Source organism: Treponema pectinovorum (assembly GCF_900497595.1).
GTDB lineage: Bacteria > Spirochaetota > Spirochaetia > Treponematales > Treponemataceae > Treponema_D > Treponema_D pectinovorum.
The window spans coordinates 1-57,671 of the sequence record NZ_UFQO01000005.1; the positions used below are offsets into that span (position 1 = coordinate 1).

Below are 57,671 nucleotides of genomic sequence, written 5' to 3' on the forward strand. Positions count from 1 at the left end.
ACGGCTTGCGTGCGAGGAGGCTGGAGCGCAAGCGTAACCCTGCAAAGCGCGCTCTTGTGCCTGTGAGCAACGCGAATTGGCTCAAGATGTGCCCTGATTTTAATCTTTTTTAATTTTTCTATTCTGCTTTTTTCTGTTGTATTTTTGACTAAAATTACAATCCCTGCGTTTTGTGTTAGAATATAATAGGTTTACTTTTTTATTTTTTAGGTAGGGTTTTATGTGTAAATTGCGTTTTTTTGGGTTGATTTGCTTGGCTCTTTTTAGTTTTGGATGCTCGAATTTTTTTAACAACTCTAAGACTGACGAATTGAATGGCGAAAAGGGGATTTATGTAAGTTTTTCTTCAATGCCTGCTTCTACGGACATTTTTTCAAGCGAAAGGGCAGCTTTTCCTAACATTGAAAACGACTCCTTTATGAGTGGAAAATCTGCAAAATTGAAAATACTGGATTCAGGCGGAAATCCTATTTCTAGCATCGGCGAGATTGCTGGCAAAAAGGATGGGAATTCTTTTTATTTTCCTTTTTCGGCTACGGCTAGTGGAACTTACAAGGCAAAAATTTCAATTTATAAAGGCTCTGATGAAATTGCTTCTGGAATTACGGGCGAAACTTTTTTGTGGAATGGTAAGTCGGCTTCTATAACAATTTCCTTAAAACCTAATACTTTGTCCAATGTAAATGGCAGCATTTTTCTTTCTTATAATTTGCCAAGTGATTATTCGCTAGATACGACAAATACAAAAATCATTTCTGGAAAAACTCTTTCGGGAACTGTTATAACTACCACTCTTCCGACTGTGTATGTAAATGATTATACTGGAGAAATTACAAAAGCTGATTGCTCTCCTGGGGTTTATACTCTTGGAATAATTCTAAAAAAAGCTGGCATTTCTGCTGCTGTGGTTTTGCAGGAAATTACAGTTTGGCCAGGATTCCAGACAAACCTTTGGTACTTGCCAGACGGAAATACAACGCAAACTCTTTCCATAACTCCACAAGAAAGAATGCAATTTTATGTGCGTGGAACAAAGGTCGACCCTTCCGATTCAGCTTCTGGCTACTGGTATCTTTCGAATTCATCTATTCAAGCAGTTGAAGGAAACGACAGCACAGGCGACGGTTCAATCGCAAAGCCTTATGCCACGGTTGCAAAGGCCGCTTCTCAATGCAAGGGAGAAGGCCCTTATACGATTTATGTGGATGGAAAAACTTCGGAGTCGGCTGAAATTACTGTCGATTCTAACATTGCTATACAAGGCTTGACTGAAAAGGCGACGATAAGCAGAAAAACTGATAATAATAGAAACACCATGCTTAATTTAATGCTCGATAAATCTTTAACAATGAAGCGCATCACTTTTGACGGCTCTAAAGTTATACTTACTGAATCTAATAAAACATGTCTTTCAATTTCTGGAGAGGCAAATCTTACAGATTGCAAAATAGAAAATTGCTATTCCGCAACGACTTCTTCTGGTGGCGGTGTTTATGTAGGTCCTTTAGCCAAACTAACTATGAAGGATTCTTCAATTACAAACTGCAAGGCTCAATATGGTGGAGCGATATATATAATTACTGATTCCGATACTGAGTGCTTGCTAGAAAATGTTACGATAACTGACTGCGTGGCAGACGGCAATGGTGGAGCGATATGGATAAGGCGTAATTCTGGGTTAAGGGAGAGTTTTTTAAATATAAAAGGAAATTCCAAAATCGACAGGTGCAAAGCAGTCAATGGAAGCGCAATATTCATTTTTGTGGGTTCTAAAGTTACAATAAAAGACAATGTTGTTGTAGGAAATGAGAATGGTTATAGCGAAAGTGGAGGAACTATACTACGAGGAAACCTTGCAACAGGGGATGGTAATGATGGCGCAACAATCTATGTAGATTTAGGAACTTTAGAATTAAAGGACAATGCAAAAATCTGTGGGAACAAGGCAAAGCATGGTGGCGGTGTTCACATTGACAGAACAGGAGTCTTTAATATGAGCGGTGGCGTAATTTCTAAAAATGAAATTACAGGAAATGGTGGTGGGGTTAATGTTGATGATACAGATGGCACTTTCAACATGACCGGAGGCTCTATAGAAGGCAACAAAACAAGTAATAATGCTGATACGAAAGGTGGTGGCGTTCAGGTTGCTGGAACTTTCAATTTTTCTGGCGGAACGATAAAAGGTAATTCTGCTACTGTTAGTGTATCTAGTGCAACAGGTTATGGTGGTGGTGTTGCATTATTTGGTGGAAAAATGTTCATGTACGGTTCTGCGGTAATTGGCAACAAGGATGCTACGGTCGTTGCAACCGTAAGCGCCTGCTCAAACTATGCGCAAAAAGGCGGCGGAATATACAACAATGGAAAACTGTATTTAGGTTATTCTTCTGCAAACAGTGCAGGAGAGCCAGACGATGAAGCAGATTTTTCAAACGATGGCGGTATTTACTATAACTACGCCCAGGGAGTTGGTAATAGTAGCGGTGGTGGCGGAATATGCAATGTTGCTAACTTTTATATGCGTGACGGAAGAATAGGAAAAAATGGTGCAAAATATGGTGGCGGAGTTCTTGTTTCTTCTTCTAATAGTGTGTTTAAGATGTCTGGAGGAATTGTAAAAAACAATGAGGCAGAAAGTGGAGGTGGCGTGTATCTTTCTACAGGCAACATCGACTTTTCTATGAATGGCGGAATAATACAAAATAATAAGGCGACGAGCAACGCTGGAGGTGGCGGAGGAGTATATGTTTCTTCTGATGGCACATTTAGAATGGCATACGGAACTATAAAGGATAATGCTTCAAATAACAACGGTGGCGGTGTGTATAACTTCGGCAAAATGTTCATGTACGGTTCTGCGGTAATTGGCGACAAAAATGCGGCGGAGACTGCAGCTACTAACAACCACTCAAACTATTCAAGTACAAGTGGTGGAGGAATATATAACAATGGAAAACTGTATCTGGGCTATTCTTCTGCAACCAGCACAGGAGAGCCAGACGAAGAAGCAGAGTTTACAGGCGATGGTGGAGTCTACTACAACTATGCAAGTTTAGGTGGGGGAATATGCAATTCAAATGCCTTATACATTAATAGCGGATATATAGTGTTCAATGCTTCAAGGGGTAACGGTGGAGGAATTTATCTTGATTTTTCTTCAAATACGACATTGTCTGGCGGCGGAATAATTCAGAATAAATGTGTAGGCAGTGGGAAAGGAAGTGGAATATATCATAACGGAAACCAGTTTACTATAAAAGTGGATGGAAATATCAACACGGATAATGATATATACTTGGATAAAATTAGCAGTACTGAATTAAAGACTGTAAATATTGATGGAGTTTTGCAAAGTACAGAAATTATTGTTGCACAAATTACACCTGCATTTTATATTGCAAATCTAGGTGTTTTGTCTGGTGATATTGATGTTAATTATGGCGGAAAATGGAATTATACAAGATTTACTGTAACAGATGAAAATCCTGTTAAAAAATGGGAAATAGATTCCTACGGAAAGTTACAACGAAAATATTGATAAAACAACGCTGTAAAAATATAAAAGATTTTGTATAATCGGCTTATGAATTTAAAATTTATATCTTGGAATGTAAACGGCTTGCGTGCTGTTGTTGGAAAAAATTTTTACGAGGCGTTTTCATTATTGGATGCTGATTTTTTCTGTCTGCAAGAAACAAAGTTGCAGTCTGGGCAAATCGAAATGCAACTTCCTGCTGGTTACGAGCAGTTTTGGAATTATGCGCAGAAAAAAGGTTATTCTGGAACGGCGATTTTTGCCAAGCATAAACCTTTGAGCGTTTTTTATGGAATTGATATTGCAGAGCACGATTTGGAAGGCAGAGTTATAACGCTTGAATACAAAAATTTTTATCTTGTTACAGTTTATACTCCAAACTCGCAAAATGAATTGCGTCGCTTAGACTATAGAATGCAGTGGGAAACAGATTTTAAAAACTATCTTTTAAAACTTGCATCGAAAAAAGGCGTTGTTGTCTGTGGCGATTTGAATGTTGCACACGAAGAAATTGACTTAAAAAATCCTTCTTCAAACAGGCGAAATGCGGGCTTTACAGATGAAGAGCGTGCCAAAATGACAGAACTTTTGCAGAGCGGTTTTGTAGACAGCTTCCGTTTTTTTTATCCTGAACAAAAAGATATTTACAGTTGGTGGTCGTATCGTTTTAGTGCGAGGGAAAATAATGCAGGATGGCGTATAGACTATTTTTTGGTTAGCGAAAATCTAAAATCCAAAATGAAAGACGCAAAGATTCACACGGAAATTTTGGGTTCTGACCATTGTCCTGTTGAGCTTCTGCTCGAAGAAGATATTTAAAAAGCAGATTTTTGTTTTGTACATAAGGCGGATTTGCAAAAAGAGAAATTTTTTTTTATTTTGGGCGCATCTGTCTAACGACAGACCGCGCTTTGCAGGGCTACGGCTTACGCCTACGACCAAACGCAGTTCTACGCACTGCGTTTGTTTTCGCTTGCGCTCACCCTTCCAATCGCTTGCGCACATGGAGGTGCGCTTAGAAACAACGCGACAGTTTTGCAAAAAACTGTCAGTCAAATAAAAGCACGGACGTTTTTATTTGAACCAATCGCTTGCGCACACGGATGTGCGCTCAGAAGCAATTCAACATTAAAAGTTTGTCGGGGCTTTTGCTTTTTGTGCTAAAATAATTTTATGAAAAAAAATCCTCTTGTAAGCGTTTGTATTCCTGTTTTTAATAGCGAAAAAACTTTGCCTCGCCTTTTGGAAAGTTTACTATTGCAGACTTTTGAAAATTTTGAAGTTGTTATTGTCGACGACGGAAGCCCTTGTAAAACTCAAAAGCGATTTGGCTTTGCCCAAAATGAAAGTTTCTGTAAAAAAATCGTAAAAGAGTTTTCTAAAAAGGCCAAGTCTCTTAACAAAAATATAAGTTTTTCTTTGGTTGTTCATTCTAAAAATTTTGGGCTTGTAGAAGCGAGGCGTTCTTGCGTTTTAAATGCTAAAGCATCTTACATTTTTTTTGCCGATAGCGATGATGTTTTGCCCCACGATGCTTTAGAGATTTTATACAAAGCCGCAATGGAAAGCGGTGCGGATATTGTTCATGGTAGGGCTGAAATTTATAACGAGGGTGCGTTAGCGCTGTGCAGGGCGGCAAAGCCGGCCACCGCAGAGAGCTTTGCGAGCGAGGAGGCTGGAGCGTCTAGCGGAACCCGAAACATAGCGACGGTGCAAAACGAAGTTTTGCAGCGAACGCCCAATCAAGACTTTATAAATGAGCGGCGAAAAAAAATTTACAACGTTCATCCTGGAGTTCTGGAAGGACACGAGATTTTTGAAAGTTATTTTGTAAACAAAACGCATTCAGGATTTTTGTGGGGCAAGCTTTTTAGGCGAGAGGTTTTGCTAAATGCTTTTGAGCAGATTCCATCTGTTTTTTGCGTTATGGCGGAGGATGTGCTTATTTATTTTTATGCTTCGCATTTTGCTCAAAAATATCTGGGCATTTCGGACTTTGTCTATTTTTATGATATTTCTGGTGGCATAACTTCTAAAAAAAAGGTCTGCGATTTGGGCGAGTGGCAGAGGGTTATTTCTGTTTCGTCGGTTTTTACGATTTTGTACAGCGCGATTGGTGTAAAAGATTCAGATGAAAATGCGATTGTCTTAACCGAAAATGAAAAAAAAGAATTGCGAAGGCTTTGCCTTTATTATGTTTCTAATAATCTGAAACAGCTTCACGGTGCGGTTATTCCAGAATTGCAGGCAGAAGCACGCTCTATGATGGGCGAGTGGTGGGGAGAGGAACTTGTTTGCCTCGTAGAAAAGGCAGAAAGTTAAAAATCAAAAATCAACGCGAAAAACTAAAGCCCTAATAAAGACTTTGCTGTTCCAAAGAGAGTTTTTTGCTCCAGTTTTGCTCCGCAGTCCAGCATCAGCGGTAAAAGCGAATCCACAGTTTTTTTGTTTTTTTCGTATTCAGTTTCGTTTGGGGCGTTGTAGACTTGCGTAAGTATGAGATAGACCAGGGGCGTAATATCGCTCTTTTGTGTTTTTGCAGTCATTTGCGGTTCTGCCTGATTTTTAAAATCTGTTAAGAACATTTTTAGCGTGTTCCAGCTTTGAAATGTTATGAGGCGATATATAAAATTGTTTGGAAGGCTTGTCGTTAGGATTTTTCCTTGCTTTGTCGTAAAAGAAAAATCTGCTTTTCCCCTCGACTTTTTCGTATCTGCTCCTTTTTGCAGCAATTTTTTTGAAACTTCAAAGTCGTCTAATTCTGCTGCAAGGTACAAGGCGGTGTTTGTCATCGAAGAGCCTGCATTCATCTCAAATTTGTCTACATCTTGCGTTTTTTCGATTATGAACGAGATAATTTCGTCTAATTGTTTTGTTTTTTGTTCTATCTGGCTGTCCTTGCAGTAATAGGCATAAAACATGATTTTAGCGAGGTTTGACTCGACATAAGTTTTTTTCATATTGTGACGCACCGTTAAAATGGCTTCTTCTATCTGCTGCTTTTTAGCTTTTGAAAAGTCGAAGGTTGATACGAGTTGATTTGTTCTAAATTCTGCCATCGATTTCGCGTATGCATCGCTACCGTTTTTTAGTGTTGCCTTGAATTGAATTGCATAATATAACGGCGAAACTCCAGAAAATTTGTAAGTGTTTATATCGACTTTGTTTTCTTCCTGCATAAAGACTTTTAAATCGCAATCTTCCAGTGCTTTTAATAGCTTGTCCTTTTTTTCTTTTTTGTAGTCCACTATAACTTTTTCTTGAGTTGATTTTTCATCTACAAAAGCGATTGGTGCAAATTGAGTCCAGAATTGCTCTTTTGGATTAAAATTTTTGAAAAATAATTCGTCTAGAGTTCCAACCATCTTTTTTGAAACTCCGTAGTTCCAGATTTCCAGTGCAAAATCTTTTTGATTAACATACATAAAAAAAGTGAATGCCTGCTGAATAAATCTGCCTGTGAATTCTTCTGCCTGTTGTATGTGCAAAAATGCGTTTTTATAGAATTCTGCAGCTACTTGCAAATCCCAGTTTGCAACTGAAACAAAGCCTTTGAACCAGTTTATAAAAAAATCTGAACGGTTTGGAGCTATGTCTTTTACCTGCTCGTAAAATGCTGCCATATCCTTTGTCTTATATACAAAGTCGCCCATGACCGACTGCCAGATGTAGTTTATTGTCTGCTCTTTTGCAAGTTTGTATTCAAAGCTGTCTTCTATATTTTGATTTTTTGTCTGCTTTTCTGCCATTTTTTATCCTTGTAAAATTATTTTGATGTTAAAATCTCTTCTGCACGTTTTAATGCTGAATCGATATTTGCAAAGATGTTTTCCCGACCGATTATCTCTACGATTCCCATCTTTTTGCAAAGCAAATACGGCTGTTTGTGAAGCCCTGAAAGTATTATCGTTATGTCTTTTCTGTCGCAGGCGTTTTTAACCTGCTCTAATGCGATTATTCCACCTGCATCCAAATATAAAGTGTTTTTCATTCTGAATATGATGACTTTTATATCTGCATCTGCGACTTCTGTTGCATATTCAAATTTTCTAACTGTGCCAAAAAAAAGCGGACCGTCAATCTCGTAAACTAAAACTTGTTTTGGGAGCGTTAGTTCTTGTGTGCTGCCTTCTCCATTTAGACCTTCTGCCAAAGAAGGAGAACCTAAACTTACTGTCGATAAATCTATCATCTTTTTTATGAATAGGAACGCTGCAAATACAAGGCCTATTCCTATTGCATAAGTTAAGTCGATAAAAACGGTTATTAAAAATGTTACGAGTAAAACCGCTGTATCGGATTTTTGCCCTTTTAAGAGAGAGCGAATTGCACGTAAGCCTGCCATATTCCACGCTACTTGAATCAGAATTGCCGCCAAAGATGCAAGAGGTATGTATTGAACGTATTTTCCAAAGAAAATCATTATAAAAAGCAAGGTGAGCGCATGCACAATTCCAGCGATGGGAGTTTTTCCTCCGTTGTTTATATTTGTTGCTGTGCGTGCTATTGCTCCTGTTGCTGGTAAGCCTCCAAAAATCGGACTAAAGATGTTTGCAATTCCCTGCCCTATGAGTTCGTTGTTCGAGTCGTGCTTTGAGCCTGTCATTCCGTCGGCAACAACGGCAGATAGAAGCGACTCTATTGCAGCAAGAAGAGCGATTGAAATTGCAGAAGGAAAAACCGTCTTTATTGTGTTTATGCTAAAGTCTGGAAGCATAGGCTTTGGAAGCGAATCTGGAATTTTGTATAAGTCGCCTATTAGAGTTGTTTTTAAGTTGAAAAAATGGTCTATAAACAGATTTGCCAAAGTTGCAAGCGCGATTACTATAAGGCTTGCTGGAATTTTCTTTGTAAATTTTGGAAGCACAAAAAGAAGAATTAAACTTACAAGTGCCATTAAAAACGAATAAATATTTATTGAAGAAAGAGAGTTTGCGTAGATTAGGATTTTGCCGACAAAAGTTCCTGGCATTTTTTCGTAAACGCTTCCAAATGCTACTATTGGAAATTGCGGTGTAAGGCCAAAAAAGTCGCCAATCTGACCTGTTGCGATTGTAACTGCAATTCCTGCTGTAAAACCTACAACAATCGTATACGGAATGAACTTTACAAGACCTCCAAGTTTAAATGCTCCCAAAAGTATGAGCATTATTCCTGCTAAAACAGTTGCCGTTGCAAGACCTGCAAATCCCAAATTTGGATTGTTTACTATTGCGTATATGATTACTGTGAACGCGCCTGTAGGACCTCCAATTTGAACTTTTGTTCCGCCAAAGGCAGAAATGCAGTATCCTGCTATGATTGCTGTATAAAGACCTGTTTCTGGAGAACAGCCAGAAGCGATTGCAAAGGCTATGGAAAGCGGAAGTGCAACTATTGCGACTATGATGCCAGCGGTAAAATCCTGAAAGAATTTCTTTGAATTGTATCCTTTTATGCTCGCTAAAAGTTCAGGTTTGTACATTATTTTCCTCAAAAATTGATAGTGGATTTTTTTGAATTATGTCGTTTTTCCGTGCGATATTCAATTATCGAAAAATCTGCCATTTGCGATTTTTGGATTTTGTGCGATGTCTGGCCTTTGTGCGATTTTGGGACTTGCGATTTTTTATACAGCGAGCGAACAATTCGTTTTATTAAAAATAAATCTTAGCCCAGATGGTAGCGGCTTGCCGAAGGCAAGTTGCACAGTGAGCACTCCTGTGCGAACGGAGCAATGTAGCGAGAGCGAAACCGCGCACAGCTGGTCGAGTAAAGTTTTGTGCTTCTTATATCATTTAATTTTTTTTAAGGCGAAAACATAATATTGCAAAGCGCTGAAATTGTTTTTTTATTGTGCTATATTTTTTTTATGACGGAATCTAAAGATTTTGAGTCTTGGACTTCTTATAACCAGTGGCTCATTGAAAATTACGATGTTTACAGCGTTACGAATATTGAAGATACAAACGGAAAAATCAAGGCGTATTTTATGACCAAAGAGGAATGGTTAAAAGAAGCAAAGCGGTTGGAAGCAGAGCAGAATTAGCGATTTTTGCGGATCTTTGAAGATTTTTGAAAATCGGCGGATTTTTGAAAGTCGGCGGATTTTAATTTTGCAAATGGCGAAAAGCGATATCGGTGGATTTTAATTTTGCAGACTTTTGCGTTTTATTTGTTTGAACATTTCGCTCACAATTTTTTTATCAATTCTTTTGCGTTTTCGTAAAAAATTTTTTCCATCTTTTGTGCGTAGGTGTTGTTCAAATCTTCAAGGTTTTCCAAAAGTTCATCTTTCGTTTTTGCTGTGAGTATGAGTTCGCAATAGCCTCGTTCTCTAAGCTGTTGTGCTGCTAAATTTTTTATTTCGTATACTTTTTTTATATAGGATTTTTTTAAAAATTCTTTGCTTTCGTATTCATCTGCAAGCGAAAGTTTTATGTTGAGCGTAAAATAGTATTTTGATTTTTGCCTTTTTGTGCGAGTTTTTTTTGCGCCGTCGCTTTGCTTTAATAAGAACTGTGCGCTATCTAAAAATGTTTCACAAACGGTTTTTCCTTGCATGTGAGCGTAAGTCGTTGTCATTCCAGAAAGGCGAGGGTTTATTTCGATTACAAACCAATCTTTTCCGTCAAAAATTAAATCGACTTGTGCAATTCCTTTAAAACGGCAAGCACGCGAAAGATGTTTTAGAATTTTGTTGAGCTTATGTATTTTGTATCGTTTTGAATTTACAGGGCCTGCCTTTTCGCTCTGCTTTGGCGAAGTTATTCCATATTTATTTACGCTGAACAAAAATGGCGGTTCTATTTCGTATACGATTTTTCTGCCTTTGGGTTTTCCTATTATCTGTGTTCCTAAATGCGCGCCTTTTATGAATTCTTCTACGATTTTGTCAGAAGTAAACTTTTTTGATTTTAGGAAATTTTTTACTTGTTCAAAATTTTCAAGAACATCGGTTCCGTAACTGCTAAATCCTGTTGTGTCTTTTATTATGACTGGAAAATTTAGTTCTTCTATCTCGTGCAAAACTGCGGATTTATAGACATTGCTTTTTACAAAAGTTCTGTTTGCCGCGTTTATAAAAAGTTCATGGTGAATGTAGACGGCTTTTGGAGTTTTTATATTGAGTCTTTGCAAAAGATTGTGGGTTTTCCATTTGTCAAAACAGTCGAGTGCAGTTTGAAGATTGTGGCATATTGTTTTTATGCCTTTTTTCTCTAAATATTCTGCAACTAGTGCGTCTTTTGCGGTGAGCCAGTCAAATGGAACTGTGTAAAAAGTTACGGCGATTGCAAGGTCTGGTTTTAGAGTTTCTAAAAAATCTGCAATTTCTTCTTCTTTGTCTTCTTTTATTATTTCGTATTGAACGCTTTTTGCTTTAAATGCTAATTCATCATGCGATAGATCGAGCAGAAACATTCCTGGCAATTGGGTTGCTATTATAAAATCGTATTCTGCATATTTTTTCGCCAAATCTTCAAATTCTTGTGCATAAGTAGGAAAGGTTTTTGAAACTAAATTTTCGTCATAAACCGAAGACGAAGTTGAATAAAACAAAATGCGCATCGCTTAATTATTCTAAAAATTCCCAATGATATTGCAAGAGCTTTCTTGTAAATCAATTTTTTCAAGGAGCAATACGCTATGGGATTTTGCAAAACAAAAGGCGATGTAGGGCAAAGATGACTTTACAGTTTAATCCAAAATTGATGTTGTGTTGTGTAAGGTTCTTAAAATCACTAAACTATGAGGCAAAAATACAGTCGGACTTTTAGCCGCAGCAAAATGGGGTATAAATTGAAAATAAACGGTTCTCAAATTGTAATTGAATGTTTGGTTGAACAGGGAGTTGATACTGTTTTTGGTTATCCTGGAGGAAACATACTCAACATTTACGATGCTCTATACAAAAACTCTAACCGCATTCGACACATTTTAACCGCTCATGAACAAGGAGCTTCGCACGCTGCTGACGGTTATGCTCGCTCAACAGGAAAAGTTGGCGTTTGTATGGCGACTTCTGGTCCTGGAGCTACAAATCTTGTAACAGGAATTGCAACCGCTTATATGGATTCTTCGCCTATCGTTGCTATAACTTGCAACGTTGGGACTTTTTTACTTGGTAAGGATACATTTCAGGAGATAGACATAACTGGAGTAACGCTCCCAATAACGAAGCATAATTTTATGGTAAAGCGGATTGAAGACCTTGCAAGCACTATAAGACAGGCTTTTTTGATTGCAAAGTCTGGTCGTCCGGGACCTGTCCTTGTCGATATTCCAAAAGATATAACAGCACAAGAGTGCGAATTTACTCCTCTACATAAAGGCGACGATGGGGCAAAAGATTTAGTTTTGCACAATGTCAATTTTAAAAGGGTTATGAGCGTAAATGTTCCTTCTGATGAAGAAATTCAAAAAGCTGCTGATTTGATAAATCGATGTGAGCGTCCAATAATATACGCTGGTGGCGGAATAAAAATATCTGGTGCAGAAAGCGAATTGCTGGAACTTGCACAAAAAGCTTGCATTCCTGTTGCAGAAAGCCTGATGGGACGCGATGTATTTCCTGCTACGCATCCGCTTTGCACTTGGATGGTCGGTATGCATGGAACTCGTGCGAGCAATATGGCAGTTACAGAAAGCGATTTGGTTTTGGCTTTGGGTGCGCGTTTTTCTGACAGAGTTATTGGTAAGCCAGAAAAATTTGCTGAACATTCGACAATTTTTCATATCGATATTGACCCAGCTGAGATAAATAAAAATATTCCTACTGGCGGTCAATTGGTTGGGGATTTAAAATCAATTTTAAAAAGACTTTTGCCTCTTGTAGAAAAAAAAGAGCATTCATCTTGGCTTAAAAAGATTGAACAATGGAAGGGTGAAATTCCAAATACTTATAGTGTTGTAAAACAGAATTTTGTAAATCCAAAGTTTATGCTGGAGACTGTGCATAAATATGTTGGCGATGACACTTTTATAACGACAGAAGTCGGTCAGCATCAGATGTGGACGGCTCAATTTTATCCTTTTGCAAAAGCGCGCACTTTTATAACTTCTGGTGGGTTGGGAACGATGGGTTTTGGAACAGGCGCTGCGATGGGTGTTCAAATTGCAAATCCTAATGCGAGGGTTGTGCATATCGCTGGCGATGGCTCTTTTAGAATGAACTGCAATGAGCTTTGCACAATAGCACGTTACAATCTTCCTATTGTAATTGTCCTTGTTGATAACTCGACTTTGGGAAATGTTCGCGTTTGGCAAAAACTTTTTTACGAAAAACGCTACAGCCATACGGATTTAGATTTTGGTCCTGACTGGAAAAAACTCGCAGATGCGTACGGTGTTGGTTATGTAAAGGCAAGTTCAAATGCAGAATTTGAAGATGTTTTTCAAAAAGCGTTTGCTCAAAAAAAGCCTTACATCGTGGATACTATGGTTGATAAGGATGAAATGATTTTGCCGATGGCGATTCCTGGTAAACCAATCGACGAGCAGATGATGGCTTGGGAAAACTGATTTTTCGTTTGAGCAGAATATAAAAAATCGCTATAATGCACAATCATGTCTAAAAACGAAGCTCACGGAGCAATAACACACGACAATCACGCAGCACTTTGGCACGGACGCTTTGCAGAAGGGCCAGATGCCGCTGCTGTAGAATTTGAAACTTCAATTTATGTCGACGAACGCATGGCTTTTGACGATATACAAGGCTCAAAAGCGCATGCAAAGATGCTTTGCAATCAAAAGATAATTTCTCCAAAAGAAAACGAAGAAATTCAGCAGGGGCTTTCTTCTATAGAAAGCGACTTAAAATCTGGCAAACTTTTAATAGATTATTCGGCAGAAGATATCCATTCGTTTATAGAAGCAACTTTAACAGATAGAATTGGCGAAAGCGGAAGAAAGTTGCACACAGGCCGCAGCCGCAACGACCAGATTGCTTTGGACGAGCGCCTTTATCTTAGGCGAGCAATTCCAGATTTGCAAAAAAAGATTGCATCTGTAATAAAAACACTCACAAATATCGCCATTCAGCACAAGGAAACTCTTTTAACAGGATACACTCACATGCAGCATGCACAGCCAGTTACGCTGTGCCATCACCTTTGCGCGTGGGCTTGGATGCTTGTTCGCGACTGGCAAAGGCTTTCTGACAGTCTAAAAAGAATTTCAACTTCTCCATTGGGAAGCGGTGCACTTGCAGGTTCTGGTTTAAATTTAGACAGAAAAAGCGTTGCAAAAGATTTGGGCTTTGAAGGCGTTACAGAAAATTCTTTGGACAGCGTTTCTGACAGGGATTATTGCATAGAATTTACGAGCGATTTTTCAATCTTGCAAATGCACTTGAGCCGCATGTGCGAGGAAATCGTATATTGGTCAACAACAGAATTTGGTTTTGTAGAACTCAGCGAAAAATGGTCGACTGGCTCTTCTATCATGCCGCAGAAAAAAAATCCAGACTTTGCAGAACTCATAAGAGGAAGAACTGGGCGCGTTTACGGTTCGCTTTTTAATCTTTTAACAATGATGAAAGGTCTTCCTTTAAGCTACAACCGCGACATGCAAGAAGATAAAGCACCACTTTTTGAAGCCTTGGATTGCGTAAAAGCAAACCTTACGGTTTTTCAGGAGATGGTTTCTACTGCAAAGTGGAATACTCAAAAAATGGCTTTAAGCTGTGAAGGTGGATTCGCAAACGCTACAGATGTTGCAGATTATCTTGTTACAAAGGGAATGCCTTTTAGAAATGCACACTCAGTTGCGGCTCAATGCGTTCGGCTTGCTTTAGACACAAAACGCAGTGCCATAGAAGAACTTTCTTTGCCAGAATTAAAATCTATAAGTCCACTTTTTGAAGAAGATTTATTTAAAAAGATTACAAGCCATGCGTGTATGAGCGCAAGAGAAACAACAGGTGGGCCAAGCCCTATTCAGACAGAAAAGCAGTGTAAAAAATTGCTTGAGTTCTGTGAAGGTAAATGCTAAAAATGGTTTGCTTTGCAAACTTTAATTATCAAGAATATGGAGATTTTTATGAAAAAAATCGTTTGTTTGCTTTGTGCAAGTCTTGCAGTTTTATTTATAGTAGGCTGTTCAAAAAAAAGCGCAGGGGATAATTCGCTTCAGGATTTGCTTGCAAGAGGAGAATTCGTATTGGGACTCGATGACTCTTTTCCTCCTTTGGGCTTTAGATCGGATTCAAATGAAATTATCGGCTTTGATATCGATTTAGGAAAAGAAGTTGCTTCTCGCCTTGGAGTAAAATTCCGCGCTCAGCCAATAAACTGGGATGCAAAAGAGCAGGAACTTGCAACAGGAAACATAGACTGCATCTGGAACGGTCTTACTATAACAGACGCCAGAAAAAAAGCACTTTCTTTTACAAAGCCTTATTTAAAAAATGCACAGGTTGTTGTTGTAAAAAAGAATTCCAACATCAAAAACTTAAAAGACCTTGCACAAAAGACAATCGGTTTGCAAGCAGGCTCCTCTGCCGCAGATGCAGTTGAAGATTCTGTCGAGTTTAGAAAATCGATAAAATCTATAGTAGAATTTAAAGACAATATCACAGCATTAAACGATTTGGAAATCGGCGGAGTTGACGCGGTTGTAATGGATTTGGTTGTTGCAAACTATGCTATTTCAACATTTTCAAAGCCTTTTGAAGTATTAAAAGAAGGTCTTTTGCCAGAAGAATACGGAATCGCTTTTAGAAAAGGTGATGAAAAGCTTACTCAAAAAGTTCAGTCAATCCTGGAAGAAATGGCAAACGACAAAACAGTAGAAAAAATTTCTACAAAATGGTTTGGCTCTGATATAACAGTGATTGCCAAATAATTTTTAGCCACAAAACATTCCGCAAGTTTTGCTTTAAAAACAGCAGATTTGCGGATAAAAACTATGACACAACTTATAATAACAATGCTTCAGGCCTCAATAGTTTCGCTTGAAGTTTTCTTTTTAACACTTATATTTTCAATTCCGCTCGCTTTGCCAATAACTTTTTTAAGGATGTCGCCTTTAAAAATCGTTTCTTACACGACCAATGCATTTTTGCTGATTGTGCGTGGCACCCCTTTAATGCTCCAGCTAATAGTCGTATATTTTGCACCGTTTTATCTTTTCAATTTTTCGTGGAATCGCTTTACCGCTGCAATAATTGCAATCTCTGTAAACTACGCCTGCTATTTTGCAGAAATATATCGCGGAGGCTTGCTTGCAATTTCAAAAGGGCAGTACGAGGCAGCCAAGGTTTTAGGCTATTCAAAATCGCAGACTTTTTTTAAGATAATTTTGCCACAGGTCGTAAAGACAATAACTCCATCCATGGGTAACGAAGTCATAACCCTTGTAAAAGACACCGCTTTGGTTAGCGTGATTGGCGTCGTAGAACTTTTGCGAACGGCACAAACACATTCGAGCAGACTTTTTAGTACGACGCCAATTTTTATCGCAGGAATTTTTTATTTTGTCATGAACTGGGCAGTTACAGTTTTTTTTATCTATATAGAAAAAAAACTCGACTATTACAAATAGATTTTTGAATTTTTATAAGGGCGCTCGGGCGGGTCTTTCGTGGCTACGCTAACGCTTCGGTGCTTTGCACCGGCAAAGCCGCCACTACAGCCCCTAGCGCAAAAAAGGATACAATGAGCATAATAAGTGTAAAAAATATAAAAAAATCTTTTTCCGACGGAGTGGAAGTTTTAAAAGGAATTTCTTTTGATGTGGAAGAAGGACAAGTTTTAGGAATAATAGGACCTTCAGGTTCTGGAAAATCCACAATGCTCCGCTGTATAGACCAGTTGGAAAAAATCGATTCTGGAACAATCACCATAGCAGGCAGAGACTTAGTTAAAGACGGTCTTTATGCAGATAAAAAAACGCAAAGACAGATACTTTTAGATCTTGGCTTTGTCTTTCAGAATTTTAATCTGTTTCCTCATTATACGGTTTTAAAAAATATAGTAGACCCTCAAGTTACTGTCTTAAAAATTCCCAAAAAACAGGCAGAGCAAAACGCAGTTGCTTTAATTTCTCGTATGGGTTTGGAAGGGAAAGAAGATTTTTGTCCATGTAACCTTTCCGGTGGTCAACAGCAGAGAGTTTCAATAGCGCGCGCACTCGCTTTAAAACCCAAAGTTTTGTTGTTTGATGAGCCAACCAGCGCCTTAGATCCAGAACTCACTGGCGAAATTTTAGAAGTAATAAGACGGCTTGCAAAAGAAAAGATGACAATGATAGTAGTTACGCACGAAATGTCATTTGCCCGCGACACAAGCGATAGCCTAATATTTATGGATGAAGGCCTTATAGTAGAACAAGGCAATCCTCGTTCTTTAATAAATTCCCCACAAACAGCAAGGATGAAAGACTTTTTACGCCGCTTTAACGAAAAATAAGCAAAATATGCTACAATCTTTTTTATGAAAAAAATGGTTGGTCAATCAATTTTAGTTTTAGCAGGAGCGTTGTTTATTTTTTTTATAACTTCCTGTAAACGCCACTTGGAGATGACCTTAGAAGAAATAGAATCCTACAAAGCGTCCTTATCCGACAACATAATATCAAAAACCATCAATAAAGCGTACAAAGGCGAGCCTTTTGTTACAGGGCATTCTGGCGGAGTTTGGAATGACGCAATTACGGCCGACCCAAAAAGTTTTAATCTCTTAATAGCAGAACGCGACGGTTCAACTTCTGGAATTTTAAGCTACACTGTAGATAGCCTTGTCGATTACGATTACATAAAAAAACAGTGGATTCCCCGCCTTGCTTCGTTTGAAATAAAAATAGATGAAAAAAACGACAAACTCGATTTAATTTACACTCTCCGCGATGATATTTACTGGACTTTTTTTAACGATTTAAAACCTCGCGTAAAGTTGACAAGCGATGACGTAATATTTTGGTACGATGAAATTTATGGAGACGAAGAATGTGCTTCATCGGCTTATAACTCTCGCTTTATGGAAATGAGAGACGGCACAACTGGCGAAATCACAATAGAAAAAATCGATGAAAGACGCTTTTCTTTTCACTTTCCACGCATCGTAGCAGAACCTCTGCTTGCAACAAATATGAGTTTTGGGCCTGCTTTTATATATAAAAAAGCAAAACAGGAAGGCGGTGTAAAAGCGGTAAAAGCTTTGTTTTCTGTTGCAACAGATTTAAAAACGCTGCCGAGTTGTGGAAGATATTTTTTAACCGAGTATACGCCTGGCCAGAGACTTGTGTATCAAAAAAATCCTGATTTTTGGGAGCGCGATGAAAAAAATAACAGCATAGTTTATCCGGAAACTATGGTTTGCCATATAATAGGCGACAATAACACTTCCTATCTGCTTTTTAAGCAGGAAAAACTGGAAGATTATTCACCAACTCCAGAACAATTAGAAGAATTGGTTAGAAAATCCAGTAATTATGAAGAAAAAGGCTATTCTGTCTTTGCCGCAGCAGGAAGTCTGGGCGCAAGTTTTTGGACTTTTAATCAAAATCCAAAAAATAAATCATCTTCATATTATGAATGGTTTACAAAAAAACAATTTCGTCAGGCGATGAGTTGTATTTTAAATCGCGAAAGGATAATAAATCAAACTTATCGTGGACTTGCAGAAAGCAAATATACTTTTTTCCCGGAACCAAATAAGTTTTTTAACGCGGATATAATACTTCGCTATCGCTATAATCAGGAGCAGGCAAAGCGCTTGCTAGAAAGTGCAGGATTTTATCAAAAAAGCGATGGATTTTTGTACGACGAATCTGGAATTAAAGTTGAATTTGACCTTACAATCAGTTCGGACAATCAAATTCTAAGCGACATAGCGTTGATAATCGCAGATGAGTGTAAAAAAATCGGCATAACAGTAAACATAAGGCAGACGGATTTTCAAAAACTTGTAGAGCAGTTGACTTCTTCTTACGACTGGCAGAGCCTTATAATAGGTTTTGGTGGCGGTTTAATTTTTCCAACTCAAGGCAGCAATGTTTGGGTTAGTTCAGGAAATTTGCATGTTTGGTATCCATTGCAAAAAACGCCGGCAACGGATTGGGAAAGGCGCATTGATTTTTTATACAACGAAGCGTCGTGCATCGTAGACGAAAGAAAAGCAAAACCTCTTTGGGATGAATATCAAAGCATTATCTTAGAGCAATGCCCATTGATATATCTGGTCCGCTCGCGCAGTTTTTATGCTATAAATAATCGTTGGGATTTAACAAATGTCTATTACGACAATATGGGAGGCGCACAGACGAGCCATGTCTTTTTAAGACAAAATTAAAGATGAGATTTTTCAATTCATTTGTTTTTGCACAAGTGAATTTTCACAAAAAAACACAAAGGGAGTATAATTGTTTTATGTTTAAGATTTTTATAACAATAGTAAAGATTTTTTTCTGGATGCTCGGAAAAAATTCTCTAAGGCGCAAGGGGTTAAAACTTGAAAAACAGGGAAAGGTGCAAGAATTGGATAGCCTAGTTCTAAAAGTTGTTCCTCTCTGGGCGCAGTATATCGCAAAGGTTACAGGAACAACTGTAGTTGTAAACGGTCTTGAAAAATTGCCGCAAGACCGTGCTGTTGTTTTTATCGCAAACCATCAGGGATATATGGATATACCAGCAATCTACGGTTATGTTCCAAAGTTTATCTCTTTTGTATCTAAAAAAGAAATAGGTTCAATTCCTCTTATTGGCGATTGGATGCGCTTTTTGCACTGTACTTTGATGGACAGAAAAAACGCACGCGCGTCTGTAAAAGCGATTCACGATGCGGCAGATAATGTAAAGCGAGGGTATTCTCAGGTAATATTCCCGGAAGGAACTCGCTCAAGAGGTGGCTTGCACAGAGAGTTCAAAGCTGGAAGTTTTAAACTTGCATTCTTGTCGCAATCTCCAATCGTTCCTTTAACAATAGAAGGCTCGTACAAGGTTTTTGAAGAAAAAAAGACCGTTTCAAAGGGCAACACTATAACAATCACGATTCATGACCCAATAGAAACAGCGGGATTGAGTCGGGATGAACAGAGTTTGCTTCCAGAAAAAATAGAAAACATAATCTGTGCTCAGTTAAAACCTTACGAAGATGAATACCGCCTTGCACATTCAGAAAAATAGCGAATCTAACGGAAAATAAAATTTGCGCGATTTTTTCAAAATTTTTTTTAAGCCAACTTTTTTTCTAAAATCAAAGTTTCCTCTTTTGTCTTTTATTGCTAGTAGAGTTTTTACAATGCTGATTCTGCTTTTTATGCTTGGCTGGGCGATGTTTGCCCTTATGGCACTAGCCCCTGGCGATATTGTCGATAAGATGATGAGCGAACAACTTTTGACAGCTTCATCTTCTGCAAAATCTTTGTCGTCCACAGATTCAAAAGCATTTAGCGACGAGCAACTTGCAAAGGTTAGGGCGGAACTGGATTTGGATAAACCTTTTACAGTTCAATATTTTAGATGGTTAAAAAGAGTTTTTATTGAGCACGATTTAGGAGTAAGCCTTATAAGTCGTGCACCAGTTGCTTTTTTAATAAAGAGCCGGCTGATAAATTCTTTAATCTTAAATTTGATTTCATTAGTTTTTATCACAGTTTTTTCGTTTTTGCTTGGCGTTTATTTTTCGAGCAAGGCAGGAGAAAAACTGGATATTGCAGTTACATTCTTCGCCTTGTTTTTTCACGCATTTCCAGGAATTTTACTTTTAATTCTTTTTCAAGTTTTTGCTTCTTTTACGGGGCTTTTTCCTGTAAAAGCATATCCAGATTTTCCAATAGAGCAGGCACCTTTAAAATTTGTTTTTAGTTATGGATATCACGTTTTTCTTCCGCTATTGGCTTCGTTTTTAGGAGGCGTTGGCGGAACTTTGCGCACAATCCGTTCGACAATGCTCGACCAGCTTGGCTTACCGTACATAATGGCGTTGAGGGCAAGAGGCATAAGCGAACGCAAAATATTTTTATCGCACGCTTTTAGAAATACCTTAAATCCGTACATAACAGGCAGTGCGAACCTTCTTGCAGGGCTTTTTTCCGGTTCTCTGGTTTTAGAGATAATCTTTTCTTATCCTGGAATTGGCAGATTGATGTACGAAGCTGTTATGCAGCAGGATGTCAATTTGGTTTTAGCAAACAGCATGTTTATTTCGGCTTTGGTTTTAATCGGAATGCTCATAAGCGATATTTTGCTTGCTGTTGTAGATCCAAGAATCCGCTACGGAAGAGAATAAAAAAGGTACACTGCAATGAAAAAAATCTTTCGCTACATAAAATCTCGTACGCTTGCTTTAATTTCTGTAATATTCATTGCAATATTGTACCTTTTAATGATATTTGCACCCTTTATAGCTCCTTACACAGCGGTAACCTCGTTTGAAAAAGCAACCTTTCATCCTGCAAATGTGGAAATTTCTTCAAAGGGGCTGGTTGCAAGAGAATTTAGGGTATTAAATCCTTCTGTGTGGCAGTATGCAAAGGTAAAAGGCTTAAAACACAAGATAAGTTTTTTTGTGGAAGGCGAAAAATATAAACTTTTTGGTTTTATTCCATGCAAAACCCATCTTTTTGGAACAAAGGCTGACGAGCAAACTGGCGAGATTTATCCTGTTTTTTTGTTAGGAGCGGACAACCTTGGACGCGACACCTTTAGCCGCTTGCTTTACGGCAGCAGAATTTCCCTTACGATAGGTTTTGTCGCAAGTGCCATAAGCCTTTTTCTTGCAATTTTGTTTGGAGGGCTTGCAGGATTTTTTGGCTCATTTACCGACTGGTTTATAATGCGCTTTTCAGAGTTTTTTATGCTGATTCCAAGCCTCTATCTCATCTTGTTTTTGCGTTCACTTTTAAACACAAAACTGGACAGCGGTCAAAGTTATATGATAATCACTTTGATTTTAAGCCTTGTCGGCTGGCCAGGCAGTGCGAGAACTTTGCGCGGCATAGTGCATTCATTAAAACGCGAAGATTTTGTTCAAAATGCACGCCTGGAAAAAATTCCTTCGCTATTGATAATATTTCGCTACATAATTCCTCAAATTTCAAGCCTTTTAATAGTAAGCACAACGCTTTCGATTCCGGGTTTTATAATGAGCGAAACAACACTTTCATATTTAGGATTGGGAATTGCAGACCCGGCGGTAAGCTGGGGTTCAATGATAAATCGAGAAATTTCGACGCTTTCAAATTTAAAAAACTTTCCGTGGCTTTTGATTCCCGTCGTGCTTTTACTTTTGGTAACTCTGGCATTCAATTTTTTTGGCGACTGCCTTAGGGACTATTTTGATCCTTACAACATAATTTTTAAGAAAAAAACTCGAAAAATTCGAAATAAAGATAAAGGAGGGGAGAACGCTCCCCTGGCGCCAGCTGCATCCGCATCTTCTGCCACCCCTTTATGCGAGGCACAAAAAAATGTCTCTGCGGCCTCGCAACGCTCCGCATTATCGTTAAATAAGGACAATATACTTTCTGTGCGCAATCTAAAAGTTAGCTTTTTATCAAAAAATTTAAATGACAAAAAATTAGTCTATGCGGTAAGAAATGTTTCGTTTGATGTAAGGCGTGGAGAAATTTTAGGTATTGTAGGAGAATCCGGTTCTGGAAAATCAGTTTCTACAACAGCAATAACAGGACTTCTTCCAAATAATGCAGAAGTTACAGGAAGCATTTTGTTTAACGACGGACAAAATTTTATCGATTTGCAAAAATTATCTTCTCTTCAAAAAAGAGATTTTCGAGGCAAAAAAATTGGCATGATTTTTCAGGAAAGTGGCAGAGCGTTTGACCCTTTGCAAAATATCTTTTCGTGCTTTTACGAAACCTTTTTAAATTCAGATAAAAAAATTACAAAAGAACAAGCACAAAAAAAAGCTTGTGCCTTACTCGAAGAAGTTGGAATAACGGATGCTCAAAATCGCTTAAAAAATTTCCCGCATCAGTTTTCTGGCGGTCAGCTACAGAGGATAAGCATCGCTTTATCGCTTGCACAGGATTGCTCGCTTTTGATTGCGGACGAGCCAACAACCGCTTTGGATGTTACGGTTCAGGCACAGATTGTAAATCTCTTGCGTCGCCTGAATAAAACTCGCAGACTTTCAATAATCTTTATAAGCCACAACATAAAGTTAATCGCTCAATTCTGCGACACAGTCGTTGTAATGTATGGCGGAAAAATAATGGAAAAAGGCGAAACGCAAAAACTTTTATCATCGCCAAAGCATCCTTATACAAAAGCACTTATTGCTTCAATCCCAGAGTTTGGAATTCATTATACAAAACAAAATTTGATTTCAATTCCTGGAAAAGTTTACGACAGTTCAAAAGAACAAGACGGTTGCCCATTTTTTGAGCGCTGCGCTTTTGCAAAACAAGAATGCAAAGCAAGCGATTTGTGTTACAAGATGTTGGTGGGTATATAAATGAAAGACGATTCAAATTTTTACGACAACATTTTGGAAGTAGAAAATCTTTCAAAAAAGTTTTCCCTCGATTCAGGATTTTTCGCACGCAAAGATAGATTTGTTCATGCTTTAAACGATGTAAGTTTTTATATACGGCGCGGCGAGACTTACGGAATAGTTGGCGAGTCTGGCTCTGGAAAATCAACTTTGGCAAAAATTTTGGCAGGAATGTACAAAGGCGACGATGGAAGCATCTGCTTTAACTCAAAAAATGATGGAACAATAAGATATGTGTTTCAAGACCCTGCACGCTCTTTAAATCCTAGGCTTACAGTTTATTCAATTTTGACAGATGGCTTATATTTTGCAAAAAGCAATAAAAAAGTTGACTCAAAAGAAGAACTCTTATGCAAAGCACAGAAGATAATCGAAGAAGTTGGCTTAGATAAAAGCGATTTAGATAAACGGCCTTCACAATTTTCAGGAGGGCAAAGGCAAAGAATATCAATAGCACGAGGATTATTGGGAAATCCTGAATTATTGCTTTGCGATGAAGTTGTTTCTGCCTTGGATGTGAGCATACAAGGGCAGATATTAAATTTATTAAAGGATATAAAAAAAACTCGAAGTCTTTCTTATCTTTTTATAGCACACGATTTACGCGTAAGCTGCTATTTTTGCGATAGGATAGGAGTAATGTACCGAGGCTTTTTGCTCGAAGAAGCGGACGCTGCTGATTTTTATAAAACAGCCGTGCATCCGTATTCAAAACTTCTATTTGAAGGTGCACTTGGAACAGCAAGCGAAAATGCAGGAGAAATAAAATCCTCACTTACAGATTTAAAAGGCTGCCCCTTTGCTCACCGCTGCACAAAAGCAAAAAAACACTGCTTTGAAGAGTGCCCGCCATGGAAAGAACTTTCTAGTTTAGATAAACAAAAAATCCACAGGTTGCGATGTTTTGAAGTTTAAAACCAGCCGAAATAAAATGACAAAATGCTGTAGTATTAGGTTTGCCTAAAGTTTCAGATGTACTTTTTCGTTTATGAGCCTTTTTTCCCTTTTTCGTATTTTTCTGCAAAAATTTGCCATAACTCGAGCGTTTTATTATATTATGTTTCTATGAATAAGAGCGAAGAAAATCAAGCGACACAAGAAGCACTCGACGAAAGTTTAAAAGAGATGTGCAATCTTATTTCCAAAAATAACGACCCAAAACTGATATATGACTTTTTTGAATGTCTTTTTACAAAAGCGGAACTCAAAGATTTTGCGATGCGATGGCTTTTGGTAAAAGAAATCGACAAGGGAACGACTCAACGCGATATTGCAAAAAAATTTTCGATGTCGCTTTGTAAGATTACTCGCGGTTCTAAAGAGTTAAAAAAGCCAGACTCAGCATTTAGAAGATTTTTAGACCTCGCAGAAAAAATCTAAAATTTAAATTCTTATTTTCCGATAATAGAGAATGAAGGATTGTATTATAAACTTTCCTATAGAATTGCCGTTTCCTTTTTTGTGCAAGCGGTTTAATAAAAACATTTTTCGGAAATTGAAACTTCCTTAAAAATATTTTTATAGGAGAAAAGATGAAAAAATCGATTTTAAAAAAATATTTGCCAGTACTTTGTTCAGCAGCTTTCATTTTTGCACTTTATTCGTGCGCTTCTGCGCCAGCTCCAAAAAACGACTCTATTCAAGATCTTATAAAAGAAGGTCGCTATGACGAAGCTAAAGAATTGTTTGCTGCAAGAGCAGAGATAAACGGTCAGGACGAAAAAGGAGAAACTGCTCTCCACGTCTGTGCTAGGGTAAATCAAAGCGATTTGATAACTTTTTTGATTATAAAAGGTGCGGATACAGAAATTGTAAACTCCGACGGAGATACGCCTCTTTTGGTTGCTGTAAAAAATAACAGCATAGACGCTGCAAAAACTTTAATTGCTCTAAAAGCCAATATTTTTGCAAAAGATGCCAATGAAAATTCGGCCTTGCAGATTGCCCTTGCAAAAAATGAACCATGGTATGATGTGATGATAAATCAGCAGACTGCAGCTTTAAAAGATGTAAACGGCGAAAATATCGTTCATTATTTTGTTAGGACATCAGACGAAAAAGCTATTGATTATTGCATAAAAAATGAACTTCCGCTTTCTCAAAAAAATAATTTTGGAAAAAATCCTGTTTCAATCTGTTACGAAAGCGCTCAAGAAATTATACCTATAAGGATTGCGGCAAAGCTTTTGCAGGCAGGTGCAGAAGGCGAGAGAGGCAAATTCTCTTATTTTGAAGATGCAGTTCGCACCCGCAACACTATGATTCGTTTTTCTGACGGTCAAACTCCGCTTCATCTTGCAACAATCTTAGGTCATACAGGAGTTGTAAGTTATCTTTTGAATGAAAAAACTTATGTAAGACAGACCGACCTTTTGCAAGCACAAGATATTGCAGGTTCTACACCTTTGCATGAGGCTGTTCGTTATGGAAGGGTAGAAATCGCAAAACTTTTGTTGAGTTCTGGGGCAAAGGTTGACGCTTTGGATGCTGTTGGAAAAACTCCTTTCCTTTTGATAATTCCGCGAGAATCGCAACTTGAAATGTACAGTGCGCTTCTATCGTTTAATGCAGATGTCATGCAAAAGGATATGTATGGCGATACAGTGCTACACGTCGCAACGATGGCAGCAGTTTCTCCTGAAGTTCTGCAACTTTTGGTAAAAGCTGGTGCTCCAATAAATGAACGCAATAAAAAAGGCGTAACTCCATTGAGCCTTGCAATCGAAAAGAAAAACATAGAACACGTAATTTTTTACGCACAAAACGGTGCGGACATAAATGCAGAAGATATGAACGGCAAAACTCCATTGGAATATGCGCTGGAAAGTCCCACAATCGAAATGCTAAAAAATCTTGTAACCACAAAAAATGTGCTTTCAAAAGACAGTGCAGGAAACACCCCTTTACACACTGCAATCTTAAAAGACAGCCCGTTCCCATATATTCAATATCTTGTTGATACAGGAGCGGATGTAAATGCAAGAAATAAGCGTGGAGATTCTGTTCTTTATCTTGCGGTCATAAAAAATCAAAGACAAACTGGCGATCTTTTGCTTTCAAACAATGCGGATATATTTGCGACAAACACAGATAATAATTCCCCACTAAGAGTTGCTCTTACAAACGGCGGCGAAGTTCAGGACTGGCTTATAACGAGCAGGACTTTAAATACTACAGACGGTGCCGGAAACACACCTCTGCATTATGCTGCTGAATGGAAACTTAATTCTGCAATTTTGGCTTTGATTCAAAAAGGTGCAAATGTAAACGCTGTAAATGCAAATGGAGAATCGGCACTTTTTTCCGCGGTAAAAGCGGATTCGCCTTCAACTATAAATCTATTGGTAGAAAAGGGAATTATCACAGATACTCGCTCAAATCTGACTCGCGATCATTTAGGAAATACACCTTTGCACTATGCGGTAAAATGGAACAGTTTGGAAGCTGCAAAATCCGTAATTTCTTTGGGCTTTGCTGTTAATGCACAGAACCTTGCTGGAAAAACCGCCTTGAGCGACTGTTGTCGTTCAAATAAAAAAGAAATGGCAATTCTTCTTTTATCATACGGTGCCGATGTAAACGCAACAGATGTTACAGGTAGAACAGTTTTAATCGACGCAATTCAGGCTGGAAGTGAGCAGATGGTAAGCCTTCTACTTACAAATGGAGCAAATCCTCATATCCAGGAAATGAACGGAAGAAATGCCTATCACGAAGCCGCTTTGAGTGCAAATATCAACATAATCAATTTGATAAGGCAGGCAGGAGGCTCTCCGCTTTCGCGCGATTCGTATGGAGATAGTCCTTTTAGCCTCGTTTTGCGCTATGATGAGAACATTTTAAAAGCGGTTTTAGGAAGCAATAAAGATATAGTTGATTCCGACGGTAATACTCCAATCCATATCGCTGTAGAAAGAAGAGTTACTCCAGCACAACTTACAATGCTTTTGAGCATGGGCTATCCTGTAAGCCAGAGAAACGGCAAAGGAATGACACCTCTAAATATGGCTGTAAGTTCAAATCAGAAAAAACTCGCACTTACGCTTTTGGAAAAGGGAGCAAATCCTTTTGTTGCAACAGTTGAGGGCGATAGTGCACTTACAAACGCGTTTAAAAACGGCAATATCGAAATACTGGATGCAATCGTAAAACACAATGCCCAAAAGTCAGACACAAATGGAGATTCAATTTTGCACTATGCAGCGCGTCTAGCGGACGAGACTCAAATTCAGCATCTTTTAAGTTTGGGACTTGAACGCAATGTAAAAAATTTGAGTGGCGAAACTCCGTATCAAATGGCACTGCGTTGGAATAGACCTAAGATTGCAGAATTGCTAAAATAAGGCAGATAGCACAGAATTTGGAGGTTGAATATATGACAGAAACAAGGGCAGTTCGCCTAACCGATATTGAAAAATCAAGATTCTTGGCACGAACTTATGGCTGGATGGCTTTCGCGCTGTTTTTAAGTGCAGTAGTTGCATACATAACAGCTTTAAATATATTCAGCCAAACTCCAGACGGCAGATTAGTATTTACCTCGTTTGGAAGGGCACTTTTTGGCAAGAGCAATTTTGGATTTTTAGCACTTTGCATCTTAGAATTTGCAATAGTCATCTGGCTAACGGCAAAAATCAGGACGATGAGCGTAGCCTCTGCGATTGCAGGATTTGTGCTTTATTCTGTAGTAAACGGAATAACTCTTTCTAGCATCTTTGCAATTTACGAAGTTTCTTCAATAGCAAACGCTTTTCTTGCAACTTCAATAACATTTGCAGTTATGTGCATATATGGAACTTTTACAAAAAAAGACCTTTCAAAAATGGCACGCTATCTTTATATGGTACTTCTCGGAATAATACTCGCTTCAGTGCTGCATTTTGTTATCGCTATGATTGCAAAGGCACCACTTACAATGCTCGACTTGCTCATAAGCATTGCGACAATCATAGTTTTTACAGGTTTAACTGCTTACGACAGTCAAAAAATCTTAAAGACTGCTCAAATGGCAAAAGACAGCGCGGACTACAAAAAAGTTTCAATACTTGCAGCGCTGGAATTGTATTTGGATTTTGTAAACCTGCTTTTAGCTTTGTTAAGGCTCTTTGGAAAAAGAAGAAATTAAAATAATTTAGGAGGGGAAAGCCTTCCCCTCGCTCCCAAGTCCTCGTCGCTTTGCTCCTGCGGTCTTGTCCGCTACCCCTTCTGACGGGGACACCCCGCAACGCCCCGTGCAAACAATAAACACTCAGTGTGCAGTTCTATTTGTAAATCAAAAATATAGTTGGAATTTTATTTAACTGTGGAATTTTAGATTTTTTCCATTCTGCAATTTTTTTAGTTGCAATAAATTCGTTTTGAGTTGTAAGAGCCGAAGCTATGCACAATTTTGTTTCTGCTTTGCAGACTTTTATTATCGATTCAATCATCTTTTCGTTTCTGTAAGGCGTTTCTATAAAAAGTTGCGTCTGGTCTTCTTTGTAAGCTCTGTTTTCCAGCTGCTTGAGTTTTGATTCTCGCTCGCCAGTTTTTGCACTCAAATATCCGTTGAATGCAAAGTTTTGTCCGTTAAAGCCGCTCGCCATAAGTGCCAAAATCATGGAGTTTGGTCCTACAAGAGGAACGACTGCGATATTTTTTTTGTGTGCAAGTTCAACGGCAAGCTTTCCGGGGTCGCCCACCGCAGGACAGCCGGCATCGCTTATTAAACCAATGCTCTGCCCTTTTAAAATTGGGTCTAAAATGTGGCTTAAATCTTCGTCCTTTGGCGTATGATTTGAAAGTTCCGTAAAAGTGCATTCTTCTATCGGGAAAGTTTTATCGTTTGCAATCAAAAACCTAACAGCGCATTTTCTGCTTTCTACAATAAAGTGCCGAATGTTTTTAATTATATTGGCATTTTCCTGAGGAATTACAAAATTCAGTGGCGTTTCGCCTAAAGTGTTTGGAATTAAATAAAGAGCGGTTTTCATAACGGCTAAATTATAACGGTATGCAGGATTTAAACAAGTTATGTAAATTTGTAATGCGTTGTTTTTTGGCTTAGGCAATGGCGGAGCGGCGAAGCCGTCGACCGCAGGAGCATAGCGACGAGGACGATGAGCGCTTAGCGAACTCCAGAACTGCCGGCTACACGCAAGTGGCGCAAGCCCCTTATTCTGTGCAATCGTATTTTTTTTAGTTTTAATTTTATGCTATAATTTTGCCATGAAAATTTTGATTAGACCGCACGACATTGGAAAAGGTAGCGCCGACTGGCTTGGAAAAACTGCTTTTGAATGGGGCTTTGACGGAGTTCAGCTTGCAATAGCAAAGGCTGTGGAAGGGCAGAACGGAAATCCCGGAACTTTAACCCCTCAAGTTATAGACGAAATTAGAACCGGCTTTAACAGATACAACGTAGAAATTCCGATTTTGGGAGCGTATTTTAATCCTGTTCACTCCAATAAAGAAAAAGTTGAACTGGGCTCGCAAAAATATGCTGACCATTTGAGGCATGCAAAAGAATTTGGTGCAAAATTTGTTGCTTCTGAAAGCGGCAGTTACAACGATGACAAGTGGACTTACAATCCTAAAAACCAGACGGAAGAGGCTTTTCAGGAAGTAAAAAAAGTTTTTGAACGCATGCCAAAAATTGCAGAGGAAAGTGGCGTTTGTATGGCAATAGAAGGCGCGTGGGGACACTGCATGTACAAGCCTGAAGTTTTAAAACGACTTGCAGACGAAATTGACCCTGGTCAAAAAAACTTTAGATTTATAGTTGATATTTATAATTACCTTTACATTGGTAATCACGAAAAGCGTTCAGAAATTTTTGAAACTTGCCTAAAACTTTTTAAGGGAAAAATCTGCGGTTTTCATCTAAAAGATTATGTTGTAAAAGATGGGGAGCTTGAGCTTGCACCTTTGGGGCAGGGCATAATGGGCTGGAAAGATTTTCTTCCTGTGATAATGGAACAAGAGCCAAACGCTTATTTGATTTTTGAAGGAGTAAAAGATGTTCCCGCATCTTTGAAATTCGTTCGCAGCATAACAGGATAAAAAAAGACTGCGATCGCTGGCAACTAAAATTATCGAAAGGCAAAACCTGATTTTTAAGCGTATTTTTTTTCAAATTTTACGATTTGATTTTTTCCGTTGGCTTTTGCTTTGTAAAGGCTTATATCCGCATAGCGTATCAAGTTTGCAAGGTCATCTTTGTTTGGAGTGTACATGGCAGTTCCTGCGCTAACGGTTACTCCAAAGTTTGCATAAAGTTCGCTCGTTAAAAGTTTTTTTTGTATTCGTTCAAAAAGATTTAAAGACTGTTCGGCTTTTGTTTCTGGCATTATGATTAAAAATTCTTCGCCACCATAACGGCAAAAAACGTCTTCTGTTCTGATTGTAGATTTAAAAATTGCAGAAATTTCAGCAAGAATCGTGTCGCCAATTACATGACCGTAGGTATCGTTTATCTTTTTAAAATCGTCTATGTCTAAAAGCATTATGGAAAGATTTTTTTCATAGCGGTTACAGCGGTTGAGTTCTTTTCGCAAATAAATGTCCATATACCGCCTGTTAAAAGCCCCTGTAAGTGGGTCTAGCATAGCGGCTTCTTCTGCTTCTCGCAAAACATTTATTTCTACCAAAACTGGCGATTGAAAAAATTGATTGTCGTTCGTAAAATAATCAACGATTGCAAGATAGAGACTTACTTTTTTATCTAATTTTTGTTCAAGTTCAAAGTGGCGTTTTGAGATTTTTTCCCAGTGCTGTTCCGCTTGTTTTTCTGTAAAATAATAATCGATAAATTGGTTTAGAGTTGCAGAAAAACTGAACTTTGCTTCTGGAATTCTTGCTGCAGAACGGGAGTTTATAAGGGTTAATACTTTTTGTTTTAATTCATCTTTCATTTTGATACACTACATTAAAAAACCTGTATTTTTCAAGAAAACATAACAAATAGTTAAAAGTTAAAACAACAAAAATATATGTGTATCGCAAATGTTATTTTTAACAGGTTTTACCGCCCCAGTTTTTTGAATTTCGTTTTTCCCAGTCAATCGTTTTTTCAAAATCCGTTTCTGGAAGGCAATTTTTTTCGATGTGGTTTGCTGTTTTGTGCAGCCTGTAAAGGCATTCGCTTTTTTCGTTGTAACCCAATTTGCTTTCTTCTATGGCGTCGGACAAAATTCTTATTGATTCATCATAGATTTTTGTTGGCACAGGGAAAGGATGCCCGTCTTTTCCGCCGTGTGCAAAACTAAAACGTGCTGGGTCTGTAAAGCGGCTTGGAGTTCCAAAGATAACTTCGCTTACAAGGGTAAGGCTTTGAAGAGTTCTTGCGCCCAAACCTTGCGTTAAAAGCAGGCTTTCAAAATTTTTGTTGTCGTTTTCGTATGCAGTTGCAAGAACCGCACCCAACTTTTTTAAATCCACATCTTGTGCTTTTAATTCGTGGCGGGCAGGCATAACGAGATTTCTGTCGTTTTTTATGAGAATTGAAGTTTGTTCGATATTGTTTTTTGATTCGCAGGTTTTTATTTCTTCGATATTTGTTTTTGTTTCGCCTGCATCATTAAAAAGTTCAAGTTGAGCGCTTTCGCTTTGATAGATTTTTTTAATTTCTTTTAGCAGTTTGTCTGGATTTTCGTGCGTTAAAGTCAAGATTTTTGAGCGCGTATTATCTGCAAGAGAATCTGCAAGGTTTAAGATAGTGCCTTTGTTTTCTCCTGTAACTCCAGAGTGCGGATTTTCTACAAAACTCCTTAAATTTTGAGACGACCAGTGATATCGTCTCGCTTTTTTTTCTCCGGTGTTCATTCCCTGCTGAACTACAACCCAGTCGCCTTCGTCGCTTAAAATAAAATTGTGCTGATATAACGAAAATCCGTCTTGCACTGCACACCCGTCGACTTTTGCTGCAAGTTTTGAAGAATTTATAAGATAATTTGAATCCATACCTGTCATATCTGCAAGTATCTGTAATTCTTCTGGCGTTTTTCTGCTGTATTTGCCTCTTCCTCCGCAAACTACAAGCCCAAGTTCCTTTGCACGCCTGTTTAAACCGCGTTTTAACGCATACATTACGCTTGTCGTTATTCCAGAAGAATGCCAGTCCATTCCCAAAACGCAGCCAAAACTTTGAAACCAAAGCGGATCGCTCAAGCGAACCAACGCCTCTTTTTTGCCGTATCTAAGTATTAACGCTTCCATGATTGCAGTTCCTAAAGACATCATCCTGTCTGCAAGCCATTTTGGAACAACACCTGTATGAAGCGGTAAATCTGCGTAACCTGCGCGTTTAATCATATTTCAAAATTATAGTATAAAATCACTTTTTTTTGTAAAATCGGCGAATGCGAAAAATATTGTTCGTCTGCCATGGAAATATCTGTCGCTCGCCGATGGCAGAAATGGTTATGAAGCACCTTGTAAAGATGAGCGGTTTACAGAAAGAATTTTTTATAGAAAGCGCCGCTTGCCGCAGGGACGAAATTGGAAGTCCTATTCACAGGGGAACTGTTTCGGTTCTTAAAGAAAAAGAAATTGAGTTTACAGACCACCGCGCAGTTTTAGTGAAAAAAGATGATTTTTCATTTTATGACTTAATCATAGCGATGGATGAAGAAAACATTCGAGATTTGACAAAACTTGCAGATTCAGCGGAACGGCATAAAATCCACAAAATGCTCGAATACACAGGGCAATCACGCGATGTTGCAGACCCTTGGTATACAGGCAATTTTGAAGAAACTTGGAACGACATCTATAGTGGTTGCAAGGCACTTTTGGAAAGCTTAAAAAGATAAACTTAAAAAAAATCTATTATTTTATAAAAATAAGTAAAAAGTTGTTAGAAAAAATTTAATTTGCATTTAAAAGTGGAAAAAAACTACACGATAGACTATAGTTTGAGATAGCGCTATCGATATAGGTTGAAGAATCGGCAAGCGTAAGGAGAAAAAGAAATGAAACTTTCAAAAGTTTTGATTACAACAGCAGCCTTAGTTGCTGCATTCGCTTTTGTGGGATGTAAAGATGATGAAGAGTCTGCTTTTAGCGGAAAAAAGGTTGATTTTGACAATAGCTATATAACTATAGACTCTTCTGGGAATGTAAAACATGCAAAAAATACTGACAATGGTGCTGTAGCTAATACTGCTAACTATTATCGTGCATTTAAAAAGCTTGCAACAAAACACTATGGCTCTACTTGTACAATAACAATTACGCCAAATGATAAGAACACTTTTGAAGGCGTTGCAGGCTTTGTATTTAACATGAAAGATTCTGTATCAACAACTGACGCATATAGCTTTATAGTTGCTGCTGTTCAATATAATGGAGTAACAAAGCAGTTGAGAACTTACATTTCTTCTTATGAAGATGCTTTACTAAAAGATAACAACTACACAACAGTTCGTAACTTCACAAAAGACGGAACAACCCCTGCTACAGAAAATCAAATTCTTCCTGCATCAGGAACTTTCCATGACTTTGCTACTACAGATTTTAAAATTGATGATAAAGGCAATGTTGTTGTTTCTATAAAGGTTGAACAGAATGAAGACGGCTCTTATGTTGTTTCTTACTATAAAACATTGGCAGATGCTCAGGCTTCAAAAAATGTTGTAAAAACTGTTAATATTACAAAAGCACAGAGCGGTCTTGCAAAAAAGACACAGATGAAAATGGCTATGTATGCAAATATTTATCCAGCAAAACATCTTACAGCAGAATTCAAGTTTACAGATACTAAGGGTGAAGTTCTTCCATTTGAAGATGAAGTTATTGAATACTAATCCTTATAACGAAATCTAAAATTAAGCCTTTCGGTTTTATATCGAAAGGCTTTTTTTATAAAATTTTAAATTTAAAACCTATGCCAAAATATACAGTATTATCAAATATTCCTGTTGCTTGACCAATCCTGTAATATTTGTTCTGTTTGTCTCCGTCGATGTAGTCAGAAGAAAGAGTTCCTTTTGGAATATATGTATTGAAAATCGATATAAAAATTAGATTTATATCAAAAAAATCAGAAAGTTTTATTGTAGAACTTAAAGACATTTTTATATTGGGGAAAATTCCATATTGAATTTGTTTGTAATGTTTGCCATAAAACTGCATTGTAGAATTGTCTCGTCCCCAGTGAGTATCTATCGCATAAAAATATGAAAATGGTGCTATTTCAAAACCGTAGTTTATTTTAAAATTTTCGGATATTTTCATAGCGAATCTTATTCCTATCCAAGTAAGAACAGAGTGCCTGTAATAATCTGCTCCAGCTAGTTTGTAATTTTTCCCTGTATTTGTGTCATAGTAAGGAAATTCTTGAGCTTGTTCTTCATACCACCAGTGCATTTTGCCGTCTTTTGAATATTTGCTTTCTCCGTACCAGCCTTTGCTATCTCCTCTTTTAAATGAGTCGTATTGATATTGAACAGAAATTGAAGGGCTTATCGTTATGTTTTTTTTAGGATTAAAATCAAAATAAAATTCTGCACCAAAATCGTAATTTTCTGCAATCTTATTATCGCCAACAGAGTAGGTCGTTTTCATCTCGTAGTTTTCTGTATTTAGCCAGTCGCTGTCTTTCATCACGCCAGAGTTTAAACCTCTTATCGAAGTGTAAAAACTAGAATCAAAATGAAATCTCTTGTATCGGCTTTCTATCTTTGCTCCGTATAAAAATAGATTTTTCTGCCATTCTAAAAAACTTATCTTTTTGCTTTCGTCGTAAGATTTTGAATAGTATAAAATTTCTCCCAGATATCCGCTCGTGTAGAGGATTGCAGGGCTTACGCTTAATGAAAAATCGGTATTTTTAAAAACTTGGGAAACGATTTTTGTTTGAAAGAAAAGAGAAAATGCAATGAAAAATAAAATAAATCGCTTCATCTTGCCGTTTTGTAGTTTTAGTTTTATTGCTCATTTTAGCGTCTGTTCCTTGCTCTGTTCAATATTGTAAAATTGAGTTTTTAATTGTAAAATTGCTTCACTCTAATTTGATAAAACAAGGAAATTTAAATGCTTAAAGAATTTTTACCATACGACACCGTTCGTAATGACGCCTTAAAACTTGGACACAAAATTTTGCAGGATGGTTTTGTCCCAGATATAATATACACTTCTTTGCGTGGCGGTGCTTATATGTCAAATGTTATAAGCGAATATTTTAAACTTGCACTAAGAGGTAAAAAACCTGTTTTGTACGCAGCCGTTGTAGCACGCTCTTATTCCGACATAAAACAGCACGAAGCGATAAGGATTGATGGCTGGACCTATTCTCCAGAATTTTTGCGACCAGGCGATAAAATCCTTTTGGTAGACGACATTTATGATTCAGGAAGAACTTTAAATTTTTTGGTTGAATATCTTCTAGAAAAAGGCGTTCCTCGTTCTGACATAAAAGTTGTTGTTCACGATTTTAAAAATTTTACTTATAAAGAAACTCTTCCTATAAAGCCAGATTATTGGTGTAGAAAATTTGATATAGAAAAGGAAGAAGACGATAGATGGATTCACTATATGAGCCACGAACTTGTTGGCTTAAAAAGTGAAGAGCTTGAAGAATTTTATTTTAAAAATGATCCAGAATTGAGGAATGTTTTAGGACCATTTTTTAAATAAAATAAAATTTAGGATTACGGCGAGTTTATTGATGAATAAAAAGTTTGTTTTGTTTTTTTCAATTCTTTTTTTTACGGGTTTAACCTTTGCTCAAAGGGTAATTTCTCCAGTTGCAGGAAATTTTAACAACAAGCAGGTTTTGGTAATCGATGTTGCCGACAAAGCCGAATGCTTTTATTCACTTTCTGGAACAGATCCTCTTGTCTCTGGTTTTGCGTATGACGGTCCTGTCTTAATAGATTCTGTTGGAAGAGTAAACGTAAAAGTTACCGCTGTAAAAGGTGATTTAAAAGAAGAAGTTGAAATAAACTACAATGTTCAAGAGATAAATCCATTCGAAGAAGGCTCGGAAGAAGATTCTTTCATCAAAAATATCGTTTTTAAAGGAATTTTTCCTTATTCTACAGAAGAGACGTTTTCTATTCCAAAATCTTTTTATTATAAACTCGGCGAAGGAAATATACCTTATCTTGAAGGTGCAAATCTTTCTTTAGATTCTCAAAATCGACTTTCGAGGTATCTTCCTTGTACTGTTAAAAATGGCAAAAAATCCTGGCGGTTTGTAATATTTACAAGTGCGGAATTTGTTGGAACGCTTTCTAAATTTTATGTTCCTTTTGAAATTCGAGATTGGAACACTTTTGCTTTTACAGGCGAAAAACTTATTTGGAGCATAGACGGCGGAATTTGGTCAGCTTCAAAAATTCCTGTTACTTTAGACAGGAGCATTCCGCATACTGTTAGTTGGCAGAGTGTTGCTTATGAAAAGGGAAATCCTGTTCAAAGTTTTGTGTTGCCTAGCGAGCCTGTTTTAAAAATGGATGTTACACCACAAAAAAGCGTAAATTTTTTGATTGATGGAGATTTGCGTTATAGGATGGAACTCGTTTCGTCTGGTGTAAGTGGAAGTCTTATAGCTGACGGAGGACTTTTTACAACTGCAACCTTTGATACTTTTGAAGGTGACAGCATCAGCGGAGAAGCGGTTTTTGCTTTTTATGCAGATGGAGTTTTTCAAGGCAATAAAAGAGCGTATTTTTTAGTGGATAAACAGCCTCCTCTTCCTCCAGAGTTTATAAGCGATAAAATTGGTTTTTATTCACGAGGGCAAGTTGAGTTAAAATTAAAGGCCGAAAGCGATGCAAAAATTTTTTATGCAGTAAGCGAGCCACTAAAAATTTCAGAAAAACTTGTCGCTCAAGGGATGGACTATAATTCAAAAGAGTTCGATGAATGGCAGGCGGGAAATTTTAAACTCTATTCCAATTCGTTTTCTTTGAATGGGGAAGAGAAAAATCCTGTTTTTTATAAAGTTTGTGCCTATGCCTGTGACGAAAGCGGAAATTTCAGTTCAATTTCCGAATATCGCGTTGTTATAGACGGCTACAATTATTATTTGGATTCAAATGCTTCTCCTATTGATGCAGATGGCAGCAGTCAAAAACCTTTTGCAAATTTTGAACAGGCATTAACCGTAATCAATTCAAATAAATCTTCGCGTTTTTATGTAAAGGGAAATTTTATCTTGCCTCAAAAAGAAAATATTATTTCTTCAAATTGTTATTTTATTGCCCGTGATGATTGCAATTTTATTTTTCCAGAAGGAGCAACGCTTTTAGTACAGGGCGCAAGTTTGGAATGCGAAAATATCATTTTGAAAAAAGAACTTAAAAATGATGATACTAGCACGGCAAAAAATCTATCCCAAAAAACTTTTTTAACCTTGAATAATTCAACTGCAAGTTTTAAGGATTGCGAAATTTTAGCGTTATTTTTAGATAGCGGGACTGCATTTTCCGCAGAAAATTCCGTGCTTGAATTGTTGAATACGGGGCTTACGGTTCAATCTTCTTACTATGGTTGTGCCTTAAATGCGATTGATTCAAAAATATTTTTAAAATCTTCCAGAGTTTCGGTTGTTGCTTCGACATCTGTAAACTTCAGCATAAATGGCGGACTTTTTGAATGCAGGAATACCGATGCAAAAGTGGTTTCTCAGCTGGGACGCATCGCAGAATTTTCAAAGGCGAATGTAAAACTTTCTGGAAATGTTTATTCTGGTGAATTTGAAAAAAAGCTGCGAGGCCTTACTCCGATCTGGGCAGATAAAGACACCTTGATTTTAGAAGATAGTGCAAACGCCTCTCAAGGATTTTAATGCGATGACTTTTGTCTGTGGCTTAGATGAAGCAGGTCGTGGGCCTTTGGCAGGACCTGTTGCAGCAGGAGCAGTAATCTTACCAGAGGATTTTCCTTTTGAGATTTTAAATGATTCAAAAAAACTTTCAGAAAAAAAACGGTTGCAGGCAGAACGCGTAATAAAAGAAAAATCGTGCTGGGCGGTTGCACTTGTAGAAAACGATGTTATCGATAGAATCAACATCTTGCAAGCGAGTCTCTTGGCTATGAAAAATGCTTTTGAACAGATGTGCAAAAAATTGCCAGAGTGGGCAGAAAAGAACGGCATTTTAATTCCTTTAGGAACGGAAACTCCTTTGCTTATAAATGCGATTGTAGACGGAAATTTTTGTCCTGAAATTTCTTATCCTTGCGTCGCAGAACCAAAAGCGGACTGTAAATATCCTCAAGTTATGGCGGCTTCGATTCTTGCAAAGGTTCAGCGCGACAGGATAATGGTTGAATACGATAAAATCTATTCTCAATATGGCTATGCAAAGCACAAAGGCTATCCCACTGCATATCACAGAGAGATTTGCAGAAAAATCGGACCAAGCCCAATCCAAAGGCTTTCGTTTAATTATTGAGTTTTTGCTTGATTATATTCAGAAAAAAAAATATATTGTGAAGACATTTTTTTAAGGAAGGAAAATCATGGGTATTCGCGGTGAACTTTATACGACAGAAGTTGTCTTGGACAATCGTTCTTATTTTTTTAACGTAAAGGAAAACCGAAATGGAGATATTTTCCTTCAGATTGTCGAAAGCAAAAAAGGCGATGGTTCTGATTTTGACCGGCATCAGATTTCTATTTTTCAAGAAGATATGCAAAAAGTTTTAGGCGGACTTGATGAGGCGCTCAAATATATCGACAAAGAGCAAAAAAATAGAAAAAAAACTCGTTCAGAAAAAAAAGCGATAAAAGCAGAAAAATACGGTGCAAAATCGCAGAAAAAAGTTTATAGAAGAAAAACCGACGACGACAAACGACTTCCAGATGGAATAAAACGCACTGGAAAAGTTATTCACATAAAATCGAAGATTGAAACTCCAGCCGAAGAATAGTTTTTTAGAAAAAATCCTTGCAAATTTCTTTTATGGCATTCAAAAGTCCCTCTATATCGCTCTTGTTTGTAAGATGCCCAAAACTGAATCTTACTGCGGTGTCTTGAATTTCTTGGCTTGCGTTCATTGCAGCCAGAACAGGACGATTCTGTTTTTTTGCAGAGCAGGCACTCCCTGTAGAGATGCTGTAGCCTTTTGCGTCCAACGCTCTCAACATCACTTTGCCTGGAATCCCTTTAAACGACGCTTGAATTACATACGGGCTGAATCGTTTTTGAATTTCAAGAGAGGAGTCTGCTCTTAGTGCAGGAACTATGGTGCAGTTTTGAATTTTCGATAGTTCATCTATAAAAAAAATCGTATTTTCTTCCTGTTTTTTTAATAGTGCAATTTTTTCTTCGTAGGTTTTATCCTTTGGAGCAATTTGACCTTCGCCTTGTATATAATATTTTTCCAAGCATTTTGAAAACGCTATTGCGCCAAAGAGATTTTCTGTTCCTGAACGGATATTTTTTTCTTGACCGCCACCTGTTAAAAAAGGTTTTATATTTTTTTTCAAAACCAGAACCCCGATTCCGCGAGGACCTCCAATTTTATGTGCGCTTAATGCTGCACTGTCGATTCCGGGATAGCTTAAATCCAGAGGGATTTTTCCTGCTGCTTGAACTGCATCAACATGAAAATGTGGCCGCCTTTTTCCCTTTGAAACTTCGCTTATCTTATCTGCAATTTCGTAGATCGGTTGGATGCAGCCAGTTTCGTTATTGATCGCCATGACGCAGATGTAGAGAGTTTTTGAATTTATTTTGGATGCGATTTGTTGTGCTGAAATAAAACCCCTTTTGTCCGGATTTACGTTTATGACAGAAAATCCCTGCTTTTTTAAAAGTTCGCATTCTTCTCTAAGGGCTGGATGCTCTATTGCACTGATGATTATTTCACCTCGAAAGCCTTGCGAATCCGCTTCTCTGTTTAAAAGCGAGAGCAAGGGGATATGGTCGCTTTCGGTTCCTCCACTTGTAAAAAAAACTTCTTCTGGTTTTACACCAAGGCTTTTTGCACAGAGGGTTCTTGCCTGTTCAAAAACCTCTCTTGCTTTTTGACCTTCGCTGTGGAGCGCAGAAGGATTTGCATAAAATTCGAGGGATTTTTCAAAAGAGTCTTTTAAAATTTCTTTGTCGCAGGGAGAAGTTGCAGCCCAGTCAAAATATTTAGAAGTATCCATTTGTATCCGTTTTATTTTAGAACTTCTAAAATATTCTTGTCTTCAACTTCTGTAACAAGAGTGTTTTCTATATCGCTTTGAAGCACGAATTTGATTTTTGATGATGAATTTTTTTTGTCTTTTTTCATCGCATCTAAAAGAGAATGTGCTAAATCGTCATCGTTTGCAAATTTTCCTTTTAAAACAGGATGGATAGCGCTAGTTTCCCAGCCAAAAAGCGAGATTGCATTCCGGACTTTTTCTAAATAATCGTGATTGCAGATTCCAAGCCGATTTGAAAGCTCCGCTGCACGAACAATTCCCCAAGCAACTGCATCGCCGTGTGTTATAACACCAAGACCTGCGCGGCTTTCGAGTGCATGACCAAAGGTGTGCCCGAGGTTTAGATGCATGCGTATGTTTTTTTCTGTTAAATCCTGTTCTACAACTTTTGCTTTTGCGTTTACGCAGATTTTTATCATTTCTTCGACCAAAGTGGAATTTCTTTCTGTTAAAATTTTTGGATTTGCACAGAGTTTTTCAAAAAGTGGCGATGAATAAAGCATTGCAGTTTTTACAACTTCTGCAAGACCACTCCTGTATTCGTTTTGAGGAAGACTTTGTATGAACGATGGAATTATGTGAATTTTTTGCGCAGGGAAAAACGAACCTATCATGTTTTTGTAATCGTCAAAATCGCAACCGGTTTTTCCGCCAATGGCAGCGTCAACCATTGAAAGCAGGGTTGTTGGAATGAGCTCGCACCTTGCGCCTCTTTTAAAGATTGAAGCAGCAAAGGCAGTTAAGTCTGTTATAACGCCTCCGCCAATTCCAACAAAAATGGCCGAGCGTTCTGCATTTGAATCTATTGCAGCCTTGCAGATTGAAAGCACGTTTTCTATGGTTTTAAATGTTTCGCCACTGCCAATAACTAAAAGAACGTCTTTGCCTCTTTTGGCGATTAGACCTGCTTGAATCTTTGGAATTGCATAATTTTCTGCTCGAAAGTTTTCTATAAAGGGTTTTATTGCAGGAATTGAAGCAACATTTGTATCTGTTACAAAGATTCGTTTAGGTTGATTTTGAGAATCTTCGTTGTAGTAAATTGAGTTTAAGTCTGGACAGCCGCTATAAAAACGGATAAAAGTTCTGTCTGTTCCAGGATGAACAGGAGGATAAGATATATCTTTTTCTTCAAATTGCATGATTGTGCATTTTAGCGAAAAAGTGTTTTTCTTTAAAGATAGGTGAAAATTTTGACTTGCAATATTGCCCCGCCTGCGAGCTTACAGCGGTAGGGTCTACTTGTAGCCCCGTTACGTACCTGCGAGCTTACAGCGGCAAGGGATAGTAGCACCGCAGTCCCCCGCGAAGCGAGGGATGAGCCGCGTAAGACGGCGAAGTGCGAATAGCCCGGTTTTTGCGAAACAAATTGGAGCAAAAAGCCGCCCAAATTTTAATAGGTATCGCTCGTCATCGCTTCAAAATCTGCTATAACTTTTTTTACTCTTGAAATTTCGCGGTTCAGGATTTTTTGATAGTTGAGTTTGCCTGTAAAGATTCGCTCCCGCTCGTCTTCCCAATTTTGAATATCTTGGAGCGTTAAAAATTGAAAGCGCGGAACATTCGCCTTTTCTGCCCAAAGTTTTGCTTCTTGCCAGTAGTAGAGCCCTGCTTCGTAGCAAGATAAGGTCTTTTTTAGGTTTTCTATGTATAAATCTTTCCACGGTGCATCGTAAAATTTTGCGACTTTGTGGTCGTAGGTCCGCCCAAGCCGCAGGTGCTGTTCTATAAGTTTTAAATTTATGTGCATCATAAAAAGGTAGCGGTATTTTTCCCAATCTTTTTCGTCTTCAATTTTGACTCCCGTGTACAGTGGATTGCAAAAGTCCGCCTTTACTGCCTGTTCAAGCCAGTATATGTTTTCCATAACGTCGTCTGGATATTGCTGATAGTGAACATGGAAGAGTTTGTAGTAATCTTCCTTGTACTTTACCATGTAAGAAAATCCGTTTTGTGTTGCGAGGTTTAAGAGAATTAAAAAAAATAAGGAGCGAAGAAAAAATCTTTTCACGCTTAGATTATCGGCTTGAAAAATAAAAGTTTAAAGCAAAGTCGAAAGCGAGTTCCAGATGTCTTTTTCAACCTTGTCTTTTGATTTTGTCGCATCGAGAGTTATGATTTTCATCCCGGGTTCTTTTTTTGTGTATTCGTCTACAAGGTTTTGATAGCGTTCTTCTGTCTTTTCTAAAAAATCTGCTTTTTCGTAGATTTCGCGCTGACCTCTGGAATCGACCCTTTGCAAACTTATTTTTGGGTCTATTTTAAAGAAAAAAAGAAGCTCTGGCAGTGGAAAAGTTGAATTGAGCAATTTGGGCAAGTCTTCTCCCGTGCTGACGCTTTGATATGCAAGGCTTGAAAATGCATACCTGTCGCTTATTACGATTTTTCCGTTTTGGCAGAGAGCTTTGATTCCAAGATTTTGTGGATTTTTTGAATAAAGATGTTCTGCTCTGTCTGCTGCAAACAGATAGGCTGTTGTTATTGGGGACAATTCAAATTCTCCCTTTAAAATTGAACGCAAAAATTTTCCAGTAGGGAGCGAAGTTGGTTCTGCGGTAAAGAAAAATCTTTCTGATTCTTTTCTTTTTTTTAAGAGTTCAATTTGGGTGGAAGTTCCAGAGCCGTCTATGCCTTCAAAGACTACAAAGTTTTTTAATATCATATTATATCCCCTCAAAAATCCTGTTATTTGTTTTTAAAATAAGATAAAATCAAAAGAAATTGGTCAGTTATGATTTTTTATCGAAACTTATTTTGCCGTTAAAACTTGTACAGTTCAAGTAAGATGAAAACTAAAATATTAAAGACAAGCCTTGGTAGCCTTATTTTTCTCTTTCTTGTGATAGGAGTTTTTGCTCTAATTCGTCCTGTTTATATAAGGATGAGCGATTTTCTGTCTTTCGAACTCCAAAAAAAAGTAAAAGCGATTAACGAAACGATAGGAATCAGCATTGCATACGAGTCGCTTTCGCCTTCTGTACTTGCTGGAATAAACATAAAAGGCATAACTGTAAGCGACTCAAAAAGCAAAAAACAACTTTTAAAGGTTGAGCGAGCAACTTTTTCGTATAAAATAAGTGATTTTTTTTCTGAAAACGCAATTCAAGGGATAAAAAAACTTGTTTTGGATGGTGTTACTGTTGAATTTGATACGATTGAAAGCAATTCTTCGTTTGAAAATATAAAAAATTTTTTTATAGGCGATTCCCAAGCAAAAAAAAATGATAGGGATGCAGAAGGCTCTAAAAGGAGCAAAAGTTTTAATCTTGCTGAAACAAAATTGAACATTCCCTTTGATATTCAATTTCGAAACATAAGGTTTCATTACAACGATTTAAAAAACGATTTTATCCTTGTTGTAAAAAATATTTTGCTTTTAAAAAATTCTTCTTCTGATTCGTTTGTCATAAAAACTTCTGGAAGAATTGATTTTAGAACCGATTACTTAAAAACTGGAGATTATCGATTTTTGGTCGCCTTTGGATTTGATTTTTCAGGAACGATTTTTAACGACTGGGAAGGCAGTTCATTTATGGTAAAATTTGGAGAAATAAGCCAAGCGGATTTTACCTTAGGAAAATTGGATTTCCTTATAAAATATTCAGATTCAAATGTTTCATTGCGAACGATGAGAACATCGTTGCCGTATGCGCTTTTGTGCGAGGCTAATTTAAAAAATCAACAGATAAGTCTTGAAGGTTCTGCAAAAAAATTTGAGCCGTTAAAATTGGTTAAGATGCGAAAAAAAAATCCTCTGTATGAAAAATTTGAAAAGATAAATTTTTCGGGAACTGTGAATGCATCTTCTTCTTTTTATGGTGTGGATGAATTTTTCGAAAAATTAAATTTTTCTTTTGAAGGGCAATGCTCGCTTCCAAAGAAAATTCTTGGTAGCGAAGTAAAATTTGATTACGACTTTTTTTCCAAAAATCAAACCATTTTCGCAAGACATTTTACAGCCGAAGGCGAAAATCTTTCAATGGATTTTTCTGGCTCTTATGACATAAAAACAAAGCAGCCAACAGGCGTTTTTACTCTTAATCGTTTTGCCCTAAACAATGGTGGCATAATGCAAACTGAAATTTACATTGAACCTTATAAAAATGGCTTTATGTGCTTTGCTCCGCAACTTTTTATGGACAATCAGACACTTACAGCCTTGGATTTTAAAATTTTGCCTTCTGGAAATTCCGTCGATTTTAGTTTTGAATTTGATGATTATTCGCATTCAGATTACGACTCCAGTGCTCATGTGAAAATTGAAGGTAGTTATCTAAACGAGGCAAATTCCGTTGTGCAAGCGTCGCTGGTTGCTTCCGATGTTTTTTTGGACAGCGTGCTAAAAAATATAGCCTTTTTTTTGCCAAAAGAAACTTCTCAAAAATTAAAAGATGCAGCGCAGAGTGTTGAAAACTATATTTTTTCCGATGAAATTTATTTTACTACAGATTTTAAGAGTTTCTCATTCAATTCGCCTTACTTCATCCTCGCAAATACAAAAAATGAGCGCGAGTTTTTAACTTTTTCGCTTGACGGTTCTAAGGATACCTTAAATATGAGCAGTTTAAACCTTCAATACGGCGAGCAGACTGCAAATGCTTCTTTGGGTATAGATTTTTTGAATGGATTTGAAGATTTTAACTTCTTTACTCAGCTTACCCTTAATTCTTTGCCGTATAATTTTTCAGGCTCGTATACATCATCCTTTTTGAGTGTTTCAGGCGATTACAATTTTTCCACTGCGATTTCGTTTGAAAAACTGATTTCTGGCTCCATTGAATTTGCTTCGTTTCCTTTTTACGCTGGGAATCATCTTTTTTCTTCTTCGGCCGTGGCATCGTTTTCCTATTCGAAAAATTCAGGGTTTTCTGTTGAAATAAATCGTTTCGATATTGAAGAAGCCGTTTCAAGTTTGAGGATAAAACCTCATCTTGTCTTTACAGGCTCGGCAAATCGTTATGGTTTTGTAATGAATTCCCTCGCTTATTCCGACACCTCTTCTGCCTTAGACGGAAAGATGAATGTTGTTTGGAGTTTTAACGACGGAATTTTTGATTCTATAATTTTAGATTTGACTGCAAAAAGTCTTGTCACGAGCGAAGCTGTAAATTTGAATGTGCAGTTAAAAAATCCAGAGAAAAAATCGTTTTCGCTTGAAAATTTAAAAAATGATTTTTATATATCATCTCAAGGCTTTCTAAAATCTTTTCCTGCTTCTAGGCTTTTAAGCGACCAGAATTCCGACAACACTTTAAATGCAGAATTTTCTCTTTCTGGGACTTTGATAAACCCTTTTTTAACTTTAAATGTTGCTCGTTCTTCTGTAAATTTTGCAGGATATCCTGCAACTTTTTCTCTAAACGCTTTATATGACGACTCCTCTTTGACGGTTTCTGATTTTACAGCCTCGTGGGCAAGTTTTAAAATCTCTGATTTTTTTGCAATTTTTGAGCCAAAAACGTATACAGGTGAAATTTCTGCATGCCTTTTGGGTGAATTTGCGGATTTGGATTTTAATATTCCTCTAAAATCGCAGGTTGCAAGCCTTTCGCCAGATAAAAATCCTTATGAAAATTTTTATGTAATGCTTACTTCTGACAAAATGACTGGAACTCTCTTTCCGACGGTCGCAAAATTAGATTTAATTCTAACAAAAGATAAAAACGGCTTTAATATTGTTTCTGAGCAAGGAAAAGGAATTGTTGCTTCTATAACAAACGAAGGTCTTATAAGCGCAAAATCTGGGGAAATTTCTCCGATTGGGTTTGATATGACGGGTTCTGTAGTTAGCAATAATTTGGATTTGAGCATAAAAAATATACGTTCAGATTTAAAAAAGCTTTCTCAAACTATTAGCATTCCTTATGTAAACTTTACAGGCGGTACTCTCTCTGGTGCGGTTAGGCTTACAGGACTCACGACAGACCCAGAATACACAGGGGCTGTTACTATAACAAAGCCGGAATTTTATGTTCCTTATGTTTCTAAAAAAATATTTAAAACCGAAAAACTCTTTGCAACGGCAGGACAAAATCATTTTATCGTAAAGCCGACGCAGTTTAGTTTGGGTAATGAACCCGTGAGTGTAGGCCTTGATATTGAATTTGACCGTTGGGGAATTTCTTATCTTGACTGCCCTATAGAAACAAAACAAGGAGATTTTATTCCTGTTGATATTTTACTTCCTCTTGTGCGCTATAAAGGATATGCAGGTTTTGAAAATTTTTTGATTCGTGTAACTCCAGAACTCGCTTCTTTTACGGGCAAAATAACTGGCGAAAATGCAGATATAGAAATTTCAAATTCCTTGATGGATGAAGAAGCTTCTTCTTCGCTTGAATATTTTGTTGACCTTAATTTGCAGGTAAAAAACAGAGTTCAACTTTTATTCAATCCTCTTTTGCGTGGAGTTATAACGCCAGATAATTTTTTGCAACTTTTTATAGACACAAGAACTGGCGATTTTTCGACAAAAGGCGAAGTTACCTTGCGTGGCGGAGAAATCGCTTGGCTCAACAGAAACTTTTATATGAAGCAGGGAAAAGTTGTTTTTAATGAATCCAAAGAAATTTTCGATCCAAAGATAACTGTGCGTGCAGAAACCCGCGAACGCGACGAAAACAACAATCAAATTACTATAATAATGAGTGCGGATTCTCAAGCGTTGAGCCGATTTAATCCAAGGTTTTCTTCAACACCAGCTCGCTCAGAAAAGCAAATAATGGAACTTTTGGGAAACGTTCTTTCTGCGGATTCAGAAAATGTTGCTTCTCTTGCGGTTGCTGGAGGCGATTATCTTATGCAGGCAACTGTTATGCGCAGCGTTGAAAATGCGTTGCGAGAACTACTCAATTTTGATATATTTTCAATCAGAACAAATATCCTGCAAAATGCTGTAAAGCAGAGTTTTAACAGAAACTCAAGCAACAAACAGATTACTTTTGGTAACTTTTTTGACAATTCGGCTGTTTATGTAGGAAAGTACTTCGGTAGCGCACTTTATGTGGATGCCTTGATGCACTGGAATTACGACGAAACAAAGGTTGGCGACAACGATTCTGTGAATGGGCTTGTTTTTCAGCCCGAATTCGGAATAGAAATGGCTTCTCCTTATGTTAATATCCGTCTTGGTGTTTCTCCAGATTTGGAAGCCATAAAAAAAAGTTTCTGGATGCCATCTACGTCTATCACGCTTTCTTGGAAGCACTCATTTTAAAATACAGAACTACACAAAAAGTTCATAAACTGGAGAATGTATGTCTTTTAGGCGCTTTTGTTTTGCTTTAATAGTTTTTGCCGGATTTTTTATCGCTCTTCCTTCGCAAACCTTCGCTCAAGAAACTGGAATAGAAAACACAGGTTGGTATTACGGAAAACTGATAAAATCCATTACCTTTAAAAATTTAAAGAGTGTTGATTCTAAAGAAGTTGAAGGTGTAACGGGAAGTTTTATAGGAAGAAGATTTTCTGATGAAGTTTTTGGCGATTTGCTTGATAGAATCTATGCGCTTGACCTTTTTGAAGAGATAAATCCAGAAGCCCTGCCAGGAGACCAAAAACGTAACACAGTTTCAATCGTTTTTACGGTTACAGAACGACCTACTATCACAAAAATAAGTTTTTCTGGAAATCGACAAATAAGAACGACAGAACTTAAAGAAGCGGTTTCGTTAAAAGAAAAAGATATTTTTGTTGAAAGCAAGATGTTGATTGACGAGCGTTCTGTTCGCGATGTTTATCTTGGAAAAGGTTTTACAAATGCCAAGGTTGTTGCTTCAAAAAACGAAACTTCAAAAGGCGTAGAAATAAATTTTAAAATTGAAGAAGGTCGCTCGACTGTAATTTCAAAAATTGACTTTAGAGGAAATAAGATAGTTTCTTCAAGGACTTTAAAAGGAAAATTAAAATTAAAAGAAGTTGGGCTCATAAGCAAGGGTGCTTTTCAGGAGTCGGAACTCGAGGCAGACCGCCAGGCGATAATTTCTTACTATCAGGATTTGGGATATATCGATGCGGATGTTATTGATGTTACAAAAGAAATTTCAATAAACGAAAAGAAAAACCGCGATGAACTTACAATAACTTTTGTAGTTGTAGAAGGAAGCCAATATACTTTTGGCGGGATGACATTTAAAGGAAATGTCATTTTCTCAAATGAGACCCTTGCTTCAAAAGTTAAATTAAAGACTGGAGCTGTGTTTAATCAAACTAAATATCAAGAAAGCGTTATGGCGATTGCAGACCTTTACTATGAAAACGGTTATACATCAAACAGATTTCAGCCGATTCCAAATAAAGACAGCGACAACAAGGTAATCTCTTATCAATTCAATATAACAGAAAGCGTTAGAAGCCATGTCGAAAGCATATCTGTAAAAGGAAATTCTCGCACAAAAGAGAACATAATCCTTCGAGAAATTCCTATAGAAGCTGGAGATATTTTTTCCAAGGCAAAAGTTACAACTGGATTACGAAATCTTTACAACCTGCAATATTTTAGTGCGGTAGTTCCAGATGTAGTTCCCGGCTCAGAAGAAAATCTTGTTAATCTGGTATTTTCTGTCGATGAGCAGTCTACAACTTCGATCGAATTTGGTGTTACTTTTTCTGGTGTTTCAAATCCAGATGATTTGCCGTTTGCTCTTTTTGTAAAATGGCAGGATTCGAACTTTAGGGGGCTGGGAAAAACTATAAGTGCAAGTTCAACAATTGCAACCGACGAGCAATCTATTTCTTTGAGTTTTGGGCAAAATTGGCTTTGGGGCTTGCCTGTTTCAACTTCTGTAAGCACAAGTTTTTCTCATTCTAATAAAAGTGCGCTTCGCTTAAAGCTTAATTCGGACGGTACTTATTCTACAGACGAATACTATATGGATTATGAACAGTGGGTTTGGAGTCTTGGGCTTTCTATGGGAAGAAGATGGACACCTGTCTGGGCTATAATCTCTCTTTCTGCAGGTATAAATGGTAGCCTTTTAAACAATGTTTACGATGAAGCGAAGTTTACTCCTGTTGATTCAACTGTAAGCGATTATGCAAATTCTTGGGGATTTCAAAATTCGCTCTGGTCAGCATTTTCGGTTGATGACCGCGACATAAACTATGATCCTTCAAAAGGTTGGTTTGCAAGCCAAAGGCTTACCTGGTACGGACTTACACCAATTGAAACCGAATTCTTTTTAAGAACAGACACAAAACTTGAAAAATATTTTACGCTCATAAATGTGCCAGTTACAGAAACTTGGAATTGGAAGTTAGTCTTTGCAACATATTCTTCGCTCAGTTTGGAATTTCCTATTCCAGGAACAGGAGTTGGAAATTCCAGCAAGCTTTACATAGACGGAATGTTTAACGGTCGTGGCTGGACAAATATATACAATTCGCACAGAGGAAGAGCGTTGTGGAGCAATATCGCTGAACTTAGAATGCCTATAGTTCCAGGTGTAATTGCATTTGACTGGTTTGGAGATGCCGCGGTTGTAAAAGAATCTCCGAGTGCACTTTTTAATGGACTTTCTGTTACCGATTTTTACTTTAGTACAGGACCTGGCATTCGTTTTTCAATTCCGCAATTTCCTTTGCGCCTTTTGTTTGCAAATACTTTCCGCATGGACGAGGATTATCAAGTTCAATGGAAAGACAACTGGAAATTCGTGCTTTCATTTAATATAACAAATAAGTAATTTTAGATTGAGGTTTTCTTATGAAAAAGATAAGCGTTTTTTTTGCAGCGATTTTTATTTTTGCTTCTTCAGTATTTGCGCAGCAGATAACTAGATTTGGCGTTGTCGATACGGCAAGAGTTTATCAGGCGTATTTTCGTAATTCCTCTCCTGTTAGAAATTACGAGGCGAAAAAAGCAGAATTTCAAAACGAAATAAACAGACGCACAGAAGAAATTAGAAATTTAAAAAGTCAAAAGGTTGACTATCAAAAAAACAACAATACTTCTGCTGCGGAAAGGCTTGAAACGGAAATAACTCGAAAGACAGATTTGTTGACCGAATATACGAGTACAAAAAACGTAGAATTGGAATCTCTAAAAAAGAATTTGCAGAATTCGGATTCTTTTTATAAAAAACTTTACGGAATTTTAGAGAAAGTTGCGGAAAATGAAGGCTTTTCTATGATTTTGAGTTTGCAGCAAGCGAACGCAATTCTTTGGTACAGCCCCTCTGTCGATATAACAGAAAAAGTGATAAACGAACTGGGAATGTAAATTTGAATGGCTAAGGACAAAGTCGTAGCAGGAAAAATTCAGCAACGTACGGAATCTTCACAATTAACGCCTTTAATGGTGCAGTATCAGGCTGTAAAAGATGAATACAAAAACGAGGTTTTATTTTTTAGGCTTGGCGATTTTTATGAGATGTTTAATGACGATGCAGTGGAAGTTAGCCGTCTTTTAAATCTTACCTTAACGCACAGGGGCGGGCAGCCTATGTGTGGCATTCCCTATCATGCTGCAAAGGTTTACATTGCACGCCTCTTGCGCCTTGGTAAAAAAATTGCAATTTGCGAGCAAATTGGCGATGTAAAAGGAAAAACTCTCGCCGAGCGAAAAGTTATAGAAGTAATCACTCCTGGAACTGCCGTAGAAAGCGAATATCTTGATGGTGGTGCAAATAATTATCTTGCAAGTTGTTTTGAAAAAAATGGCGAAGTAGGTTTTGCATATATCGATGTTACAACCGCAGATTTTTTTGCGACAAGCTGGAAATCTTCTTCTATGGCTGATAATTTTGCAAAAGAACTTGGAAGGGCAAATCCGCGGGAAATTTTGCTCCCAGAATCTTTTAGAACGAATCGGCTTATTTGTGAGGTGCTCGAGCAAAATCAAGGAATTTCGGTATCTTATTATCCTGACTGGAATTTTGATTTTTCTCTGTCTTTTAAAAGACTTACGAAGCAGTTTAAAACTCAAAATTTGCGCTCATTCGGTCTTACTCAAGAAAGCCCAGAAGTTGCTCCCGCAGGTTTTCTTTTGGATTATTTAACGAGAACCGCTTCGACAACTGCTCCTCATGTAAGCGAAATAAAAATCTACAAAGATTGTGACTATGTCGTGATGGACGATTCTTCAAGGCGAAACCTTGAAATAACATCGAATGTGCGCGACGGCTCTTTTCAATATTCACTTTTAGAATGCGTTTCTCACACTCAAACTGCAATGGGAAAACGCCTTTTGATAAACTGGCTGAATTATCCGCTTACAGATTCAAAAAAAATATATTCAAGGCAGGAACACGTTGAACTGTTCGTAAAAAATCGCAGATTGAGCGAAGGTGTGCGTCAGGAATTTTCTTCTATTTTAGATATTGAGCGTCTTGCTGGAAGAATTGCGATGGAAAGGGCTCATGCAAAAGATTTGCAGGCTTTAAAGACAAGCCTAAAAAGCTGGCTTTGTGTTCGTGCTCTGCTTGAAAATTATGATTTTGCCTTAACTCCTTCAAATGGCGCCGTGGATATAATCAAACTTATTGATTCTTCAATATTGGACGATCCTGCAACTTCTTTAACAGAAGGAAGGATTATAAAAGACGGTTGGTCTTCAGAATTAGACAGGTTGCGACAAATCAATGGAAATTTTAACCGAATTCTTTGTGAATATGCAGAAGAAGAGAAAAGCAAAACAGGAATTTCAAATCTCCGCATAAAAAGCAATAATAATTCAGGATATTACATCGAAATAACAAAGGGCAAACTTCAGCAAGTTCCAGAGCATTTTATAATGCGGCGTTCGCTTTTAAATGCAGAACGATATACAACTGCAAAACTTCAAGAGCTTGAACAGGAGCTAAACAGAGCAGGAACGATGATAATCGAATTGGAGCGAGATTTATTTACAGAGGTTCGCTCAAAAATTGCAACGCTTGTTCCATATCTTTTGCAGACTTCCCGTGAAATCGCTTATACAGATGTTGTAAGTTCACTTGCTCATGCTGCAATTTTGCATAATTGGGTTCGTCCAGAAGTTGAAGATTCTTCTATTTTTGAAATAAAAGATGGCCGTCATCCTGTTGTGGAATTGCATTTGCCAGGTGGCGAATTTGTTCCAAACGATATTTCAATATCTTGCCCAGACGATTTTTATGAAGGCTGTTCCACCTCTTTTGATTTAATAACAGGTCCAAATATGGCAGGAAAAAGCACATTTTTGCGTCAGAACGCTTTGATTGCTCTTCTTGCCCAGACCGGTTCTTTTGTTCCAGCCTCCACTGCAAAGTTAGGAATTGTCGATAGAATATTTTGTAGGGTTGGGGCGAGCGACAATCTTGCCAGAGGCGAATCTACTTTTTTGGTCGAAATGACGGAAACTGCAAACATCTTGCGTACGGCTACAAAAAAATCTCTTGTCATAATGGACGAAGTAGGGCGAGGAACTTCTACAGAAGATGGACTTTCTATTGCCTGGGCGATAAGCGAATATCTTTTAAACAACATAAAATGCAAAACTCTTTTTGCAACTCACTATCACGAATTGACGCGAATGAATCATCCTGCATTAAAACTTTTGTGTATGGCGGTTTCTGAAAATTCCGGGGCAGTCATTTTTTTAAGGAAGATAAAAGAAGGTGCAAGCGAAAATTCTTACGGACTTCATGTTGCAAAACTTGCGGGAGTTCCAGAAAACGTTATTCATCGTGCAAATGAGATTTTACAGAAACTTCAAAAAGTGGCTGGAGAAAAGCCTATAGTTGATGAGAATCTTTCTACAAATCAAAACTCCCTTGATTTTGACAAGAATTTGCAGAGGGCTCCGGGACTTTTTTCTGACGAAGAATTAGTTTTAGACGAAATTTTATCCAGCGATATTGAAAACACGACTCCAATTCAAGCGTTGCAACTTATATCGCGCTGGAAGACTTCTTTATCAGGACGCTGATTTTAGATTGATTTTTCATCATCGATAATCATTTTTTTCCCATAAAAAAATCGCAAAAATGAGTAAAAAACGTTTTTGGGAACAAGATATGAATTGTGATAATTCATTTTTTTAGGGAACTAAAACTAAAAATCTTTAAAATCCTTTTCTGTTTGCTCACTTTTTTAAGGCAAGTCCATGTGTTTTTCTTTGGTGGAGAAATATGTCTTTGTTGTGGAATGCAGGCAGGAATAATTCCTCTATGTTCGGCTTGCCAAAAAAGACTTTATTTGCAACAAGCGCAAACCGAGCGTTGCAGCATTTGCGGAAAAGAACTCTTGAGCGAAATTGAAATTTGTTCTTCTTGCAGGCGCGAAAGGGTTTTATTCAGCACAGACAAAGCATTTCCTCTTCATTCTTATAGGTTTTGGAAAAAATCTCTTCTTTTTGAATGGAAAATCGAAGAAAAACGAGCGCTTTCACCCCTGTTTGCAAGCCTTGTATTTGAAAAATTAAAATCAATCTCGCCAGATTCCCCAATTCTTCCTGTAGTTCCTGTTCCTCCTCGCCCTAAAAAAATAAAATACAAAGGTTGGGATCAAATTGATGAAATGTGTTTTTATCTTAAGAATCTTTATGGTGCGAAAATATATAAAATTTTACAGAGACTTTCATCTTATCAGCAGAAAAAATTAAATAGGCAGGAGCGAATCGAAAAGAGTCAAAAATCTTTTTGTATAAAAACTGACCGAGCGACAAAAAAGATTCTTGCAAATCCTCCAGAAACTGTCGTTTTAGTGGACGATGTTATGACAACAGGGAGCACTGTAGATTCTTGTGCAAAAGAACTTAAAAGATTTGGTGTTCAATGGGTTTTCGTCATAACCGTCTTTATTGTTGATTAGATTTGATTTTATCTTTATTTGCCTGTATACTCTTATCTGAAGTTTACAATAATAACATTTAATAAGTGGTGAGGTACTATAAGTTATGCAAGAAGATGTTCCAGGTTATACCGTAGCGCAGGCAGTTGAGGAAGCCCGCCGCTGTTTAAACTGTCCAAAACCACTTTGCCGTGCAGGCTGCCCTATAGAAAATGAAATTCCTCAGTTTAATCAGGCTTTAGCACAGGGAAATTTTGGAGAAGCTTACAAGATAATCTCTAAAAAAAGCAATCTTCCTGCTATTTGTGGAAGGGTTTGCCCTCATGAAAATCAATGTGAAGGCCATTGTGTTATGGCAAAAGCAGGAAAGGGCATAAAAATTGGTCGTATAGAAAGATTTATTGCAGATTTTTATTCTGAAAATCAACTTTCAAGCGAAAAACTGGTTCCAAAAACAAAAGGCAAGGTTGCAGTTATTGGTTCTGGTCCCGCAGGTCTTACAGTTGCAGGCGATTTGGCAAGAAAAGGTTATAATGTTGTTGTTTACGAAGGCGAAGCAGAGCCTGGTGGAGTTTTACTCTATGGAATTCCAGATTTCCGTCTGCCAAAAGAAGTTGTTCGTCGCGAAGTTAAAAATATAGAAGCTTTGGGCGTAACTTTTATCTGCAACACAATGGTTGGAAAAGATATAACAATCGATAAAATGTTTGAAGAAGGCTTTGATGCAGTTTTTATCGGAACTGGAACCGCTATAGCAAAGGGGCTTAATCTCCCAGGAGAAAAATTAAAAGGCGTAATTCAGTCAAGTTATCTTTTGAGAATGACAAGGCTTTTTTTGGATGGCAATGTTGGGCGCGATGAAGTCCCAGTGGAAGAAGGGGACGAAGTTATCGTAATTGGAGCTGGAAACGTCGCAATGGATGCCTGCCGAACTGCAAATCTCATGAAAGCAAAGAAAATTACAGACTGCTATAGAAAAAGCATAGAGTTTATGCGAGCGTCAAAAGCAGAATACGAAAGTGCTGTAAAAGATGGTGCTGAGTTTAAATGGGAACATGTACCATTGGAAATATTGGGTGAAGATGGAAAGGTTACTGGTTTAAAAGTTTCTACTCCAGAAGGCGAAAAAGTAATTCCTGCAAATAAAATTCTTTTGGCAGTTGGCTCAAAACCTGCAGCTCGTGTAATTACATCCACTAATGGTATAGATACAGATGAATCTGGATATGTGGTAACTCAGCAAAAACCTTACGGTATGACAACAAAAAAAGGAGTTTTTGCCGGTGGAGACGTAGTTCACAAACCTGCAACTGTAGTCCTTGCTATGAAAGAAGCAAAAAAAGTCGCTCAAGGAATTAGCGACTATATAGAAGCGCGCAAACTTTTGGGAATTTAATTTTTCGCTAAGATTTGCCGTAATTTTTTAGCAACTAAGAGAGGTAAAAATATGCCAGAAGGAAATCAAATTCAACTTGTAACTTTTCAGCTTGGCGAAGAGCTTTATGGAGTGAACATTATGGATGTAAAGGAGATTGTTAAAGTCTGCAATGTTCGCCAAATTCCAAATGCACCTTACTATGTTGAAGGAATTTTTAACCTCAGAAGCGAAATAATTCCTGTAATGAATCTTCATAAGCGTTTCCAGATAAAAAAAATGGAATCAACAGAAGATGAAGAGGGTGAAGGTGGTTTTATCATCTTAAATATAGACAGAAATAAAATTGGTATAATAATTGATAAAATTGCTAGAGTTGTAACGATAGATATGGCAGACGTAAAAGCTCCTCCTCAGATGATAAGTGGAATTGGTACTGAATATATTCAGGGAGTAATTCGTCAGGACGGTCATTATCTTATAATGCTGGATATAAGGCGATTGTTTAATCCTAAAGAACTTCAAAAAATTTTTGACAAAGAATAATAAATTTCATATTAAAAAAGTATAGGTTTTCAATATAAAAATGATTCAAACTTTCAGTTCTACAATTCGCAGAAAGGAAATGGATGCGGTTTTGACTTGTCTGGTAGATGAAAAAATTGGTCCAGGCGAGTTGAATTTTAGATTTATGCAATCCTTAAAGGAATATTTGGGTTTTTCGGGAGCGGTTGCATTTAGAACACCTTCAATAGCGTTGTCTTATGCTTTAAAAGCTTTGGATTTGCCAAAAGAGACTCCTATCATGCTGAGTGCGCTTGCACCTTTTTGGCAATATGCGGCTGTAGAAGAGTTTGGATATAAGCCTTTGGTTTTAGATGTTGATGAAGGAACTGGAGTTTTAAATGCAAAAATTGTTCAAGAAGGAATTGCCAACGGTGGTCGCCTTTTAATTTTGCACGAAACGATGGGAATTTTAAATGAGATTGAAGAAATTGTCGCATTGGGAATTCCTGTAATCGAGGATATTTCGCATTCGTTTGGTTCGACAGTTTTTAAAGATGAAGAATTAGAAAGCGAAACGCAAAAAATGCAATCCAAAGCGGATAAAAATATCGCAGGTTCTTTTGGAATTTTTGCGATAATGGGATTGGAAGAATTTGACACTGTTACGGGTGGTGGCGGTGCTGTTTTGCTTTCTAAAGAACACAAAAATTGGGTTGTCTTAAAAAAGTATTCAGATTTAGCTCCTCGTACAGACATTCTCCCGGATATAAATTCTGCTTTGGCTTTGGTTCAATTAAAGGAATTTTCTCGAAACGAAGAAATGCGCAAGAATCTGTTTGCTCTTTTTCAGCGTTCGCTTATGAGTGGGAAAAATAGGACATTTTATAGACCGGCAAATAATCCTTTTACGGTCTGGTCTTTTCCTGTTGTTTTGAACGGTAGTTTTAAAGATGCAAAGCAGTATTCAGCAAAAAAAGATATTGAAATTCAGCTTGCATATTCGGATAGCATAATTGCACATCTAGGTGAAGAAGAAATTCAATCTTTAAAAGTTGCGCGTTCACTAAATCTAAGGACTGTTTTATTCCCTCTTTATCCTAGACTTGGTTCGGAATCCGCTAAAAAAATTGCGAAAGTTTTAGGAACCCTACCTTAAAATCGGAAGAGGATAAAAATGGTAAGGTGTTTGATAATCGTTAACACTTATAAAGATGAATCGCAAAAGATGGGTGCAGAAATAAAAGCGCATTTAAACGATTGTGGCATTCATTCTGAAGTTTTTTTATTTAACGGATTTTCAGAACAATATCCCTTTAGTGGATATGATTTTGTTGTAACCTTGGGTGGCGACGGTACGGTTTTGTTTGCAGCTAGAGGTTGTGCTCCAGAAAAAATTCCCATAATACCGATAAATTTTGGCACCTTTGGCTTTATCGCTTCTGTGCAGAAAAAAAGTTGGAAAGAAGAAATACATAAATTTTTGGAAGGGAACTCGCAAATTGTAAGGCGCAGTATGATTGAAAGCGAGATAATCAGAGGTGGCATAAGATGTTTTTCCACAACTGGTTTGAATGATGTTGTTTTGAGTGCGAAAAATTCTGCACATACGATAAATTTTGAAGTGAATTACGGTTCAACGCCTTTAGGAAATTTTGTTGCAGACGGCATAATTTTTTCAACATCAACAGGTTCTACCGCTTATTCTGCAAGTGCAGGCGGCCCGATAATTGACCCCTTTGTCGATGTAATCTGTCTTACGCTTTTAAATCCATTCAGCCTTTCGAGCAGACCTTTGGTTTTGAGTCCAGAAAATGAAATTTCTATAAAAATCTTACCGAGTAGAGTTAGCGATGTGATAATAACTGTCGATGGTCAAATTCCCAATGATTTGCACGTTGGAGATACAATAAAAATTCATCAGGCAAAGGATAAGGCGCTTTT

The 57,671-nt window shown here is 37.5% G+C and carries 44 protein-coding genes (1 of these 44 running past the window's edge); 33 read left to right on the forward strand and 11 right to left on the reverse strand.

What is annotated here, in order from left to right:
- Positions 1-220: 220 nt before the first annotated feature.
- The 3 genes from FXX65_RS07960 to FXX65_RS07970 all read left to right on the forward strand — a co-directional run bounded on the left by FXX65_RS07960 (position 221) and on the right by FXX65_RS07970 (position 5,860).
- Positions 221-3,541 (forward strand): autotransporter outer membrane beta-barrel domain-containing protein, encoded by a 3,321-nt coding sequence (locus FXX65_RS07960; protein WP_147615834.1) that lies wholly within the window; start codon positions 221-223, stop codon positions 3,539-3,541.
- Between the two features lie 45 nt (positions 3,542-3,586).
- The gene (locus FXX65_RS07965) at positions 3,587-4,357 is read left to right on the forward strand and encodes an exodeoxyribonuclease III (protein WP_147615835.1); all 771 of its coding nucleotides are present in this window, start codon (positions 3,587-3,589) and stop codon (positions 4,355-4,357) included.
- Positions 4,358-4,711: 354 nt separating this feature from the next.
- Complete coding sequence (locus tag FXX65_RS07970; RefSeq protein WP_147615836.1) at positions 4,712-5,860, forward strand: glycosyltransferase family 2 protein; 1,149 nt, start codon at positions 4,712-4,714, stop codon at positions 5,858-5,860.
- A gap of 23 nt (positions 5,861-5,883) precedes the next feature.
- On the opposite strand, the gene FXX65_RS07975 is transcribed toward FXX65_RS07970, so the two are convergent.
- Together FXX65_RS07975 and FXX65_RS07980 are read right to left on the reverse strand one after the other, a co-directional pair.
- A complete protein-coding gene (locus FXX65_RS07975; RefSeq protein WP_147615837.1) occupies positions 5,884-7,287 on the reverse strand; it encodes an ankyrin repeat domain-containing protein in 1,404 nt (467 codons plus the stop codon).
- A 17-nt stretch (positions 7,288-7,304) separates the two neighbouring features.
- Entirely contained in the window at positions 7,305-9,002 is a 1,698-nt protein-coding gene (locus tag FXX65_RS07980; protein ID WP_147614042.1) for a SulP family inorganic anion transporter, read from the reverse strand.
- 387 nt (positions 9,003-9,389) lie between these two features.
- Here FXX65_RS07980 and FXX65_RS09645 point away from each other — a divergent pair, with 387 nt between their 5' ends.
- A complete protein-coding gene (locus tag FXX65_RS09645; protein ID WP_187115331.1) occupies positions 9,390-9,566 on the forward strand; it encodes a hypothetical protein in 177 nt (58 codons plus the stop codon).
- Positions 9,567-9,709: 143 nt separating this feature from the next.
- Here the strand turns inward: FXX65_RS09645 and FXX65_RS07985 are convergent, their stop codons facing one another.
- Positions 9,710-11,086 (reverse strand): ATP-grasp domain-containing protein, encoded by a 1,377-nt coding sequence (locus FXX65_RS07985; protein ID WP_147615838.1) that lies wholly within the window; start codon positions 11,084-11,086, stop codon positions 9,710-9,712.
- A 231-nt stretch (positions 11,087-11,317) separates the two neighbouring features.
- Here FXX65_RS07985 and ilvB point away from each other — a divergent pair, with 231 nt between their 5' ends.
- The 13 genes from ilvB to FXX65_RS08050 all read left to right on the forward strand — a co-directional run bounded on the left by ilvB (position 11,318) and on the right by FXX65_RS08050 (position 28,099).
- The gene (ilvB, locus tag FXX65_RS07990; protein WP_147615926.1) at positions 11,318-13,039 is read left to right on the forward strand and encodes a biosynthetic-type acetolactate synthase large subunit; all 1,722 of its coding nucleotides are present in this window, start codon (positions 11,318-11,320) and stop codon (positions 13,037-13,039) included.
- Positions 13,040-13,084: 45 nt separating this feature from the next.
- Complete coding sequence (gene argH / locus FXX65_RS07995) at positions 13,085-14,512, forward strand: argininosuccinate lyase (RefSeq protein ID WP_147615839.1); 1,428 nt, start codon at positions 13,085-13,087, stop codon at positions 14,510-14,512.
- A gap of 48 nt (positions 14,513-14,560) precedes the next feature.
- Positions 14,561-15,364 (forward strand): amino acid ABC transporter substrate-binding protein, encoded by an 804-nt coding sequence (locus FXX65_RS08000; RefSeq protein ID WP_147615840.1) that lies wholly within the window; start codon positions 14,561-14,563, stop codon positions 15,362-15,364.
- 63 nt (positions 15,365-15,427) lie between these two features.
- Positions 15,428-16,063, forward strand: a complete 636-nt coding sequence (locus tag FXX65_RS08005; protein ID WP_147615841.1) for an amino acid ABC transporter permease — start codon at positions 15,428-15,430, stop codon at positions 16,061-16,063.
- 113 nt (positions 16,064-16,176) lie between these two features.
- On the forward strand, positions 16,177-16,929 hold the full coding sequence (locus FXX65_RS08010; protein WP_147615842.1) for an amino acid ABC transporter ATP-binding protein: 753 nt from the start codon (positions 16,177-16,179) through the stop codon (positions 16,927-16,929).
- 24 nt (positions 16,930-16,953) lie between these two features.
- A complete protein-coding gene (locus tag FXX65_RS08015; RefSeq protein ID WP_147615843.1) occupies positions 16,954-18,810 on the forward strand; it encodes an ABC transporter substrate-binding protein in 1,857 nt (618 codons plus the stop codon).
- 77 nt (positions 18,811-18,887) lie between these two features.
- Positions 18,888-19,643, forward strand: a complete 756-nt coding sequence (locus FXX65_RS08020; RefSeq protein WP_147615844.1) for a lysophospholipid acyltransferase family protein — start codon at positions 18,888-18,890, stop codon at positions 19,641-19,643.
- A 115-nt stretch (positions 19,644-19,758) separates the two neighbouring features.
- The gene (locus FXX65_RS08025) at positions 19,759-20,748 is read left to right on the forward strand and encodes an ABC transporter permease (RefSeq protein ID WP_147615845.1); all 990 of its coding nucleotides are present in this window, start codon (positions 19,759-19,761) and stop codon (positions 20,746-20,748) included.
- A 15-nt stretch (positions 20,749-20,763) separates the two neighbouring features.
- Complete coding sequence (locus FXX65_RS08030) at positions 20,764-22,935, forward strand: dipeptide/oligopeptide/nickel ABC transporter permease/ATP-binding protein (RefSeq protein ID WP_147615846.1); 2,172 nt, start codon at positions 20,764-20,766, stop codon at positions 22,933-22,935.
- Positions 22,936-23,889: an ABC transporter ATP-binding protein gene (locus tag FXX65_RS08035; protein WP_147615847.1), complete on the forward strand. Its 954-nt coding sequence runs from the start codon at positions 22,936-22,938 to the stop codon at positions 23,887-23,889. It begins immediately after the preceding gene.
- 150 nt (positions 23,890-24,039) lie between these two features.
- Positions 24,040-24,354, forward strand: a complete 315-nt coding sequence (locus FXX65_RS08040) for a Trp family transcriptional regulator (RefSeq protein ID WP_147614052.1) — start codon at positions 24,040-24,042, stop codon at positions 24,352-24,354.
- A gap of 152 nt (positions 24,355-24,506) precedes the next feature.
- The gene (locus FXX65_RS08045) at positions 24,507-27,317 is read left to right on the forward strand and encodes an ankyrin repeat domain-containing protein (RefSeq protein WP_147615848.1); all 2,811 of its coding nucleotides are present in this window, start codon (positions 24,507-24,509) and stop codon (positions 27,315-27,317) included.
- 32 nt (positions 27,318-27,349) lie between these two features.
- A complete protein-coding gene (locus FXX65_RS08050) occupies positions 27,350-28,099 on the forward strand; it encodes a Bax inhibitor-1/YccA family protein (protein ID WP_147615849.1) in 750 nt (249 codons plus the stop codon).
- A gap of 136 nt (positions 28,100-28,235) precedes the next feature.
- Here the strand turns inward: FXX65_RS08050 and FXX65_RS08055 are convergent, their stop codons facing one another.
- Positions 28,236-28,946, reverse strand: a complete 711-nt coding sequence (locus tag FXX65_RS08055; protein ID WP_147615850.1) for an SAM-dependent methyltransferase — start codon at positions 28,944-28,946, stop codon at positions 28,236-28,238.
- Between the two features lie 235 nt (positions 28,947-29,181).
- Here FXX65_RS08055 and FXX65_RS08060 point away from each other — a divergent pair, with 235 nt between their 5' ends.
- Positions 29,182-30,015 (forward strand): sugar phosphate isomerase/epimerase family protein, encoded by an 834-nt coding sequence (locus tag FXX65_RS08060; protein WP_147615851.1) that lies wholly within the window; start codon positions 29,182-29,184, stop codon positions 30,013-30,015.
- 53 nt (positions 30,016-30,068) lie between these two features.
- On the opposite strand, the gene FXX65_RS08065 is transcribed toward FXX65_RS08060, so the two are convergent.
- Positions 30,069-30,866, reverse strand: a complete 798-nt coding sequence (locus FXX65_RS08065) for a GGDEF domain-containing protein (RefSeq protein ID WP_147615852.1) — start codon at positions 30,864-30,866, stop codon at positions 30,069-30,071.
- A 100-nt stretch (positions 30,867-30,966) separates the two neighbouring features.
- Positions 30,967-32,265 (reverse strand): DUF763 domain-containing protein, encoded by a 1,299-nt coding sequence (locus FXX65_RS08070; RefSeq protein WP_147615853.1) that lies wholly within the window; start codon positions 32,263-32,265, stop codon positions 30,967-30,969.
- A gap of 47 nt (positions 32,266-32,312) precedes the next feature.
- Here FXX65_RS08070 and FXX65_RS08075 point away from each other — a divergent pair, with 47 nt between their 5' ends.
- Entirely contained in the window at positions 32,313-32,765 is a 453-nt protein-coding gene (locus FXX65_RS08075) for a low molecular weight protein-tyrosine-phosphatase (RefSeq protein WP_147615854.1), read from the forward strand.
- Positions 32,766-32,924: 159 nt separating this feature from the next.
- Positions 32,925-33,758 (forward strand): hypothetical protein, encoded by an 834-nt coding sequence (locus FXX65_RS08080; RefSeq protein WP_147615855.1) that lies wholly within the window; start codon positions 32,925-32,927, stop codon positions 33,756-33,758.
- A gap of 55 nt (positions 33,759-33,813) precedes the next feature.
- Here FXX65_RS08080 and FXX65_RS08085 read toward each other — a convergent pair whose 3' ends face one another.
- A complete protein-coding gene (locus FXX65_RS08085; protein ID WP_147615856.1) occupies positions 33,814-34,857 on the reverse strand; it encodes a hypothetical protein in 1,044 nt (347 codons plus the stop codon).
- A 129-nt stretch (positions 34,858-34,986) separates the two neighbouring features.
- Here FXX65_RS08085 and FXX65_RS08090 point away from each other — a divergent pair, with 129 nt between their 5' ends.
- The 4 genes from FXX65_RS08090 (at position 34,987) to FXX65_RS08105 (ending at position 38,832) form a co-directional block, all read left to right on the forward strand.
- A complete protein-coding gene (locus tag FXX65_RS08090; RefSeq protein ID WP_147614062.1) occupies positions 34,987-35,589 on the forward strand; it encodes a phosphoribosyltransferase in 603 nt (200 codons plus the stop codon).
- Positions 35,590-35,620: 31 nt separating this feature from the next.
- Positions 35,621-37,747, forward strand: coding sequence for a chitobiase/beta-hexosaminidase C-terminal domain-containing protein (locus FXX65_RS08095; RefSeq protein WP_147615857.1), 2,127 nt, complete (start codon positions 35,621-35,623; stop codon positions 37,745-37,747).
- A 4-nt stretch (positions 37,748-37,751) separates the two neighbouring features.
- Entirely contained in the window at positions 37,752-38,354 is a 603-nt protein-coding gene (locus FXX65_RS08100) for a ribonuclease HII (RefSeq protein WP_147615858.1), read from the forward strand.
- A gap of 67 nt (positions 38,355-38,421) precedes the next feature.
- Positions 38,422-38,832 (forward strand): DUF3276 family protein, encoded by a 411-nt coding sequence (locus FXX65_RS08105; protein ID WP_147615859.1) that lies wholly within the window; start codon positions 38,422-38,424, stop codon positions 38,830-38,832.
- A gap of 4 nt (positions 38,833-38,836) precedes the next feature.
- Here the strand turns inward: FXX65_RS08105 and FXX65_RS08110 are convergent, their stop codons facing one another.
- From FXX65_RS08110 to tmk, 4 genes are all read right to left on the reverse strand, one after another.
- Entirely contained in the window at positions 38,837-40,057 is a 1,221-nt protein-coding gene (locus FXX65_RS08110) for a cysteine desulfurase family protein (protein ID WP_147615860.1), read from the reverse strand.
- An 11-nt stretch (positions 40,058-40,068) separates the two neighbouring features.
- Positions 40,069-41,241 (reverse strand): 3-dehydroquinate synthase, encoded by a 1,173-nt coding sequence (locus FXX65_RS08115; RefSeq protein ID WP_147615861.1) that lies wholly within the window; start codon positions 41,239-41,241, stop codon positions 40,069-40,071.
- A gap of 251 nt (positions 41,242-41,492) precedes the next feature.
- The gene (locus FXX65_RS08120; protein ID WP_408057369.1) at positions 41,493-42,110 is read right to left on the reverse strand and encodes a hypothetical protein; all 618 of its coding nucleotides are present in this window, start codon (positions 42,108-42,110) and stop codon (positions 41,493-41,495) included.
- Between the two features lie 30 nt (positions 42,111-42,140).
- A complete protein-coding gene (tmk, locus tag FXX65_RS08125; RefSeq protein WP_147615862.1) occupies positions 42,141-42,761 on the reverse strand; it encodes a dTMP kinase in 621 nt (206 codons plus the stop codon).
- Positions 42,762-42,884: 123 nt separating this feature from the next.
- On the opposite strand from tmk, the gene FXX65_RS08130 reads away from it, so the two are divergent.
- The 9 genes from FXX65_RS08130 to FXX65_RS08170 form a co-directional block, all read left to right on the forward strand.
- A complete protein-coding gene (locus FXX65_RS08130) occupies positions 42,885-47,315 on the forward strand; it encodes a translocation/assembly module TamB domain-containing protein (protein WP_147615863.1) in 4,431 nt (1,476 codons plus the stop codon).
- A 40-nt stretch (positions 47,316-47,355) separates the two neighbouring features.
- Positions 47,356-49,782 carry an outer membrane protein assembly factor BamA gene (bamA, locus tag FXX65_RS08135; RefSeq protein ID WP_147615864.1) on the forward strand — a complete coding sequence of 809 codons (2,427 nt, stop codon included), beginning with the start codon at positions 47,356-47,358 and terminating at the stop codon, positions 49,780-49,782.
- 20 nt (positions 49,783-49,802) lie between these two features.
- Positions 49,803-50,318 (forward strand): OmpH family outer membrane protein, encoded by a 516-nt coding sequence (locus FXX65_RS08140; RefSeq protein ID WP_147615865.1) that lies wholly within the window; start codon positions 49,803-49,805, stop codon positions 50,316-50,318.
- Positions 50,319-50,324: 6 nt separating this feature from the next.
- A complete protein-coding gene (gene mutS, locus FXX65_RS08145) occupies positions 50,325-52,985 on the forward strand; it encodes a DNA mismatch repair protein MutS (protein WP_147615866.1) in 2,661 nt (886 codons plus the stop codon).
- Positions 52,986-53,137: 152 nt separating this feature from the next.
- Positions 53,138-53,869, forward strand: coding sequence for a ComF family protein (locus FXX65_RS08150; RefSeq protein WP_147615867.1), 732 nt, complete (start codon positions 53,138-53,140; stop codon positions 53,867-53,869).
- 85 nt (positions 53,870-53,954) lie between these two features.
- Positions 53,955-55,244, forward strand: a complete 1,290-nt coding sequence (locus tag FXX65_RS08155) for an NAD(P)-dependent oxidoreductase (RefSeq protein ID WP_147614074.1) — start codon at positions 53,955-53,957, stop codon at positions 55,242-55,244.
- 51 nt (positions 55,245-55,295) lie between these two features.
- Positions 55,296-55,769, forward strand: a complete 474-nt coding sequence (locus tag FXX65_RS08160) for a chemotaxis protein CheW (protein ID WP_147615868.1) — start codon at positions 55,296-55,298, stop codon at positions 55,767-55,769.
- Between the two features lie 40 nt (positions 55,770-55,809).
- Positions 55,810-56,886, forward strand: coding sequence for a DegT/DnrJ/EryC1/StrS family aminotransferase (locus FXX65_RS08165; RefSeq protein WP_147615869.1), 1,077 nt, complete (start codon positions 55,810-55,812; stop codon positions 56,884-56,886).
- 18 nt (positions 56,887-56,904) lie between these two features.
- Positions 56,905-57,671, forward strand: the 5' portion of a protein-coding gene (locus tag FXX65_RS08170) for an NAD(+)/NADH kinase (protein WP_147614077.1). It continues 76 nt past the right edge of the window; 767 of the gene's 843 nt are visible here — the first part of the coding sequence; its start codon is at positions 56,905-56,907; its stop codon lies off the right edge, out of view.

Excerpts from the sequence above, each read along its gene's own strand:
- FXX65_RS07960 (WP_147615834.1), top strand. The coding sequence starts at position 221 with ATGTGTAAATTGCGTTTTTTTGGGTTGATTTGCTTGGCTCTTTTTAGT.
- FXX65_RS07965 (WP_147615835.1), top strand. The coding sequence starts at position 3,587 with ATGAATTTAAAATTTATATCTTGGAATGTAAACGGCTTGCGTGCTGTT.
- FXX65_RS07970 (WP_147615836.1), top strand. The coding sequence starts at position 4,712 with ATGAAAAAAAATCCTCTTGTAAGCGTTTGTATTCCTGTTTTTAATAGC.
- FXX65_RS07975 (WP_147615837.1), bottom strand. The coding sequence starts at position 7,287 with ATGGCAGAAAAGCAGACAAAAAATCAAAATATAGAAGACAGCTTTGAA.
- FXX65_RS07980 (WP_147614042.1), bottom strand. The coding sequence starts at position 9,002 with ATGTACAAACCTGAACTTTTAGCGAGCATAAAAGGATACAATTCAAAG.
- FXX65_RS09645 (WP_187115331.1), top strand. The coding sequence starts at position 9,390 with ATGACGGAATCTAAAGATTTTGAGTCTTGGACTTCTTATAACCAGTGG.
- FXX65_RS07985 (WP_147615838.1), bottom strand. The coding sequence starts at position 11,086 with ATGCGCATTTTGTTTTATTCAACTTCGTCTTCGGTTTATGACGAAAAT.
- argH (WP_147615839.1), top strand. The coding sequence starts at position 13,085 with ATGTCTAAAAACGAAGCTCACGGAGCAATAACACACGACAATCACGCA.
- FXX65_RS08000 (WP_147615840.1), top strand. The coding sequence starts at position 14,561 with ATGAAAAAAATCGTTTGTTTGCTTTGTGCAAGTCTTGCAGTTTTATTT.
- FXX65_RS08005 (WP_147615841.1), top strand. The coding sequence starts at position 15,428 with ATGACACAACTTATAATAACAATGCTTCAGGCCTCAATAGTTTCGCTT.
- FXX65_RS08010 (WP_147615842.1), top strand. The coding sequence starts at position 16,177 with ATGAGCATAATAAGTGTAAAAAATATAAAAAAATCTTTTTCCGACGGA.
- FXX65_RS08015 (WP_147615843.1), top strand. The coding sequence starts at position 16,954 with ATGAAAAAAATGGTTGGTCAATCAATTTTAGTTTTAGCAGGAGCGTTG.
- FXX65_RS08020 (WP_147615844.1), top strand. The coding sequence starts at position 18,888 with ATGTTTAAGATTTTTATAACAATAGTAAAGATTTTTTTCTGGATGCTC.
- FXX65_RS08025 (WP_147615845.1), top strand. The coding sequence starts at position 19,759 with ATGCTGATTCTGCTTTTTATGCTTGGCTGGGCGATGTTTGCCCTTATG.
- FXX65_RS08030 (WP_147615846.1), top strand. The coding sequence starts at position 20,764 with ATGAAAAAAATCTTTCGCTACATAAAATCTCGTACGCTTGCTTTAATT.
- FXX65_RS08035 (WP_147615847.1), top strand. The coding sequence starts at position 22,936 with ATGAAAGACGATTCAAATTTTTACGACAACATTTTGGAAGTAGAAAAT.
- FXX65_RS08040 (WP_147614052.1), top strand. The coding sequence starts at position 24,040 with ATGAATAAGAGCGAAGAAAATCAAGCGACACAAGAAGCACTCGACGAA.
- FXX65_RS08045 (WP_147615848.1), top strand. The coding sequence starts at position 24,507 with ATGAAAAAATCGATTTTAAAAAAATATTTGCCAGTACTTTGTTCAGCA.
- FXX65_RS08050 (WP_147615849.1), top strand. The coding sequence starts at position 27,350 with ATGACAGAAACAAGGGCAGTTCGCCTAACCGATATTGAAAAATCAAGA.
- FXX65_RS08055 (WP_147615850.1), bottom strand. The coding sequence starts at position 28,946 with ATGAAAACCGCTCTTTATTTAATTCCAAACACTTTAGGCGAAACGCCA.
- FXX65_RS08060 (WP_147615851.1), top strand. The coding sequence starts at position 29,182 with ATGAAAATTTTGATTAGACCGCACGACATTGGAAAAGGTAGCGCCGAC.
- FXX65_RS08065 (WP_147615852.1), bottom strand. The coding sequence starts at position 30,866 with ATGAAAGATGAATTAAAACAAAAAGTATTAACCCTTATAAACTCCCGT.
- FXX65_RS08070 (WP_147615853.1), bottom strand. The coding sequence starts at position 32,265 with ATGATTAAACGCGCAGGTTACGCAGATTTACCGCTTCATACAGGTGTT.
- FXX65_RS08075 (WP_147615854.1), top strand. The coding sequence starts at position 32,313 with ATGCGAAAAATATTGTTCGTCTGCCATGGAAATATCTGTCGCTCGCCG.
- FXX65_RS08080 (WP_147615855.1), top strand. The coding sequence starts at position 32,925 with ATGAAACTTTCAAAAGTTTTGATTACAACAGCAGCCTTAGTTGCTGCA.
- FXX65_RS08085 (WP_147615856.1), bottom strand. The coding sequence starts at position 34,857 with ATGAAGCGATTTATTTTATTTTTCATTGCATTTTCTCTTTTCTTTCAA.
- FXX65_RS08090 (WP_147614062.1), top strand. The coding sequence starts at position 34,987 with ATGCTTAAAGAATTTTTACCATACGACACCGTTCGTAATGACGCCTTA.
- FXX65_RS08095 (WP_147615857.1), top strand. The coding sequence starts at position 35,621 with ATGAATAAAAAGTTTGTTTTGTTTTTTTCAATTCTTTTTTTTACGGGT.
- FXX65_RS08100 (WP_147615858.1), top strand. The coding sequence starts at position 37,752 with ATGACTTTTGTCTGTGGCTTAGATGAAGCAGGTCGTGGGCCTTTGGCA.
- FXX65_RS08105 (WP_147615859.1), top strand. The coding sequence starts at position 38,422 with ATGGGTATTCGCGGTGAACTTTATACGACAGAAGTTGTCTTGGACAAT.
- FXX65_RS08110 (WP_147615860.1), bottom strand. The coding sequence starts at position 40,057 with ATGGATACTTCTAAATATTTTGACTGGGCTGCAACTTCTCCCTGCGAC.
- FXX65_RS08115 (WP_147615861.1), bottom strand. The coding sequence starts at position 41,241 with ATGCAATTTGAAGAAAAAGATATATCTTATCCTCCTGTTCATCCTGGA.
- tmk (WP_147615862.1), bottom strand. The coding sequence starts at position 42,761 with ATGATATTAAAAAACTTTGTAGTCTTTGAAGGCATAGACGGCTCTGGA.
- FXX65_RS08130 (WP_147615863.1), top strand. The coding sequence starts at position 42,885 with ATGAAAACTAAAATATTAAAGACAAGCCTTGGTAGCCTTATTTTTCTC.
- bamA (WP_147615864.1), top strand. The coding sequence starts at position 47,356 with ATGTCTTTTAGGCGCTTTTGTTTTGCTTTAATAGTTTTTGCCGGATTT.
- FXX65_RS08140 (WP_147615865.1), top strand. The coding sequence starts at position 49,803 with ATGAAAAAGATAAGCGTTTTTTTTGCAGCGATTTTTATTTTTGCTTCT.
- mutS (WP_147615866.1), top strand. The coding sequence starts at position 50,325 with ATGGCTAAGGACAAAGTCGTAGCAGGAAAAATTCAGCAACGTACGGAA.
- FXX65_RS08155 (WP_147614074.1), top strand. The coding sequence starts at position 53,955 with ATGCAAGAAGATGTTCCAGGTTATACCGTAGCGCAGGCAGTTGAGGAA.
- FXX65_RS08160 (WP_147615868.1), top strand. The coding sequence starts at position 55,296 with ATGCCAGAAGGAAATCAAATTCAACTTGTAACTTTTCAGCTTGGCGAA.
- FXX65_RS08165 (WP_147615869.1), top strand. The coding sequence starts at position 55,810 with ATGATTCAAACTTTCAGTTCTACAATTCGCAGAAAGGAAATGGATGCG.